The organism is Natronomonas sp. (genome assembly GCF_028274965.1).
GTDB lineage: Archaea > Halobacteriota > Halobacteria > Halobacteriales > Haloarculaceae > Natronomonas.
Window position 1 is genome coordinate 1 of sequence record NZ_JAQCNO010000067.1, and the last position, 55,997, is coordinate 55,997.

The following is a 55,997-nucleotide window of genomic DNA, read 5'->3' on the forward strand; positions in this document are numbered from 1 at the left end:
TTCAAATCCGAGTTGGCCCACTCGGTTCCCGAACGGTCTTCGGCCGTCCGGGATCGGTGGGCACACTCCCGTTGGCGTTTCATTTCGGACGGCACGACGCTTCCGAGAGCCGTCCGTGCCGTCCGTCGGGGCCGGAGATCCGAAACGGCCGGCTTCGAGGCCGCGCTACGGCCCCGGATGGCTCGCGGCTCACGGGTCCGCGTCCGCGTCGTCTCGCGAGAGGGCGCCGAGCGCCGCCAGGTCGTCGTTGATGTCGGCCCCGGAGCTCTCGCCCGGGAGGATGTCGCCGAGGGCGGCCCCGAAGGAGGCGACCGTCCAGACGACGCTGATCCGGGCCAGCGCCGCGGCCGGGTCCGCCCAGTTCCCGACGCGGCCCCACATCGTCATGAGCGCCGCCGCCGTCAGAAACGAGACGACCGCGGTCCCGACGAGCCGTCGCGGCACGATCCCGAAGATCGGCCGCGACATCCGCACGTCCCGGGGGCCCGCCCAGTAGATGAGCGCCAGGATCATCGTCAGGACGAACAGGGAGTTGGCGAGGAGATACACCGGAAACGGCCCGACGCGAAACGACACGAAAAACTCGGCGACATCGAAGACGCCGTCCTCGACGAGAAACGGGATCGAGAAGAAGATGCTCCCGACGAACGCCTCCGCGATGTCCCGCGAGGTGTACTTCTCGATCCGGTCGCCGAGAGCGTCGTCGATCGCCGCCCGCATCGTCTCCTCTCTGAGCCGGGTCACCTCCGAGCGGTTCGCCGGGCCGTCGACGACCGACTCGAGGTCGTCGAACTGCTCGTGGAGGGCCTGCACGAGGGCCCCGTCGCTCAGATGCCGGACGGACGCCCGCCTCGGCGACCCCCCGGCGTGGCCGTCCGCACCCTGCGGCCCGTTCGGGGCGTGGCCGTTCGCCGCGGCGCCCGGGGCGGCGTCGTCGCCGGCGAGGATGTCCCCCAGCGCCGCCCCGAGCGAGCCCACGGTCCAGATGACGTTGATCCGCGCGATGGCTTCGACCGGGGACGCCAGCCCGTCGACGCGGCCCCACACGACCATCAACACCGTTGCGACGACGAACGATACCGCGAGGATCATCACCACACGCACCGGCACGACCCCGAAGAGCGTCCGCGTCTCTTCGGTGTTCCGCCCGGTCCACTCGAGTAACGCGTAGGTCATGACCACGACGAAGACCGTGTTCGCTATCAGGAATACGGGGACGCCGTAGGCGGTGAACCCGAACAGGTACTCGGCGATGTCGAAGATCCCGTCCTCGACGAGAAGCGGCGACGCGAAGATGACGCTCCCGACGAAGGCCTCGGCGGCGTCGCGCAGCCGGAGGTCACGCATACTCGATTCGATGAGGCCGCGCTCGTGGGCCTCGGCGAGCAGATGCGTGATGTCGCGGACCTCCTTGCGGGTCTCGGTGTCGGCGTGGTCGTCCGTCAGATCCGTCAGATCGGCGTAGAGGTCCTCGATGGTGGACTCAATGCGCCCGCCCCTGCCGTCGCTCGGCCCGCCCGGCGACCGCTCCGGTGGCGCTGCGTCGGACATCGGCGTACGTGGATGTACGTCGCTCACCGGAAGTATATACCTACGCACACGCCTCGGGGCGACCCGCCGAGCGGCGGCTCCGGTCCGGCCGGGCGCTCCCGGTCGCGTCCCGACGCGGAGGTCCAGTCGGCGTTCCGCCTACGTTCGAGAGCGGCCCGTCCACCGATCGAGCAACCCGGAGTAGTCGGCGATGATCCCGTCGACCCCGGCGTCGGCGAGTCGCTGTGCGTGTCGCCACGTTGCGACCGTCCAGGCGTTCACGCGACGGCCCTCGGCGTGGGCGGTTGCGACGAGGCCGGCGTCCGGGGACCCCGAGCGGCCGGCCGTTCCGAGGACCGCCCCGAGCGACGGGTGTATCGCCTCGGCGTCGTGTCGGCGCGCAACGGCGGTTCCGTCGGCGACCGACTCGTACGCGATCGGTGCGATCGGGTGCGACGATGCCTCCCGGACCACCGCCAGCGGAGCCTCGCAGAACGACGAGAACAGGACGTGGTTGTCGTGGTCCTCGACGACCGAGAGGACGCGCTCGACGAAGGGCCGCCAGACGGCCGTCCGCTCGGAGAGCGCCGACTCGGAGAGGTACTCGCCGACGCGGAGATCCGCCCGTCCGGGGTTCTTCAGTTCGACGTTCACCCCCACGCCCGCCGGGACGGCCGCGAGGACCTCGGAGAGACGCGGGACGGTCTCGCCGCTGTCGAGTACCTCCGCGCCCGTGACGGTGTCGGTGTCCGTCTCCCAGACGACGCCCTCCGCGTCGGTGAGTCCCTTGGCGCCCTCGCGCCCGGCGAGTCGGTCGTCGTGGAAGACGACGACGTCGCCCGACGCAGTCGGGACGGCGTCGACCTCGACGAGGTCGGCGCCCCGGTCGGCGGCCGCGACCGCCGCCGCGACCGTGTTCTCCGGGTTCTCGCCGGCGAACCCCCTGTGTGCGATCACGTCGAGGTCGGCGGGGGCGGGCGGATCGTCGCGTGCGGTCATGGCCGGTGGTGGTCGTCCGCCGGCATAATAGCTGCTAAGAGGTCACCGGAGCGCTACGGAGCGTGAGGGGACCGTCGAGGGCGGCGGCGTGCGGCCGTCGGTGGCGGCTCACGGATCGCGACGGGATCGGAGCTTCGGGCAGCGACCTTCAAGGGTGACGCGCCGCGGCGGAGTCGGCCTCATGCCGACCGTTCGGGGTCAAAGGCGAGTTCGATCCGCCCCTCGCAGTCCTTGATGCGCCGCGTCAACGCGCCGCAGGCGTTCAGTACGGGAAACGTCGACGGGAGCGGCTGGTAGAGGTACTCACAGAGATCGAGCGTGTCGGTCGCCCGGCCGTACGTCGCCCGGTGCTCCCGGATCGTCGCCTGGCGGGCGGCGGCGACGCGCTCGCAGGTGTCCCGAAGCGCCGACAGCCGCGCGCCGTAGGCGTCCAGCGCGCTCGGTTCGGCGGCGTCGAATCCGATCGCCTCCAGCGAGCGGAGGCCCTCGGCGACCGGAAGGAGGGCGGCCGCCGCGTCCTCGATCGACTCGCGCTCGCGCTCGCAGGACTCGAGCAGCAGTTTCCGTTCCGATCGGGCCTCCTCGGCCTTCGCCAGGAGGACCCGCTTGACGGGCGGGCCGAACGCCGAGCGCTGGGTCAGCGCCGCGGCGACGTCGGGGCCGAACTCCTCGCGGAGGCTCTCGTCGTACGTGTCGCCGTACTCGTCTTCGTAGAACGGGAGGCTCATCACCGTCTCCTCGTAGGCGGTTCGCACCGCCTCGAGGGGGCTCGCGGCGGCGGAGGGGGCGGACACGAACGTCGGTTCCGGCGCGGCGATCGCGCTCGCCGCGGCCGTGCCGCCCCGGTCCGGATCGCTCCCCCGTCGGGCGCCCGAGGGCTGTACGTCGGCGACCCGGTCCGCGAACGCATCGAAGGCCCGGCGCTCGGCCTCGGTTCGGCGTCGCTCCGTCTCGAGGGCGTCGTACACAGACTCGAACGTCTCGTCGGTCGGCCCGGTTCCGACGCGCTCCGTTCGGCTCATGGCACGTATTCGGCGGGGGCCCTCGGGACTTAGTTCGTTATAATAGGCGTGTCATCGGGCATAGAGCACTACGTCGGGATATATAGCCGCCGAGGACGGCTTGGGGAGCGACGGACCGAACGCTCCGGCGAACGTGGGCATAAAAAATGAAATAGAGAGAGCGAAGGAGCGAGGCCGGCGCTCAGGCCATGCTCCGCCCCGGTGAGTCGGGGCCGTAGAACTGACCGTGGAACCCGTAGGGAAGCGCGTGCGGAAGCCGCGCCCGCCCGTGTTCCTCGAGCGTCGCGGCGTCGAGACAGACCAGGTCCGACCGCTCCGTTGCGGGGTCTAACACGACGGAGAGCAGCGCGCCGTCGTCCTCGGCCGTCGGCTCCGGCGAGGGCACGAACACCGGTTCGCCGGGGTGGGTTCCGGACTCGCGCCACCGCCGGACCGTCCGGCGCTCGACGTCGACCTTCGTGATGTCGGTCGGTAGACTCGAGTTCCCGTCGGTCTCGGCGAGGTAGACGTACCGGTGTCTCTCGCCGTTGGTCCGCCGGTAGTTGATCATCGGGAACTCGACCGGCCCCGGGTGCAGGCGCTCGCGTTTCGCGTCGCCGCCCGACAGCGGGAGGCGGTACCGGACGAGATCGCCGGCGGGCAACTCGGGGGACTCGCTCCGGAGGTTCGACAGCGTGAGCCCGGTGACCGCGCGGTCGTCCTCGAAGGCGACGAGATCGACCACGAGTTCGTCGTCGCGCTCGTAGGCGTTGGCGTGGTGGTACACGAACGCGGGCGGGGCGGTGACCGTGGTCTCGTGGGCGCCCGTTTCGCGGTCGATGACGACGAACCGCGTCGGCGAGTCGAGCGCCTCGAAGGAGTCCAGAAACGTCTCCCGGGTGAACGCCCCCCGGAGCAGCCCGGCGGCGTCGAGTCCGAAGGCGTTGGCGGTGACGACCGCGTACCGCTCGGTCAGCGCGAAGGAGTGGACGTACGGCGCGTCGTCGAAGCGAAGCCGGGTCAGCGGCGTCGGCGTACCGCCGTCGGCCGGGCGGCGAAACAGCGTACACGTCGCGGTGCGGCCGTAGGAGACGCCGAGGTTAAAAAACGCCTCGCGGTCGTTGTCGTAGTGGACGTGAGCGAGCGTGAGGTCGCTGTCGAGACCCGCCGTGAGGTCGATCCGGCCCGTCGTCTCCAGGGTGTCGGGATCGAAACACAGCGCCGTCGGCGACTCTGTCACCGCCGCGAACTCCGAACCGAACCGCTGGACCCCGATGACCGGGTTGTCGGGGAACGTCCCGCGGAGGACCTGTGCGAGCCGCGTCCACACGGGACGATCGGGCGGCGTCCCCGGGAAGGGGGTCCGGACGCCGCCGCCGTCGGCCGCGTGCTCGTAGTCCCGGCTCCGCACGAACCGGTTGGCGTAGGTCACGTCGCCGTCGCGGATGCGGAACCGACGGAGCATCCCGAAGGGGTCGAACCAGTGTCGCAGCCGCGTCTCGCCGGCCTCGAACCGTCCCGGACCGTTCCGGATGAGGTCGCCCCGGAGCCACCCCGGAAACGAGCCCTCTGTCGGGAGCCGAACGTTCGTTCGTTCCTCGTCCTGCGTGCGGAACCCGAGGCGGTACGGGGCGGACGCGTCCATGGGCGCGGCTTGTGGGCCGAGCGGTGTGATAGCGTCGGTTCCGGCAACGACCGATGCGGTGTCCGGGCTGGTCGTCCGCGTGCGAGTCGCCCCCGGCAGCGGGTGGATCGCCCCGGGAGCCTCAGTGCCGGCTACCCCCAGGTCCACTGGGAGTCCAGCGCGAACCGGTAGAGGCCGCTTATCAGGATCGCGGCGACGTTTGCGATGAGGTACATGATCCCGGCCCACTCGACGAGCGCGGCGAGCACGCCGAGTTGGATCGGGATGGCCGTCCCGCGGACCAGGTTCGTCTTGAAGAGCCCCGAGAGGTACGCCGCCGTCCCGACGTTCTGGCTCGCGCGGAACGTCCAGGCGTTGTTGAGCACGTACGAACAGATGATCGTGATCTCGATGGCGATGGCCGCGCCGATGAGGTAGTTGAGCCCGGCCGTGTCGACGAACAGCCACAGCAGGGCCAGTTGGAGCCCCGCGGTGAGCGCTCCGACGACGACGAAGCGCCGGAGTTGGATCGCGATCGGTTTATCGAGAAGCGGGCGGAGGGCGCGGATGACACGCCGGAGCATCACCGGTAACCGAGGGCCTCGAGGCGCGCTTCGAGGTCGTCGCCGACCTCGCCGTCGCCGGCCGTGGCCGCCGCGCCGCGCTCGCGGAGCAGCTCCGCGTGGTCGGCGGCGATCGGCGCGAGGCGGTCGATGGCGCGTTGGGCCGTCTCGTCCGGGTCCTCTGTGAGGTCGTCCTGTTGGGTCGGGTCGGTGGAGCGGCGGTACAACTCGCTGTCGCCGGAGTCGACGTTCTCGATGTATGTCCACTCGGCGTCGCGGGCGCTGACGAGGAGTTCGCCGTCGGACAGCGACCGCGGGATCGGCTGTTGGGTCACCTCGTCCCCGCGGACGGTGACCGAGACGACCGGCGCGTCGTCGGTGCCCCCGGCGCGGTCGTCCGTCGTCCCGCGGAGCGCCGGCACGAGCGACTCGCCGTGCCACTCGTCGGGCGGGTCGACGCCGAGCAAGTCGGCGACCGTCGGCGGGATCGCTTCGAGGCCGACGTGTTCGTCGACCCGTCCGCCGTCGAAGCCGGGGACGTCGGCCACGAACGGGACGCGGATCAGCTCGTCGTACAGCTTCGGGTAGTGCGCGAGGTGGCCGTGCTCCTGGAACTCCTCGCCGTGGTCGCCGGCCAGCAGGACCGCGGTGTTGTCCGCGACGCCGGCGGCGTCCAAGCTATCGAGCAGCCGGCCAACGCTCGCGTCGACCTGCCGGACCGCGGCCTGATAGAGCGTCCGGAGGTCGTCGAGGGTCCGCTCGCCGACCGTGAGGCCGAGGCTCGTTCTGGTGTGGGCGTGGAGCATCCGGTGGGTGCCGACGAGACCCTCCGAGACCTCGCGGATGTACCGCGGGGCCGGGACGTAGGGGGTGTGGGTGTCCATGTAGTGGATCCACAGGAAGAACGGCTCGTCGGCGCCGGCGACGAAGCCGGTCGCCGCGTCCTCGACGTCGAACATCCGCGAGGCGTCGAGGAAGGGCCGGTCGTCGGCCTCGCCGCGGAGTTTCGAGCCGAGCCGCCGGATCGGCGAGGTCGCGAGTTGGACCCACGCCTCGACGGTGGGGTGTGCGGCGAGATAGCGGCTGTAAACGCTGGAACCGACGCTCGTCACGAACGGCTCGAACTCGTCGAAGCCGTCCGGGTACCCCCAGTGTTCGGTGAGAAAGCCGTTGGCGGCGTTGAACCCGCCGGTCTCGACGCCCGCCTCCGAAAGCGTCTCCGCGAGCGTCTCGGAGCCCTCGACCCCGATCTCGCCGTTTCGGGCGAACACCGGCTCCGAGGCGAGGATCGACGGGAACGAAAACGGCGTCCAGTTGCCGGTCGCGAAGGCGTGATCGAAGACGGTGCCGTCCTCCCCGAGTCGCCCCATCACCGGCGAGCGCCGCTCGGAGTCGTAGGGGGCGATCGCGTCGGCCCGCAGCGAGTCGACCGTGACGAGAACGACGTTCGAGACGGCTGCGTCGCTCGCGCCGTCGGTCGCGTCCGGCGTGGTCGACGGATCTGGCGTCATCGCGTGGGGGTGTGACCGCCCCGACGCGGTGCGAACTCCGGGGGCGTGCGGTCGGACGATGTCACAAGTACGGCTATCAAAGCGCTTGCCACCGGCTTGAGGATTTCGGTCCGCCGGCACCCGACGCGGCAGCCACGGGGGACCCCGAACCGGCGTTCGGACGCGATCGCACCCCGACGGAGAGCCCGGAAGCGGTCAACTCTCCGTCCGGTCCGTCGGATCCGTCGGGTCCGTCGAATTAGTCGGGTCCGTTTGCCCGCCGTCCCGGCTCTGTCCGCGCCGACGGTGTCGGTCGATCGGGTCGAGCTGTGCCAGCGCGGTCGCGGCGTTTTCGGCCAGAAGCTCACCGAAGAGCCGGTCGCGCTCGTCGAACGAGGCGGGCGTTTCGGACCCGGCGATCAACACGCCGTGCTCGCCGAGCGGGAGGTACAGTTCGCCCCGGATCGGCGTGTCGGGGTTGTGCACGTCTCGGTCCTCCTGGACGTCCTCGACGATGAGCGGTTCTGAGGCCTCGTAGGCCCGCCAGGCGATGCTTCCGCCCTCGCCGAGCGCCGGCGGCTCCCCGATGAGCTCGCGGATCGCGTCGGTGGTAGCGACTGGCACCAGCCGTCGGTCCCCGTCGCGGAGGTGGACCGCACTCGCCTCGAGCCCGAGTATGTCCTCGGCCGCCCGCACGGCGATGTCGGCGATCTCCTCGGCCGAGTCGGCGGCGATCAGCTCGCGGTTCGTCTCGTTGAGGCCTCTGAGTCGGTCCTCGCGCTCGACGCGGTCGGAGACGTCCCGAAGGACCCCGACCGATCCGTCGAAGCTCGCCTCGTCGTACCGGAGCACGCTCATCCGGTCCTCGCAGGGGATCGGGTCGCCGGAGGCCGGTTCGATCTCGATCTCGAAGGTCACGCTCGTCGGGGCGTCCTCGGCGAGGAGCCCCCGGAGGTTCTCGACGCCCAACTCGTGGGCCCGCTCGGATTTGATCAGCTCGGGGCCCTCGCCGATGATCGTCTCGCGGTCGTACCCGACCATGTCGACGAACGCGTCGTTGACGTACTCGAATCGCCCCTCGTCGTCGAGCGCGTAGACGGGGTCGTCGAGCGCCTCGACGATCGTCGCGTGCCGCCGCAGTTTCTGCTCCCGGAGGTTCCGGTCGGTCGTGTCCCGGAAGTAGACGGACAGCCCGCCGTTGAGATCGGGATAAAAGTACGCCGAGAGCCAGGCGTCGATCGAGCCGTGGTACCCCTCGGCGCCCGCAGACGATCGGGCGTCCATCGCCTCCCGGCAGGCGTCCTCGAAGGCGGGGTCCTCGGCGTCCGGGAACACGTCGAAGAAGTCCGAGCCGGTCGCCGCGTCGGCGTCGATGCCGAGGATCGACCCGGCCCTGTCGTCGACGAAGGTGACCGTCCAGGAGTCGTCGACCTCGATGACCGCGTCGGTCATCCGGTCGATGACGGTTCGGAGCCGCCGTTCGCGGGCCTTGAGATCCGACACGTCGAGGCCGTCCGATCCGACCATCGACGGCGGCGGGAACTCGACGGACACCCGCATCCCCTCGGGCGTGCTGTCGAACGACAGCGTCCCGCCGGCCCCCTCGATCACCCACTTGCTGAGCCAGATCCCGACGCCGCTGCTGTGCTCGAGCGAGGACTCCGTGCCCTGCTCGAACGCCGCGAGGTCGTGATCCGGGATCCCGGGGCCGTTGTCCTCGATCGTGAGCCGCGCCCCGTTCCGCGGGCCGACCCGGACCCGGACCCGGACCCGGACCCAGGGGTCGTCGGCGTCGTTGTGCTTGGCGGCGTTCTCGACGAGACCGCCGACCGCCTGCTCGATGCCCCGCCCGGCGATCACCGTACACGTCTCGGGCGCGTCGACGGTGACGGAGACCGAGGGGTACGCCGAGTCGATCTCGGCGACCGTCTCCTCGAGCACCGCCGAGAGGTCGTACTCCGAGGGCTCGCCGCCACGATCGATCAGCGAACTGTAGCGCCGGGCGGTGTCACTCGTCTCGATCAGCCGGTCGGTCTGCTCGACGATCGCGTCGGCCGAACGGTTTGTCTCCGGCGACGACGCCGTCTCCGCGAGGAGTTCGGCGTGGCCGCGGATCACGTTGAGGCCGTTCCCGAGGTTGTGCCGGAGATACCGGGTCAGCACCTGTCGGAGCAGATCGAGTTCGTCCTGGCGCTCCCGGAGCGTCCGCTCGCGTTGGATCCGCTCCGTGACGTCCCGGAGGACGGCGACGAAGCCCACGACGCCGCCGTTGCGCTCGATCGCCGCCAGCGTCGTCGCGGCGACGCGTTGCTCGCCGTCGGTCCGCTCGACGACGATCTCGCCCTCCCAGCCCGACCCGTCACCGAGCGTCCGCCAGAACGACTCATCAAAGGGATCGTCGGCCTGATCCGTCTGAAGCGTCCGGAGCGGTCGGTCGATCATCTCCGTGCCGGTGTACCCGCTGAAGGCCTCGAAGGCCGGGTTCACGTACTCGACGCAGCCGTCGGTATCGAGGATCGCCACCGCGTTCCGGGTGGCCTCGACCGCGCGATCGAACCGCCTGAGGTCGCGTTCGCGCTCTTCGAGGGCCGAGACGTACTCGGTCAGCTCCGCCGACTGCGTCCGGCGGACGAGAAGCGACTGCAGCCGGCGGACGAGTTGCGTCTCGTCGATCGGCGCGTCGACGGTCTCGTCGACGAGAAGGGGTCGCCCCTCGGATCGGTCGTCGAGCGCTCCGAGCCGGTGGGGCGACCCGCTCCGCCGAATGACGACGACCGGACAGAAGGTCGGGTGGTCCGTCTCGACCCGCTCGCGGAGGCGGCCACGGTACCTGTCCAAGAGGCGGTCCTCGAGGAGATACAGGTCGGCGTCGGCGACGGATCGGTCCGTCAGGACCTCGAAGTGCCCCTCTAACATCCGTTCGATCGCCCGCCGGTTGCCGGGGTCCTCGACGAGCAACTGGACGAGGTCGGTACTCTCGGACCCCTCCGACCGGGGGAGGGCGTCGTCCCCGGCGGTCATCGCTCGGACCTACCGGCCGTATCGGGGTCTCCGGGCGGGCGGGTGCCCCCGCGGAGGACGTCGCCGTACTGCCGCATCGGCTCGCCGATCCGGATCCCGTCGGTCGTGATCTCGAACTCGCGGATCGTGTCCTCGAAGTCGCCCGCGCGCTTTTTCAACACGCCGATGACCCGCCGGAGCATGCCGTTCGATTCGAGGTAGCTGAGAAACAGGAGGTTGTCCGCGGCGGGGCTGATCTCCGCGCCGGTCACCGAGGAGACGCCGGTGATCCGGCGCATCGAGTCCGTGACGAACACGCTCACCTCGTGGTGGACGAGGTACCGCGCGAGCGTCTGTAGCTTCCGCTGTAGTGTCGCCTCGTCGCCTTTCAGCGCGGAGGTGTAGCCGCCGACCCCGTCTATCATCACGACCTCGGCCCCGGCCTCGACCCGCGTCCGGACGTCGTGGCCGAACTCCTCGGCCGACAGCGACTGCGGATCGATCGCCCGCACGGCCAACGAGCCGTCTTCGACGGGTCCGTCGACGTCGATCCCGATCGACCGACACCGGTGTCGGAGCGTCTCCTCGCGCTCCTCGAAGAGATATATGACGCCCCGTTGGCCCCGGTCCGCCGCCCGCGTGAGAAACTGCGTTCCGACCGTAGTCTTCCCGACGCCCGGCGGCCCGCTGATGAACGTCACCGTTCCGCGCTCGAAGCCGCCGCCGGTGAGCGTGTCGAGCTCGTCGATGCCGGATTCGAGCGGGGTCGGGTCGAACGGGCGGCTCTTGGGCCCGGGGACCAACTGCGGGAACACCTCGATCCCCGAGGATCTGATCTCGAGGCCGTGGGTCCCGTCGGTCTGTCCGACGCCCCGGTGCTTTTCGACCTCGATGCGTCGGTCGTCGTGGTCCCGCGTGAGGCGGATCACGCCGTCGCTCAGCGATCGGACCTCCATGTCGGACTCGCGGGACGCGTCGGTGGTCGCGGTCGTCACGACCGTGATGCCGCGCTCCTTGAGAAAGCGCATGAACGACAGGAGTCGCTTCCGGTAGTGGTGCTCGGATGTCTCGACGTACCGCAGTTGCGTGATCGGGTCCAAAAAGACCCGCGAGGGGTCGATCTCCTCGATCGCGCCGTGGATCTCCCGGGTGTACCGGTCCTCCTCGACGTCGCCGGGCGCGACCAGATCGTACGAGGGGTCGTCGGTGAAAAACGTCGAGTCCGGGCCCAGATCGAGAAAGCGCGCATCAGTGATGTCGATGCCGAACTGCCCGGCGTTCTCGAGGACCTCTGCCGAGGACTCCTCGCCGTGGATGTACAGGACCGTCTCGCCCTCCTCAAGTCCCTCCTCAAGGAAGTGGAATCCGACGGTCGTCTTTCCGGTCCCCGGAGCCCCCGAAACGAGGTACATGCGACCGGCGACGAGCCCGCCCGACAGCAACTCATCGAGGCCCGGGACGCCGCTGCCGGTCCGGGCGATCCCGCGTTGATTCGGCTCCATACCCGATAGGCGCGCCGCCGTCGATATAAAAACTCGGCCGAACTCACCCGCGCTCTACCGGTCCCGGACCTCGGGGGCGACCGGGGGTAGAGCGCCGACTCGGCCGCTCAGATGAACTCGGAGTTGCCCGGCCCGTTGGTGATGTGGACCTCGAAGGGCTGGGTGCTGACGTCGTCCTGTTCGACGAGGTGCCAGTAGGTCTCGGCCATCTCGTCGGGATCGAGGAACGTCTCGTCGGCGCGGTCGGGGAACCGATCGCGCACGCCGGGCGTGTCGATCTGTCCGTCGATCACGACGTGGGCGACGTGGACCCCCTCGGGGCCGAACTCCTGGGCGATGTCCATCGCCATCCCCCGGGCGGCGAACTTCGCGGCCGTAAACCCGATCGCGCCGCCGAGGCTCCGCACCGCCGAGGTCGCGCCCGTGAAGATGACCGTCCCGCCGCCCGACTCGAGCATGTCGCCGACCGCCTCCCGCGAGCAGACGAACGCGCCGCGGCCGTTGACCGCCCACGAGCGTTCGAACTCCTCGAGGCTCACGTCCATGAGCCCCTTCCAGGCGGCGGCGCTCGCGTGGTTCACGAGGACGTCGACCGGGCCGAACGCCTCGCGGACGGTCTCGAAGCTCTCGCGTATCCGGTCGGTGTCGGCGAGGTCGGTCGGGACCGCAAGCCCCTCGCCAGGGTCCGGAAGGTCGGCAGCGAGGTCCTCGATGTAGTCCTCGGAGCGAGCGAACAGTGCCACGCGGCAGCCTTCTGCCGCGAACGTCCGCGCGAGCGATTCGCCGAGCCCCGGTCCGACGCCCGCGATGACCGCTGTGTGAGTCATGCGCCGGGTTCGGCGCGGCCGGACTAAACCGTGGCGGTGGATGCGATCGCGGCGTAAATCACCGAGCGGCCGGCGGGAGCGACGAGAGCGGGACACTGGGAGTGGGGCGGCGGGAGCGGGTTTTCTGCGGCGCGGAAAGCTATTGGATTTTTGAGAAGTTTGAAGTAGTCGCGGGCCCTATCACGGGCGTGATGGGCACACAGAAGACCGTCCGTCAGGAGGCCGACGCCGTCGCGGAGAACGCCCTCCGGATCGAGCCCGGGAAGGCCGAGCAGATAATCGACGCGCTCAACGCGGACCTCGCGGACGCGTACGTCCTGTACCACCAACTGCACAAACACCACTGGAACGTCGAGGGCGCCGAGTTCCTCGAGGTGCACGTGTTCCTCCAGGAGGTGTACGAGGACATCGAGGGCGCGGCCGACGAACTCGCAGAGCGGCTCCAGACGCTCGGCGGCGTTCCCCACGCCAGCATGACCACGCTCGCGGAGCGCGCGAGCGTCGAGCCCGAAGGCGAGGACGTCTACGACGTTCGGACATCGCTCTCGAACGACCTCGAGATGATGGGCGAGATCATCGAGAGCTACCGCGAGCACGTCGAGTTGGCCGAGAGCCTCGGCGACTACGCGACCGAGGAGATGCTCCGGGACCACCTCGAGACGATCGAGGAGCACGCCCACCACATCGAGCACTACCTCGAGGACGACACGCTCGTCGTGGAGTCCGCAACCCGGTAGACGGCCCGACGGCCCCTCGGAGCGATCGGCCGACGGAGAGTCACAGACTATACGTCTCGCGCCCGCGACACCGGTGTATGGGCGGCTCTCACGGGCTCGGTGACCGTCGGGCGCGGGCGGACGGACAGCGGGGTCCGCATCGAGATCGCCGACGACGGTCCGGGAATCTCCAACGACCAGTGGGGCGTCATCACGAGCGGCGAGGAGACGCCGCTCAAACACAGCACCGGGATCGGGCGCTGGTCGATCCACTGGACCGAGACCGCGCTCGGGGGAACGCGGCTCGTGTTAACGATCCTGACCGGGACGGACGACCGAGCGGAACGGTAAGCGAAGAGAGCTCCGCGAGCGTCGACGACCGGGGGACTACGCCGCCGACGAGGCCTTGGAGGTATCGGTCGTCTCGGGGTCGGTCGTGAACTCGAAGCGGGCGCCGCCGGCGCCGCCGTCGGTCACCGCGACGTCCCAACAGTGGGCGTCGGTGGTCGCAGTTCCGGGCCTGACGAGCGCGCGTGCGGGGTTTTGCGGGTCGACCGCCGGGCGGGGGTCGTCGATTGAGGGCCGTGCGCCGGGGGACGCTGGGTGTTCAGAACTCCGGCACGAGCGGAGCGCCCCACTCGGCGGTGTCGTACCGCGCCGTCGATCCGCCGTCGGGGCGCAGATCCGCGTCCGCTTTGCCGGTCGGTTCTGTCGGGTCCTCGGGGGCGATCGGAACGATCGGTGCGTCGGGGGCGTCCATTACAACCGGTCGTATGGGCCGGTCCGAAATAAAGTTAATGATTATTAATCCGGTATTGTGAACAGGTGACACAGCCGCTCTCCATCGCGCCGGCGGCCTGGGTCAAAATCCGCTGTGAGCCTTCTTCGCGTTTATGCCCTCCCGGCGTCGAACGCGTATCATGTCCCTCCAACTCGGCCGAGCCATCGGCGACGGGATCCGGCGGATCGTCACCCCGACCGGCGGCGCGCTGTTCGTCGTCTTTCTCGCCTTGCAGTTGCTGACGCAGGCGTCGATCAACACGGCCGTGCTCCGATTTGCCCCGTCGGATCCGGCCGGCGAACTCGAGGCGGCGTTCGGCATGACGCTTCCCGTCTCCGGTACCGTCGCCGCCGGGCTGTTTCTCGGGGCGATCGTGCTCACCTCCGTGTACTTCGTCGTCCTCTCACGGGCGTTGACCCGCCCGAGCGGGGAGCTATCGCGGCTTCCGAGCGCGCTGTACACCCGGCGGATGGGGCGGGCGACGCTGTCGCTTCTCGTCGGCGGGTTCCTCGTCACGGTCGCCATCATGGCCGGCTTCCTCCTGTTGATCCTGCCCGGGGTCTTTCTCGCCGTCTGTTTCGTGTTCTTCAGCTTCGCCGTCGCCGTCGAGGACCGAGGGGTCATCGGCGGCCTCAAGCGGAGTTGGGGCCTCTCGCGGGGCAACAGGCTCAAGCTCGTCGTTCTCGTGATCGCCGCCGGGGTCTTCGGGGGAGTCATCGGCGCCGTCGGGACGGTGTTCGACCTCGCCGCCTCGCCGGTCGTCGGCGAACTCCTCGTCACGGCGCTCAACAGCGTCTTTTTCGTGCTGCTGTACGGGATACTCGCCGCGGCCTACCTCCAGACGCGGGGTGACGGTCCCCGGGACGCCGGCGACGGCGACGGCGGCGTCTCCGAGTCGCTCGAAACCATCGGCGGTTAAAATTTTGGCGGGGTGACTACAACCAACGGCGGGTCAGTACCCGAAGGTGACGCCCGAGTCCTCGTCGTCCGTCCCCCCGGCGTCGGCGTCGCCGCCCGAGTCGTCTTCGGTCCCGGCCTCGGTCTCATCGTTGTCGTCGGCGTCGTCGTCGCTTCCGGCTCGGTGGGCGACGCGGAACAGCTCCGCCGCCTGCTGGTCGGTCACCGAGAGCACCTCGACGGCCAGGTGATCGAGTCCGGCCGCTTCGGCCGCCGCGGCCCGCTTGTGTCCGTCGAGGATCGTCCCGTTGTCCCGGACGACCGGGAACCCCTCGGGGAACCGGTTCCGGTAGTACTGTCCGATAACGTCGTCATCTAAGCCGAATCCGGCGTCGTACTCGGGGTACGGCGAGAGTTCCTCGAGGGCGACGAACTCGATCCGCCGCGTGGGCTTCAGCACCTCGACGACGTCGCAGGCCCGGACGAACACGCTTCCGAGCGATTCGTCCGTCGTCGTGTTCGTCGCGTCCCGGAGGACGACGCTCCCGCGGTCGCGGCGGACGCGGTCGACCCAGCCCTCGAACGTCCCCGCGTCGGTGTGGACGCGGGCGTACTTGCCCCGCAGCGCCCCCTCGAGCGCGTCGCCAAAGCGGTCGGTGCTCATAGTGCGACTGTTTGCGGCCTCGGCAGTATATGTCTTGGCTGATCGCCCCGGCGGACGCGCCCCGGACCGGGAGGCGCCTGTCGGCGCGCAACGTCCGAGAGAACCGTGCGACGGCGCGGTGACGAGGCTGCGTCCCGGTTGGTGGAGGTAATAGACGCCGACGGACGTGCGCTCAGGCGCCGTGCTCGACGTTCCCAAAGAGGGTCTCGGCGCGGGAGCGCTCCTCCTCGACGAGTTGCTGCGGGTAGGCGGCCCCGACGACGATGATGTCGCCGTCGCGCTGGACGCGCGCGACCAGCAGCCGGAGCGTGAGCTCTCTGCCGTCGGTTTCGGCGACGGCGTCGAAGACGCCCATCGTGGTCTCGGTCTCGAGGACGGTTGTGTCCCGCTCTTCGACTTTGGTGATGTCCCTGATGCTCCCGGCCTCGAAGCGGTCGTCGAGTTGGTCGCTCGCCCGCGCGACGAGATCAAGGAGGTTCTCGCTCGCGGCCGGGTTGAACTCCTGTCCGACGATCGATATCGACGGCGTGCTGAACACGACCGCCGAGGCGAGCGGGCGAGTCTGATCGCCGACCGACACCTCGCGGCTGTAGGCCGTCGCGTAGTTCGTGACGGTCACGTCGCGTTCGGTCCCGCCCGCCTCGACGGAGCGATCGACCACGATGTCCTGCTGTTGGACCCGTTCGTACCCGGCCTCGTTCACCGCCGCGTCGTCGAACGCCGCCGGTTCCGCTTCGAACTCGAACTCCTCTTGGGTGGCCGCACAGCCGGCGAGGCCGGCCGTGAGGCCGAGTGCCCCTGTGATGAGTGTGCGTCGTTGCATGTGTGTCCGTGCCCTGTTTCGGCGTTGTGTAGCCCCGCATATATACCTGTACCCGGGGTTGGGCGTCGATACGGCCGCCGCCGCGGACGGACGCTCACCGGCGGGGCGAACCACGCGGCGGGCTCTCGGCGGCGAGCAGGCGGTCATAGATCGCCTCCAGTTCCGCGATGGTCTCGGAGATGCCGAAGCGTTCGACGGCCCGCCGGGTGGGCCGGTCGCCCTCGAGGCAGTCGACCACCGCCCGCCGCATGTCCGCGACGTTCCGGTACTCGAAGAGCGCGCCGTTGTCCGGCCCGATCGTCTCGTCGAACGGCGAAACGGCGGCCGCGGCGACCGGCGTGCCGCAGGCGTTGGCCTCGAGCGAGGACAGCCCGAGGGTGTCACAGGTCGACGCGGTGACGAACACGTCGAAGGCGGAGTACACCGCCGGGAGCCGCTCGCGGGGGACGAAATCGTGGAACGCGACGTTGTCGGGCGCCGCGCGTTCGAGCGAACCGCGCGCCGGGCCCTCGCCGACCAGGTGAAACCGCGCGCGCGGCATCCGCTCGGCGAGCCGGAGCAGCTCGTCGACGTTCTTGTTCTCCGTCATCCGGCCGCTGTATCCGACGACGGGGGCGTCGGCTCCGAACGGTCCGCCCGCCCGCGGACGGAACGTGTCCAGCTCGACGCCGACCGGGAGTGTCCGGGGGTCGACGCGCCGTCGGATCCGCGGCGTCGAGGCCGTCACGCAGTCGAACGACCGGAGCAGCCGGTTCTCGTATGCCACGTAGAGCCGCCCGAGGACCGCGGCGAGGCGCTCCGAGCCCAGCCCGCCGGCGAAGTACTCCTCGACGGGGGTGTGGTGCGTGTAGACCGCCGGCACGCCGCGTGTGTCCGCATAGCGCCTGCCCATGAGCCCCGTCGCGGCGGGACCGTGGCAGTGAACGACGTCGAACGCCGGCAGCGCCGAGACGCGGCCGTACACGGGGACCGGGTACTGCCGGTAAAACGGGTTCGGGAGCGAGCCGACGGGGATCTCCCGGTCGCCCGGCTCGTAGTCGCTCGCCGGGTAGATCACGTAGACGTCGTGTCCGTCGGACTCGAGGCGCTCGCGCCAGGCCCGCACGGTGTACGTGACGCCGTCGATGCCGGGAAAGTAGCTGTCGGTGAAGAATCCGATCCTCATGTGTCACTCGCGTGGCCGACCGTACGGGAGGATCCGTCCCCGATCGGAATAGGGGTTTTCGTCCGCCGCGGCGCCTCCGTCGCGTCGACCGATAGAGCTAATCGCCGCGGGGCCGACCCCTCGGGCGATGACGGAGACACTCTTCGACGCGACGATCCGCGTCGCGGAGGTAACGGACGCCGAACCGTTCCCCGAGGCCGAGAAGCCGGAGTTGATCAAGCTCCGACTCGACGTCGGTGACGAGTCGCTTCGGTCGGCGGCACAGCTCGGGTACCACCACGACGCGTCGGAGCTCGTCGGCGAGCAGGTCCTGTGTGCGACCGATCTCGGGTCGGTCCGGATCGCCGGGTTCGAATCCGAGGCGCTGACCGTCGGCGTCCCGGGCGAGGACGGAACGCCGGTGCTCGTCACCCCCGAGGAGACGGTGCCGCTCGGCGGGACGCTGTACTGATCGGCGTCCTCGCGGCCGCGACCGGCGGTCGTCGCTCGGATCACTCGGCGTCGCGGACGATCCCGTCGATCGTCGCTTCGATGACCGTGTCGCCCGCGTCGTTCTCACAGACGACGTCCCAGGTGAACGCGTAGCCGTCGGCGCGCTCGGTGACCGCGTCGTACGTCGCCAGGCAGGTGATCCGCTCGCCCGTGTAGACGGGTTCGACGAACTCGAAGGACATCCTCGGCGCCAGCACCTCCCGGTCGCCGCCCAGTTTCGTCGGCATCGTCGCGGTCAGAAGGCCCTGGACCATCACGCGCCCGTCCCCGTCCGGTTCGGTGTGTCGGGGCTGTGTGTCCCCGGAGATCTCGGCGAAACGCCGCACCTCCTCGACGGTGAACGTCCGCTCGTACGTGATCGTCTCGCCCTCCCGTGGCGTGTCCATGCGTCGTCTCTCGGCGCCGCGGGGTTTGAATCGATCGACCGGGGACCGCTCGGTCGCCGGCGCGGCCGCGGCCCGCGGGGCATCGCGTACCGTTTAGTGGGTGGCACGGGACGGTGGGGGTATGGCACGGCAGTCCCCGGACGTACAGGAGGCGATCGCGGCGTCGCCGGAGCCGTCGGCCCCGTTCGTGGACCTGCCCGGACACGAGTGGCGCGACGTGTTCTTCGGGCTCTCGGAGGACGTCCGGAGCGTCCTCGTCGGGGACATGGACCGCGCCGAACTGGAGTCGTTCATCGGGCGGCTCGATCCCGACGAGGTGACGGACGTCCTCGGCTACGCGGACGAGGAGGCGCGCGAGGCGCTTTTGGCCACGCTCGACAGCGAGCGCCGCGAGCGGATCGACTTCCTGCTGTCGTTCGACCCCGAGAGCGCGGCCGGGCTGATGAGCCTCGATTACGTCACCGTCGACGCGGCGCGGACGTTCTCGGAGGTGACGGAGCGCGTCCGTCGGTTCAGTGATCGAACGGGCCGCGTCCCGACGATCTTCGTCACCGACGAGGGGACACTGCGCGGCGAACTCCCCGGTGCGGTGCTGTCCGTCGCGGACCACGACACGGAGGCGATCGGCGACTACGTGCGGGAGGCGCCCTCGGTCCGGTACGACCGCGAGGACGAGGAGGTGCTCAGGGTCTTCAGGGAGAACCGCGAGCGGACCGTCGCCGTGCTCGACGAGGAGGGCGACGTTCTCGGGGTGCTCTTCGCCGAGGACCTGTTGCGGTCCCTCGAGGACGCACGAGGCGAAACGCTTTATGAGTTCACCGGCGTCGCGGAGGCCGAAAGCGTCCTCGACGGCCCCGTCAGGAAGGTGCGACAGCGGTACAAGTGGCTGATCCTCAACCTCGGGACGGCGTTCATGGCCGCGGCGGTCGTCGGGCTGTTCGAGTCGACGATCACCGCCGTCGCCATCCTCGCGGCGTACATGCCCGTCGTCGCCGGGATGGGCGGAAACGCCGGCACGCAGGCGATGGCGGTCACGGTCCGCGGGATCTCCCTCGGCGAGGTGTCGATCGCCACCGGCAAGCGCGTCGTCCTCAACGAGGCCGTCGCGGGCGCCGTCAACGGGGTGATAATCGGCGTGCTCGTCGCCGTGATCGCGACCGCCTTCTCCTTTGCCGAGTTCGGCCTCCTTTTGGGGGCCGTCATCGGGGTCTCGATGGTCGCGAACCTCGTCATCGCGGGCTTTTTCGGGGCGCTCACGCCGCTGGTGCTCGATCGGATCGGGTACGACCCGGCCACGTCGGCGACGATATTCATCACGACGGCGACGGACGTGCTCGGGTTTTTCGTCTTCCTCGGGCTGGCGCAGGCGGTCCTGTTGTAGGCGGCGTTTTCGCCGAGGGCGCCGAAAGGGTCGGGGCGCTCTCAGAGCGGGACCGAAACGCACCACGGGCGGGCGACCGGAACGGCCCGATTCACCCGCCGGTGACCGGCGGCGTGATCGAGAGGCTGTCGCCGTCCGCCAACTCGGTATCCGCGCCGTCGTAGTGCGTCACGTTGGTGCCGTTTCGCATCACCGTGATGCCCCGGGCGACGCCCCCGTCGTCGGCGAGCAGGCGGCCCTCCAGTTCCGGCACCCGGGTCTCGGTGTCGGCGAGGGCGTCCCGGACCGTCGCTCCCGGATCGAACGCCCGGCGTGTCGTTCGCTTTCCGACCGCCTCCCGCACCGTCGCGAAAAATCGGAGTTCGACCTCCATCACTCCGAGACGGCCGCGGCGACGTCGGCGAGATCGAGGCGTTCGACCGTGTCCATCGTCGGGTGGCCGTTGTCGTTCCACCCGCGGAACCGGTAGTACGTGTCCAGCATCGCATCTAACTCCTCGGGCGGACAGTACATCCCCTCGGCGGGGCCATCGGAGATCGGCTCGTTCATGACCCGATGCGGCAGCGTGTCGGCGTCGCGGTCGGCGACGTCCCGCGCGGCGTTGATCAGCCGCTCGAGGTTGTAGATCCGCTCGCCGATGCGCTCGACGTCCTCGACGGAGAGCTCCCAGCCGGTCGCGAGGTTTATGGCCTCGGTGTAGCTCTCGTTGATCTCCGTCCCCCACCCGCCCTCGCTGACGAAGCGACACTGCGTCAGCGAGTCACCGAGCGCGGTGAAGTGTTGGATCCGGGCGGCGAACTCGGGGGTGCCCTCGGTGGTCTCGTCGTGGTGGCCGTCGTACTGCATCGTCGGCCGCGTGTCGTGGTGCGATCCCCCGCGCGTCGCCGTCGCGTAGCCGATGCTCATCCCCTTCAGTCCGCGCGCGGAGTGGGCGGCGAACTCCAAGCCCTTCGCGCCGTAGAGGTACCGTTCGGCCCCCTCCTCGAGCGATTCGGCGAGCCGGAAGGAGCCCTCGGCGAGGTCGTCGCCGAAGTCCTCCCGGCGGGCCGTCTTGCGGGCGAGTTCGACCAATCCGTCGGCGTCGCCGAACGAGAGGTGCGGCGAATCGTTGTCGTCGAGCAGGCCCCGCTCGCGGCACTCCCGCGCGAACGCGACCGTGACGCCCCACGAGATCGTATCGAGGCCCAGGCGGTCACAGAGGTCGTTGGCTTTGATGACGCGTTCGATGTCGTAGACCTCCTGTAGCGTGGCCGTACCGAAAAGCGACTCGAACTCCGGGATCTTCGCCTCGGTCACCCCCTCGGACTCGACGGAGACGTGTTTGCCGCACTTGACCGCACAGTTGGCACAGGTCGTATCCTCGGTGACGTACTCGTCCCGCAGCGTCTCGCCGCTTATCGCCTCGGCGTCGTCGGGGTCGGCCCGTTCGGTCTGCATGTTCCGCTGGCCGAGTTTGCCCATCTCGTTGATCGGGTTGACGAGACCCGCGGTGCCGTACTCCTGGAGCATCTCGGTGTCCGCCATCAGCCGCCCCATCTGCTGGACCGACCGTCCGCGCAGCCCGCCGGCGGGTTCGGGCTCGAACTCCCCGCCCTGGACGGCGATCGCCTTCACGTTCTTCGATCCCAACACCGCGCCGGACCCGCCCCGGCCGGCGACCCCCTCGCGGATCTCCGATTCGTGGACCAGACAGGCGTACCGGACCTGGTTCTCGCCGGCCGGTCCGTTGGCGAGGACGTGCGTGTCGTAGCCGACCCCCTCGCGGTCGCGGATCTCCTGGCACGTCTCGTAGGTCTCGGCTCCGGCGAGGCCGTCGGCCGGCTTTATCTCGGCGCCGTCCTCGTGGACGAGTACGTAGGAGTCCTCGTCGGCCCGCCCGTGGAGCACGACCACCTCGAAGCCGGTCGTCTTGAGCGCCTGCGGCAGCGTCCCCCCAAACGTGGAATCGAAAAAGCCGTCCGTCATGGGGCTTATGAACCCGAGCACGCCCCGGGAGGTCGACTGGAACGGCGTGGCGTTCATCGGCCCGACCGCCATCGCTAAGACGTTCTCGGGGTCGAAGGCGTCGGCGTCGGCCGGCACGTGCTCGGCGACCTGCTTGGCGACGAACCCGTTGCCGCCGAGGAACCGACGGGCGTCCTCGGGGGCGATCGCTTCCGTTTCGGTCTCGCCGGTGTCGAGGTGTACGTGTAGTATCTTGCCTCCGTACACGGGGGGCAGCGTATCGCTCATTAACAATTGAATGGGGGAACGAGTCGTCTTAAAACCTCGTAAGCGCCGCCGACGATACGCGGCGGCGGCTCGTTCAGTGCTAACTTCAGCGCCTCAAGGCATATATACGTTTGGTTTACCGTCGAGAAGTCGCATGGACGGTCAGGCTGCATCGGGAATAGTGTGGATCCAGTTCTTTTATTAGACAGCGGGCAGAACCGGCTCCATGCCCGATCCGACTGAGGACGGAACCAAGACGTTCGTTTCGAGACGACAGCTACTTTCGACCGCCGGCGCGTCCGGGGTCGCGCTCGCCGCTGGGTGTGCGGGCAACGGCGGCGGCAACGGCAACGGCGGGAACGGCAACGGCAACGGCGGTGGCGGCAACGGCAACGGAAACGGGGACGGAAGCGGCGGTGACGGCAGCGGCGACGACGCGGTCGTCTCCGCTGCGTGGATCTACTTCGCCGACGCCGGCGATCAGGGCTGGACGGCCTCGCACGACGGCGGGCGGCAGGCGACCGTCGAGGCGATGGACGATCTCGAGAGCGACTTCGTCGAGAACGTTGACGCCGCGAACGTCGAACAGACGGCGAGTCAGTACGCCGAGCAGGGGTTCGACATCGTCTTCGGCGCCAGCGCGAGCTTCACCGATCCGATGGCGGCCGCGTCCGAGCAGTACCCCGAGACGGCCTTCGAGGTCGCCTCGGGGATCGACACCGGGGAAAACTACGGCTCGTACTACGTGAAGCTGTACCACGCCCGGTACCTCGTCGGCTACGCCGCGGGGATGCTCACCGAGAACGACAGCGTGGGGTACGTCGCCGCCAACCCGGTCTCGACGGTCTATCAGGACATCAACGCCTTCGCGTCCGGGCTGGCCGACGCGAACGCCGACGCGACGCTGTATCTCCGGTGGACGAACGCCTGGTACGACCCGCCGACGGAGGGCGAGAACGCCCAGACGCTGATCGACGACGAGGACGTCGACGTCATGGCCCAACACCAAGACTCGGCGGCGGCGATCGAGACGGCGGCCGAGAACGGCATCTGGGGGAGCGGCTACGCGCAGTCGATGAGCGAGTTCGCCGGCGAGAACTACCTGATGACGCCGGTGTTCAACTGGGAGGAGACGTACGTCCCCCTCATCGAGGCCGCCCGCGACGGCGAGTGGGAGGCCGGGATGACGTTCCCCGGGATCGGAGAGGGCGCCGCGGCCCTGAGCGAGCCCGGCCCCGAGGTCCCCGAGGACGTCCTCGAGGAGGTCATGGGGATCAGAGATGAGATGATCGACGGCGACGCCGACGAGATCGTCTGGAGCGGGACGCCGTACGCCGACCGGACCGACGAGGAGATCCTCTTCGGATCCGACACGCTCGGTTTGGACAACATCGACGGCGACGAGCTCTGAGCGGAGCGACGCCCGAGATCCCGTCCCGTCGCGTTTCGTCCGGACCTGTTCTGTCCCGTGTCACCCCGCCTCAGTTCGAGAGCGCCGTCCGGAGGCCTATCGTGGCCGAGGGCAGCGGCGTCGGTCAGTCCCGTTCTCTGCTGTAGGACTCCAACAGCGCCGACGGGGCCCCGAGTTCAGCGAGCGTCCCGCGCCGCATGACGTACCACAACACGGCGATCGTCAGGAGGTACGGGTACGTGTTCATGACCTGCGGGTTCAACAGAAACCGGACGGTCGACTCGAGCGCCGGGGTGTCGAGGACGCCGAGCGTCGCGTCCCGGACCGCCGCCGCGCGAAACGAGAGCGCGTCGATTGCGGCGAAGAAGTAGGTGCCGGCGAGCACGCGCCAGATCCGCCACTGCGCGAAAATGACCAAGGCGACGGCGATCCACCCGCGACCGGCGACCATCTCGGGGGCCCAGAAGTTCGTGAACGCGAGCGAGAGCTGCGCGCCGCCAGCCCCGGCGAACGCGCCGCCGAGGACGACGCAGGCGTACTGGATCCGGTAGACGGGGACGCCGGCGGTGTCGGCCGTTTCGGGGTCGTCGCCGACGGCGGTGATCTCCCTGCCGACGTTCGTCCGAAAGAGGAGATACCACACGAACGGGACGAGCGCCAACCCGAGGTAATCGAGCGCGGTGACGCTGAAGAACGCGGCGCCGACGACCGGGATCTCCGAGAGCAGCGGGACCGTGATCGTCCGGAACCCCTCGATGCTCTCGCCGACCCACCCCTGGCTGAAGTACGTCGTCAGCCCGACACCGAGGAGGGTGAGCATAATGCCGCTTATGACCTGATCGGCCTCGAAGGAGACGCACAGAACGGCGTGCAACAGCGCCATCGCCGCGCCGATCGCCGTTCCGGCTATGAATCCGACGACAAGGCTGCCGGAGGCGACCGCGGCGGCAAAGCCGGTGAGCGCGCCGCCGAGCATCATCCCCTCGACGCCGAGGTTGAGGACGCCGCTCCGCTCGGCGATGATCTCGCCCATCGCGGCCAACAGCAGCGGCGTTGCGAGCCGGACCGTCGATTCGAGCACGCCGGCGACGAGCGTCATGCGGCCCCCTCCGCGCTCGGATCGGAGCCGCCCCGCTCGAGGCGGATCCGGTACTCCTTGATGAACTCGGCGGTCAACAGACAGAGGATCGTGAGCGCGACGATGACGTCTATCAGCGCCGTCGGGACGTTCTGCGTGATCGCGAGGGTCGTGCCACCCGCGGTGAGCACGCCGAAGAAGGCCGCGGCGAGAAACACCCGAAGGACGCCGTTTCGCCCGAGCAGCGCAACGGCGATCGCGGTGAAGCCGTACTGCGGCGAGAAGTCCTCGAACAGCCGGCCGTGGACCCCGGCGACCTCGATGATCCCGGCCAGGCCGGCTAGACAGCCGCCGACGACGAACACAACGACGTACACCTTGTACGTGCTGATGCCGGCCTGTGCGGCCGCCTCGGGGTTCGATCCGGCGAACGTGGTCTCGTACCCGAACCGCGTCCGGCTCAAAAGCAGGTACGCGAAGACCCCGACGACCGCCAGCGCGACGACACCGACGTGGAGCCGGGGGTGAAACGCCGTCGGGAGCTGAGCGGCCTCGGGCAGGCGGTCCGTGGCGGTCTGTCCGCCCGACCCCTGTATCGGACCGCGGAGGAGGTACCCGGTGAACGTCGTCGCCGCGAACGTGAGCATCAGCGAGGAGATGATCTCGTTGACGTCGTGTTCGGCCCGGAGATACCCCGGGATCGCGCCGTAGAGAGCGGAGACGACCGTCGCCGCAATGAGCATCGACGGCACCAACAGCGGCCGCGGGAGGTCGGCGTTCAGCCCGACGTAGCTGCCGACGACCGCGCCGACGAACAGCTGTCCCTCCGCGCCGACGTTCCACAGCCCCGCCTTCAGCGGGATGTACACCGCCAGTCCGGCGAGAAACAGCGGGAGCGTGGTCGTGAGGACGTCCGCGAGCCCGCCGATGCTCGAGGGCTGAACGACGAACACCGTCGCGTAGGCGACGAGGGGGTTGACGCCGATCCACACGAGCGGGACCGCGGCGATGCCGAGCGCCGCCAGAACCGTTAGCAGCGGGGCGGCGTAGGCGAGCCACCGCGGCAGCGAATCGCGGCGCTCGAACTCGACGGTGGGGCTCATGTGGGCTCCGTCGTCGGCGCGCGTTCGTCCGTCGTCGGTGCCGTTCCGGTCGACATGTACATGCCGAGCTCCCAGCGATCGGTCTCGGCCGGGGTCGTCTCGTGGACGAACTCGCCGTCGTACATAACGAGGATGCGATCGCTCACGTCAAGCAGTTCGTCGAGGTCCTCGGAGATCATCAACACACCGGTCCCGGCCGTCCGCTGTTCGAGCATGAGCTCTCTGATGTTCTCGATCGCGCCGACGTCGACCCCGCGGGTGGGCTGGTTTGCCACGAGCACCTCCGGCGAGCGCCGCATCTCCCGGCCCAGGATGAGCTTCTGGAGGTTCCCGCCGGAGAGCTCGCCGGCGGGCGTCGCCCGGACGTCCCCGACGCCGCGGACGTCGAAGACCGAAACGAGGTCGTCTGCGTACTCGGCCATGGCGTCGTAGTCGACGAAGGGGCCGTCGCCGCCGAGCCCGTCGCGGTACGTCTTGACCCCGGCGTTGTGCATCACGCTGAGACCCGACGCACAGCCGTACCGGTAGCGGTCCTCGGGGACGAACGAGACCCCCGCGTCGACGAACGCCCGCGGCTTCGCTCCGGTGAGGTCTCGGCCGTCGATCGCTATTTCGCCGTCCTCGAGGGGCCGAAAGCCGATCAGGCTCTCGGCGAGCTCCCGCTGGCCGTTCCCGCTGACACCGGCGATCCCGACGATCTCGCCGCGTCGAACGGTCACGTCGACGCCGGACAGCGCCGTCGTCCCGCGGTCGTCCGAGACGCTGAGGTCCGCGGCCTCAAGGACCGGATCGCCGACCGAAACGGGCTCCTTGTCGAGGCGGAACAGCACCTCCCGGCCGACCATCTTCTCGGCGAGGTCGGCCTCGCTGACCGAGTCGGCGTCGACGGTCTCGATCCGCCGGCCGTCGCGCAGGACGGTCACGCGGTCGGCCATCCGATCGATCTCCCACAGTTTGTGCGTGATGAACACGACCGTGAGCCCCTCCTCGACGAGCGTTCGGATCGTCTCGAACATGCGTTCGGCCTCGTTCGGCGTCAACACCGCCGTCGGCTCGTCGAGGATCAACAGCTCGACGTCGCGATAGAGGGCCTTCAGAATCTCGACGCGCTGCCGTTCGCCGATGTCGAGCTCCCAGACCTTGGCATCCGGATCGACCGCCAGGCCGTACTCCTCGGAGAGTCGCTCGATCCGCGATCGGGGCCCCTCGCGGCTCCGGGACAGCATCGCTTTGAGCCCGGACAACAGCCCCCCGTCCGCGCCCCCGGAGGCGGTTTCTCGCTCGCCAAGGACGATGTTCTCGAGGACGCTCATCCGCGGAACGAGCATGAAGTGCTGATGCACCATGCCGATGCCCGCGTCGATCGCGTCCTTCGGGGACTCGAAGGACCGCTCCTCGCCGTCGAAGACGATCCGCCCGCTCGTCGGGCTGTACAGCCCATAGAGGACGTTCATCAGCGTGCTCTTTCCGGCGCCGTTCTCGCCGAGGAGGCCGTGGACCTCGCCGCGGCGGACCGTCAGGTCGATGTCGTCGTTTGCGACGACATCGTCGAAGCGCTTGGTGAGGTTCTCGACCGAGAGGATCGGGTCAGCCTCAGACATCGTCACGGTCCGTTCCGGTCGGGAGGACGGGAGCGCTCATGGTTCGATGGGACAGCGACCGTCCGTTGGTTTCTTTCGGTAGCTGCAATACTTGATCCGTGCCGCCTCGGTCCGCTCGAGGCGGCGGACGCGGGGGCGGGACGCGCCGTCCGAACCGCGGTCGGAACGGGACATACCGTTCGAACTACGCCGCGGGTCTCAAAGGTTACCATTCGGCGCTGGCGGCTCTCAGAGCGGCGCGTCGGTGACGCCGCCGTCGATCGGGACCGTCGCACCGGTGACGTAGCTGGCCCGCTCGGAGGCGAGATACGCGACCAGATCGCCGAGTTCCGAGGGCTCTCCGGGCCGCCCGAGCGGGACGTCGCCGGCCCACGCCTCGTAGGCCGCCTCCCGGGACTCGAAGCGGCCGCTCTCGACGCTTTCGGCCACCAGCGTACCGATCCGACCGGTCTCGAAGGGGCCGGGCGCGACCGCGTTGACGCGGACCTCCGGGGCCAGTTCCTTTGCGAGCGTCTTGTTCAGCCCGACGAGCGCGAGCCGGAAGACGTTCGAGAGGGCGTACTCCTCGATGATCTCGCGGGTCGTCCGGGAGGTCATCATCACGATCGACCCACCGCCCTCCGTCAGCGCCGGAGCGGCGGTCCGGATCGACCGGAGCGCGCTCATGAACAACAGGTCGTACGTCGCCTGCCACGTTCCGTCGTCGATGTCGAGTGCCCGCGCCGTCGAGGGCCCGGCGACGTTCGTCACGAGGTGATCCAACCCGCCGAAGGTGTCGACGGTTTCGGAGACCAGCGCGTCGATGGCGTCGGGATCAGTCAGGTCGGCCGCCACGCCGCGGACGGTGCCGGGGGTCCCCTCGAGCGCCTCGACCGCGGCGTCGAGTCTGTCCCGGTCGCGTCCGTTACAGACGACGTTGGCCCCTTCGTTTGCAAGCGCCCGCGCGCAGGCTCGCCCGAGACCGCTGCTCGACGCCGTGACGAGCGCCGTGTCGTTCGCGAGTCCGAGATCCATACCGAACGCCCGTCGGCCGGACGTATGAAACCTGCCGACGCCGGACGCCCCGAGCCGGACCGAGCGCGGAACCGAACCGAGCGCGGCGTCGATCGGAGCCCGCTTCGGGCCGAGGGCGAGCCCGCGAGAGCTCCCGTCGGGGGATCGCGTCCCAAGTTTTTATACGACACCCGGAGACAATTTGGTATGCGATTCGCTGTCGCGTTCAAAAAGGCGCTGAAGTACCACGCCGTGGCGTTCGTGCCGAACCTGATCGGCGGCGGGATCGCGGCGGTCTCGCTGTGGATCGGCGTGATCGAACCGGCGCTCTCGGCGCTTCCGGGGGCGGCAGGCGGGGTGCAGGGGCTACTCGGGGCCGCCCTCGGGGCGCCCTACAACCTTCCGGTCGCCGTCGTCGGGGTGGTCGGCGGGCTGTTGCTCCGACGCATCGGCAAGACGGCGCTGCTGTTCAAGATACACGGCACCGCGGTCGTCAACACCGTCGATGGCCAGTTGATAGAGGAAGAACCGAGCGGCGACGGGTCGGGCGGGGCCGACGCAGGTTCGGCGCGTTCGACCGGCGAGCGGAGCGGAGACGGCTCGCGCGGGAGCGCCGAAGACGGGACCGACACCGTAGAGGACGGCTCCGAGGACGTCGGTCCAGGTGATACCGGAACGGGGGCCAACGCGGCGGCCGACGGCGCGAACGCGACGGATGAGGACCTCAAGGGTAAGGAACGAACCGGTGGGGGCGCCGAACCCGAACCCGAACCCGAACCTGAAACTGAGCCCGAACGCGGAACCGATCGGTGAACCGGCGCGCCGGCGCGGTATATACCGCCACGGTACGGTGGGACGACGCCGGATCCCGGTCGTACCGCAACCCTAATCAGCGCCTCGCGGCCTGTGTGTACACGTGATGAACGGACAACGATGCCGGACGATCGGGTCGGCGTGGGCGATCGGACAGGGACTGCTCAGCGCGCTCGCGCCGGGCGTGAGCGTCGCGGTCATCAAGCGGCTGCTCGGGACGAACTTCGAGAACGCCGACGACCTCGAGGCCAAACCCGCGTACGTCCGACAGCTGCGCGCCCTCGGGATCGGGCTCGCCGCGGCGGGGATCGCCGGGCTCGCGATGGAGCGGGTCAGCGGGAACCCGGAGGATTCCTCCGAGCCGGACCGCTGAGCCCAACGGCCGCGGCAAGAAGGCGCCGTAGCTCAACATCGCGTCGTCGGAAACGATCGCCGGCGATCCCGGCGCGGCCTCGACCGTTTCCGCCACGTCGGTAACGAGGGTCGTCATGGCGTCCGGAACGTCGACGGACGTCGATAAAAGGGTGCCCTCCGGCGGGGGCCAACGGGCGCGGGCGACCGGACGGTTTTAGTGGGTTCGGCGCGCCCGGTCCCGCCATGCAGGCAGTTCGGCTCTCGGAGCACGGCGGCCCGGAGACGCTGCGGGTGGCATCGATCGATCGCCCTAACCCGGCGAGCGGGGAGCTCCTCGTCGAGGTGGCGGCGGCCGGGGTCAACCCCGTCGACACGTACTTCCGGGACGGCTCGTACGAGCCCGTCGGGCTCCCGTTTACGCCCGGCGTCGATTTCTCGGGGACGGTCGTCGAAACCGGCGACGGCGTGTCGGGGTTTTCGGCCGGCGATCGGGTGTACGGGACCGGGATCGGCAACGGCGGATTTCAGGGGGCCTACGCCGAGTACGCGACGGTGCCGACGGACCGCGTCGTCGCGCTGCCCGAGGGGGTGTCGCTGCTCGAGGCCGGCGCGGCGGGCGTCGTCGCCTGTACGGCCTGGCGCGCGCTCGTCGATCACGCCGACCTCGACCCGGCCGAGCACTGTCTCGTCCACGGCGGGTCCGGCGGCGTCGGGCACGTCGCCGTCCAGATCGCGTCGGCCGTCTCGGCGCAAACCATCGCGACGGCCGATCCGTCGTACCACGAGGCTGTCTCCGAACTCGGCGCCGACACCGTCCTCGGGTACGACCGCGAGGACCTCGCCGAGGCTGTCCTCGAGGCGTCCGACGGCGGGGTCGACGCGGTGTTGGATCACCGCCTCGACGACTACCTCCAGTTCGACGCCGACGTCGCCGCGACCGGCGCGACCGTCGTCGGGATCGGCGAGAACGATCCCGCGCCCGCCTTTTCGAACGTCGCGGGAGCGCGCGGCAAGGACATCGAGTACCAGCTGATGAGCGTGTTCAACGCGCCGGATCTGCGGGTCCCGCTCCGGGGCGTCGCCCACCTGATGGCGACCGGGGAGCTCTCTGTGACGGTGGCCCGGCGCTACGGCCTCAAGGACGCCGCCGACGCACAGCGGGACGTGCTGAACGAGAGCGTCTTCGGGAAGCTCGTCGTCGAGCCCTGACCGGCCGGCGCGGCCCCGGGTTCGGGAACGCATATACGCGGGGCAGCAGTACGGGGACGCATGACAGGAGAACGTCCGGCCGATCGCGGCTGGTTCGCCGGCGTCGACCCCGGATCGGAGGCGGCTGCCGCGGCGATACGGGAGGGGTCCGCGGAGACCACCGAGCAGTGGCCCCGGGCGGCCGTCGAATCGGGGTTCGCCGCCGACGAGGGCGACTACTACGACAGGCTCCGCGAGGCGACGATGGCGGCGACCCGGGCGGCCGTCCGCGAGGCCGAGACCGCCGACGACAGACAGCTCATCCACGCCGTTCGGGCGATGGACGACATAAGCAGATATCTATAGTAGTTGACTGTGTGAACCAGCCGACCAAATGAACGCGTACATCGGCTGACTAATGATATAACATCCCTGTAAAGCCGCGAGAGTGACAGCATCGCGCCTTGGCGGACCGCCCCCGGCAAGCCCTACCCTCCGTCGTTAGACTCAACTGACATTTCTTCGATTATTTCCTCCGCGGTTTCTCTCGGGACAGTCTCGTCTAGTTCGCCCGACTGAGCGTAGAGACGCAGGAATGCTCGAAGTTCGTGTTCATCGATTTCGTCGAAGTCACGGTTTCGGACTTGCGTCTCAACCTGCTCGAAGTCTGTTTTATGTACAGGGTACCGGTTGACGGAAAACTCAACTTCGACACTCACACTGTCTCTTTCGGCACCGAGAATGTCGCGTTCAGCTTGCCGAACGCCTCGTCTCAACATCGCCGCGAAGCCGGGATTCTGGGTCTGGGTGTTCCGATACAGAAATGTGAATAAGTTAACCAAACCCTTGGAGAACTCCGGATTGTTGTCGCGGTGTGGATCGAAAATCAACTGTTGGTCTCTGTGGTCAAGCGCCGTTTGTAACAGGGTAAAATCCTGGATACTCTCTCGTATACGGGTACGAATCTCCTGTCGCACCCGCCGTTCGTTGGCGTCGTCGTACGATTTATGCCCTAGCAGGTATTGTCGGTCCCTTTTCGATAGAATCCCGCGTTCTCGCTCCGACGGTTTTCCAGTCATGATATCGTACGCTAAAATCTATACGCATGTATTAATAATCTTTCTAATCAACGTAATCTCATGTCTAGGAATTCGAGTATCCCCGTATCGGACGAGACCCGCCGACGAATCAAAGCGTGTAAGCGCGCCGGTGAGACCTACGACGACCTTCTCACGCGGATGGCCGACCATTACGAGCCGCCAGCGCGGCCGGAGGGCATGCCATGAGCGGCCCTCACGACCGCTCCAACATGGCTGACGGAACCCGCGAGGCACGAGTATCCCACGATGGCGACGGGGATCCTATTGGCGCGGCCGTGTTTCTCACACCGGAAGACCTCGCGGCCCTCGGCGTCGACACCGAAGCCGTCAATCGGGTACAATACACCGTAATCAACGGCCGATTACATCTTGGCTCCATGACCGGCGGTGAAGTGGATACCTCAGACAAAGCCGAGGCTGGCGCCCAAGGGTAGCATGTGGGAGGGAAACCGAAATGGGCGGTGGGACGCCCGCGTCTACGGAGCTAAAACGACCACCCCGGAGGGGAAGCCGTCGTGAATAGCCTCTCCCGGCGTTTGTATGAAGATTCCGCCGCCGAGAAGCCAAGAGCAATTAGTACGTCTTTTTTTTCGCGCATCGCTCAAAAGAGAGTGTTTCCCACCGGTATAACCTGCTCGACACACAGAAAACCGCCGGAATGGGCAAGGAAGGCCGTCGTGGTGGCCGACCGGACGGGACCGCACTACACTACTGTATTACTACTGTATTGTATCAGTACGTTACGTTCGTTCACTTTGGCCTGACACGTTCGCATCGATCCGTTACGTCGTGGTGGTTCGGATGAACTCGGCCGAGCGCATCCCGCTCAACTGGAAACGTCCGCCCGAGTGGGACAGGTTCCTCTCGTCGGTCGAGAAAAAACATTCCGCGACGGCGCTGTATGCTGGTTTCGAGATAGAAATTGCCTGGCGGCGGTTCCACAAGGAACACTCGGTCGAGGAGTACACCGACCGACTCATGGGAGCCGTCGGTCGTCGTAACCAAGACACGCGAAAAAAAAAGCACAGCCGACGCGGGAGGCCAGCGACGGCGGCCAGCGGATTTCTATTCGTATCAGAAAGGGAGTGAAAAAAGACATGGCCGCCTCCGCGACCGAGAAGGGGAGCGCAAAACACGAGCTGCTCCGGGCCGTCGTGTGCTGGCACCTCTCCGGTGGTCTACTCGGCAGGGTCACGGACAAGCTGGAGGTAGCCGTCCCAGAGGCCGAGACCCAACTGGCCGGACTCGACCCGAGCGACGACCGGGGCCTGACAACTGTAGAAAAAAAGCGCCGGTGGCTGGCGGACGAACTCACGCCGGGCCCATTCCCACGCGATGTGTTCGGTAGGAAGCTGGAGGCAATGTCCTGGCGAGGTGGCGACACGAAACACATGCGGAAGACGCACCTCCAGCCGGTGCTCAACCGTATCGGATACACGGAGCATCCGAACAACCGCGACCTGTTCATCCCTAAGGAGCAGGCCCGCGAGTACGCTGAGGAGCAGGGCATAGACCTCGACGCCCCAGCTTTCGAGTGGAAGCCATACTATGAACTCACCGATGACGAACGGACGCACGGCCTCCGTGTCGAGCTAGTGCGACGGGCGGCGCGATGTGGCGGAAAGCACGCCCTCTCGGCTGACAAGGCACGGAGCCAGGTGTTTGACGGGACCCCTGGGACGCGGAAGGTGAAAGGTCTCATGGACTGGGCGGCCGACGGCCATCCAGCCTTCGAGACGGACGCGAAGGGCGGGAGGAAACGGCTCCGGTGTGACCTCGGAGTGGGTGTGGACCCGGACATGCTGGCCGATGCCGGGCTCACCACCGACACCGACCCTCGCGAAGTCAGTGAGACGGATGAGAACGAACTCAAAACGGGCATAAAAGAGGATATGGACCGTATAATAGCCTCTACGCCCCCAGTGGGCGACAGGGGTAAAGAGTGACGGGGTACGATCGGAGCCTAGGAACGCCTGTAGTCCATCGGTGTGAGACGGTGGCCGCGACGAGCGACTGTAAGGTTATCCACCTCGTGCTCCCTCCGCGCCGAGCGTGTACGACGCCACTATCTGACCTGCGGGACGCGGGCCGTGAGGTGTTCGCTGTCGGCGTACTTCCATCGGAGATCCCGAAGTGTCCTGTTGCCGACCACTACATCGGGTGCGAACAACTCCTCGTGCGAGACAGTGATCGGTCGTGACCAGTCGTCACGCTTTCTTCTCCTCGAGGCTCAATGGTATAGTTCCCGTCACCACCGCCTTCCAGATCCCATGACACGGCAGAACGGTAGCTTGGGGACCCGAGAGGTCAGCCGTATCGGCAGCATCGACCGCGTGCTGTCCCGGAAAGTAACCGAGGTTGTTGACGGAGGACCACCGACCGGAGTGTCGGAGGTTCGCGAGGTGTGCGACGGGGAGTTGTTTAAGAAGCGAGTGAGCGTCGCGGGATGGCCGACGAGGATGCGACAGTCGCACAGTCTACGCTCGCCGGCGAGCCTATGATGTCGAAGCTTCAAACACGGGGTATGCCCAACCCTCTCCTGACTGACGGCGTTCTCGACCTGGCCGATATCTCCAAGCTCGACCTCGAAGGAATCACCGGCATCGACGACGACAAACCCATCATCGAACGCCCCACCTGTGAAGCGATCCCTGCACTCAGCCGCTTAGAATGAAATCCCACCGACGACGTGGCGGCGGATGGTGGTGACGCCGAGGAGCCGCACGCAAAATGACGCAAAACAACGCGGGCGCGGGTGACGACGAGGGGGGTACGACCGCCGCAGACCTTCCAAAGTATCTCGCTGTTGCGGTCAACCCAGACAAAGACCCCGAGGCGATGGATACCTACGAGCGCCGGAGCGAGATTGGCGACTTCGTGCTCCAGGCCGGATCGGCCGAGCGGCTCAATTACTCGGAGCTCGCGCGACGATACGACGTAGCCCCCTCAACTGTGAAGCGGGACGTCGACGCCATCGCCGACGATCTCGCGAAACACCTGGCGTATCGAGTGGAACTGAACACGATGGCCATCCATCGTCGAGCTGTCAACGGTCTGCTCGACGCTGAGGAATTTTATGACGCCTGGCGAGTTCAAAAGGAGTTCTCCGAGTGGCTGGAGGACCGGGGCACCCTAGAGCGAGCGCCAGATCGGGTAAACACAGAAGTAACCCAACACGAGACCGACACCACCACCGACTCCTACACGGTGATGAGCGACGAGCAGGCCGACAGGTTTGAGTCCGACGACTGTGGCCGTTCGGAGTAACGTGGGATGCGTCTAGACAGAGTTGGACGCGACATCGTCGCTTGGGTAATCCATGATCGACACCGCGGCTGCCGAGCGCGTCGGGATTAACCAATAAAGACCGGTAGCCTTGGTTAATCTCTGAATCAGGTGGCGTTTAATGACTATCTAAGATTCGACCAAACAGCAGTACTGCGTGGTCCCAAGCCGGGGCGCGTGAGAGCATGGCAACTGATCGGGGGCAGCTTGTATACGCAGAGGGGTCCCATACACAGAATGAGTCCTCGGCTGGATGATACCGCGAAAGGTCGACACAAGCGACACGATCGAACCAGTAGAATCCGCGGTTCGGACCACCGACTCGCCCAGTTGTTCAGCTACAATCTGATAGCATATAGTGTGAGCAAGAGACCACAGAAGCGACCTGGCACAGCGGTGATCCGCGCCACCGCAACTCTAGCTATGTTTGGAGGATAGGTATTTGATAGATGAAAACATTACTAATCTCTAGCGAGATGGTTCAGATAGCAGTGGTTACCGTATCGTCTGCCGACAGCAAAGCCTAAACAATCACATCATAAACCGATGATCCAGACTACTGACCCATGAGTCAAGATTCTTCTGTCACACAATTGATGGAGTCCTCACCTGAATATACCGAGGACTACGGGTCTGCTTATCAGGGAGACAGTCAAGAGCTGCTACGTGAACTTCCCGACAACAGTATCGATCTACTCGTCACCTCGCCTCCATTCGCGCTTCAACATCAGAAGCAGTACGGAAATGAGGACCAGTCCGAGTACAACGACTGGTTTATGCAGTTCGTGCCGGAGATCCGACGAGTACTCCAGCCACACGGGAGCTTAGTAATCGAGATAGGCGGGGCATTCAAGAAAGGCTATCCAGAGCGCTCAACATACCAGTTCGAGTTGCTTAATCGGCTGGTGGATCCTGATGAAGGGCAACTACATCTGGCACAAGACTTCTACTGGTATAACCCGGCAAAGCTACCGAATCCGATAGAGTGGGTGAATATCCGAAAGATCCGCGTGACTGACGCAGTCACGCATATCTGGTGGCTCACACCGGAGATCAACAAAGAGTCAGCAGCCGTTGACGGAGAACACCCCCACCCTGAAGCTGATAACCAGCGGGTGCTACAGGAGTACTCTGATTCTCATAAGAAGCTTCTCGAAACCGGCGAGTACAACGACGGCGAGCGAAACTCCGGGTGGAACATAGATTCAGAAGCCTTCGCAAATGAGAACGAAGGCTCCATTCCAGATAATTTGCTTGAGGGGCTGTCAGCTGATAATGTGCTTTCCCGGCTCGAAGAGGTCGATGCGAGCACGTTGCTTGAGAAGCTTGGTGCTGATCAACCGCTTGAGGAAATGTCAGCTGCGGAGTTACTTGGTCTTCTCGGGCTGGGTGGGCAGACTCCCAACAATGTGATCGAGGCGTCGAACACCGCGAGTAACACAAAGTATCTTAAGATGTGCCGGGAGTTCGATGATGTCGATCCCCACCCTGCCCGGTTCCCCCGGCAGATCCCAGAGTTCTTTATCGATTTCCTGACGCCGAACCCCCCATACGACGACTGGGAACGGGGCTATCTAGACCGACCGATTGTACTGGACATCTTTGCAGGGAGCAACCTCACCGGATTCGCAGCTGAAGCCAAAGGCCGGCACTGGCTCGCATTCGAAAAAGAGCAGAACTACGTCGAGTCCTCACAGTTCCGGTTCAAGTCTGAGGAGAAAATCCGGGAGATGATAGAAGACGATCAGAGCAGCCTCGGCGATTTCCCCGTAGTCGGAGAATAGCAACCCTCCGGGGTGCCCGTGTCGAATAGACGTGATGGCTCTGGCGAACCAAACGCCACCATGGCCATCGTTGTCGGCATATAGACAGATGCCCGCTCTTGCTGCCAGCGTCCCGGTAAATTGGTCGTAGCTCAACTCCTAGAGACAATAGTTACGCCGGCAACGGTATCCTCAGGATTCAGCTCGATTATATTGACTCCCTTCGTGTTCCGGCCGACCGTTGAAATCTCCGAGGCTGGAACTTTGATACCACGGCCTTGGCGTGTTACAATAATGACGTCCTCGGCACTGGTTATTGGGCGAGTCGTTACGACGGGTCCGTTGCGGTCGCCTGTGTTGATATCAACTAAGCCCCTCCCGTACCGGTTCTGTTTTCGGTATTCACCCACAGGGGTGCGTTTGCCGTAGCCATTCTGGGTTAGACTCAATATCTCGCCGTCAAAGTCGCTGGGCAGGACGGAAAGTGATACCGCCTGATCTGTCGAATCTAGCTCAATGCCAGCAACGCCCTTCGCTTGCCTTGTCATCGGCCGTGCCTCGTCTTCTCTAAATCTGATCGACTGCCCTGCGGCGGTCGTGATCAAAAGATCACTCTCCCCATCAGACCATCCAACATCTATCAGGGAGGACTCAGAGAGATCAGCCGCAATAATCCCTGTGCTACGGATGTTTTCAAACTGTCCCGTGCCTGTGCGCTTCAGCTTGCCGTCCGCAGTCGCCGTCAGAAGAAATCCGTAATAGCCGATGTCCGGTGCATCGAGTAACTCTACAATAGCTTCCTCATCCTGGATCGGGAGGGAATCTTGTACGGCTATGCCAGGATCGTCCAACGATCCGACGGGGATTTCGTGGCCCTGAAACTCATAAATTTGTCCCGCTGTCGTCAGACAATATAGCTGATTACGCGGATTATAGGAATAGATAGCGTTGATCTGGTCATCTTCGTGGAGATGGATTCTGTTGGTTCCTTTACCACCCCGATGTTGTGTCTGAAATGCTGAGCAAGGTGTTCGTCTGATCCGGCCGTCATCAGTCAGTATCACCACCGCAGGTTCCCGAGGTATTACGTCGGTTCCCGCAAGCGCCTCATTCAGGGCGTCTAGCTCCTTCTTATCGAACTGCGCTGGCTCAGATTGAGAATTGCTCACGCCGACAATCGCCCGGCTAAGTTGTAATCGGAGTTTCGTTGGCGTGGGACGGAACGTAGGGAAGTCCGTTGGCAGCGCCTTCTTGATTGCAAGCAATTCCGACTTCGAGAACTCACCCGGTGAAGCTTCAGTCGGGGCGACAGTGTCGACATGCTCTGCAATCGCCGCTCTGAATTGTCGTCGTTGCTCCTCATTGGACTCACGGCTGCTCTGGCCGTGGCATTGCTTACACGGGTCGAGGAGGTCAGGCTTGCGAGAACTGCTTTTGAACTCTCTGTCGGCAATTGATAAGCCACAGACGGTCTCCGGAGCATTGTCACGCCTGAGGTGATAGGTAAACGTTCCAAAGTTGAGATAATCGATATCAGAGAGTTTGTTGGTTCCGACAGTTTCGGGATCGACGGTGTTGCCCTTCGTTGACTCATCGGACGGTGCCGCCTCATCATCCGGGTTATCCTCAGAGAGAATATCCGAAAAAAGCCCATCGTCATCGGAGGCGTTGTCGTCTGTCACAGGCGGATATCTTTCAGAGTGGACTTAATTGCTGTGTAATGGTGTTTTAGCTGCCTACAGCGAAACAACCCGCCGACTGAACCCGATCGTCATAACACTTATTCTTGGGCCCTCTACAATTACAGGCGGGATTTGTGGGAACGGATGGTAGATCAGATCTCAAAACAGCAGATCCACGAGCGCTTTCTCGACAGTCTTGAACCAGTTGTACAGGACCACGAGGACACCAGTTCTGTCCCCCTAGAGGCTGAACTCACGCGCCCACTACCTCCAAAGATCAGAGTGTACGCCTACCAGGTGACAACCCCACCAGGTACCGGTACAGAGGGCGACCGGCTAGCACATCTGATCGTCCCCGGACAGTCTTCCGGAGAACGCGCTTCGTTCGATCACTCTGGCGGCCACTTCGCACTGCTAGTCGGATATGACCCTCAGATCCAGGTGTTCATCCTGTGGGATGCTGGGTTACACCAGAACTTCAAATATGGAAAGAGAATTAGGGTCACCTCAGAAACAGTTTATGAGGCCGTCGGCGGAGAAATTGGAACCCAACAGCGTCACCTCAACACGGGGACAGAAACGGTTCTTACTGTTAAACACGACCGGCTGGCGGATGCTATCGAGCGCCGGTCAGAAATCACTACGGAGCGGCTTGTGGGCTAACATATGAAGGATAAATTACAGGACCTCTCATTGGCACCCTCCTATCACAAAGGCGAAGACAATATCGCGACAGAGTTTTATCGACCTTGTCTGGAGCGGGCAACACAGTACGACCGGGCAGTCGGGTTCTTCCGGAGTTCCATCTATCTTCTTGCCTGGGATAGCCTGAAGACCTTCGTCAACAACGGCGGCAAGATGCGAATCATCTGCTCACCGGTGCTTGACTTGGAGGACCGAGATGCGATCGAGAGTGGTTACCAGGCCCGAACCGACGAACAGCTCGCCGAGGAACTGGCAGAGGTTATTGACTCGATGCTCTCGGAGCCTGGGTTAGAGAAGCCGACGAAAGTCCTTGCCGCACTCGTCGCAGAGGGGATCATCGAGTTTAAGATCGCTTCCCTCGATGATGATGCCCCTGCGCGACATAAACGGCTGTTCCATGACAAGCTGGGTATCTTCACCCAGGAACAGCCGCAAGCGCCACAAGATCCTGCTGTCGTATTCAAAGGTTCGATGAATGAAACTTGGGCTGGCCTGGCGATGGACGGAAACCTCGAATCGGTTGATGTCTACGTCTCTTGGGGCCCAGACCGAGAACAAGAACGGGTCCGTGATGAGCAGACCTACTTCGACACGCTGTGGGAAGACACCTACGACGCTGTGAGGGTTCGAGACTTCCCGGCGGTTGCGAAAGAGAAGTTGGTCTCGGCGGCTGATGCCGTCGAGTGGGAGTCCGTTGTCGATGAAATTGTCGAGGAGATCGAGCGCTCCCGTGTTGAGTCTCCTGACACAGGGCCCAACCCGCGAACACCGTTACCACATCAACAGCGAGCGCTCGAAGCCTGGCGTGAACGGGGTCATTCAGGTGTCTTCGAACACGCAACGGGTAGTGGTAAGACCTTCACCGCACTTTGTGCGATTCGTGAGGCCCTTCAGGAAGGAAAATCACCGGTCGTTTTCGTTCCGAACACCGATCTGCTGGAGCAGTGGAAAGCTGAGCTAAAGTCGACAAATCAGGATCTCGATCCAAGTCTATTGATCTGCGGCGGTGGAAATAACGACTGGAAAAAAGATGGGCTATTACGCTCTTGGACCCGCCCGAACGGATCGCCGCGAATTGTGCTATCGACGATGCAGTCGGGTATCGCTGATGACTTCCAGTCACTATTTAATGACGGTGAGCACACATTTTTGATTGCTGATGAAGTTCACCGGATTGGCAGCCCGGAACATCAAAAGCTTCTTGATTTTGATGCTGGCTGGCGACTCGGATTAAGTGCGACCCCGCGTAGGTACGGCGATGAGGAAGGAACAGCAGTGATCATGGAGTATTTCGATGGCATCGTCCAGCCACCATTTACACTCGCCGACGCAATCGAGGCTGGCCGGCTCACGCCATATTTTTATCATGTACACACTGTTTCGCTGACTCCGGGCGAACAGGACGACTGGGAGGAGCTCACCCAAGAGATTCGCAAGAGGTATGCCCGTTCGCAGGCGGGTGACGACACCGATCTGGATGACCTACCAGAGCACATCAAGCAGCTACAGATTGATCGCGCTCGAATACTGAAAGGGGCTAGCCAGAAGACCCAGAAAGCACGAGAGATCCTCGCACGACAGTATTCGGGAGGCGATCGATGGCTGGTGTACTGCGCTGGAATAGACCAGCTGAAAGAGGTCCGTGACGAGCTTGCGGATCAGCCCTTCCGAGTGCTGGAGTATCATAGCAAGATGGACGGTGACCGGGCACAGACATTAGAATTCTTCGAGAACCAAGGAGGAGTTATTTTGTCGATCAAATGCCTTGACGAAGGTGTTGATATTCCAAATGCAACACATGCGCTAATCCTTGCCTCCTCGAAGAACCCTCGTGAGTTCATTCAGCGTCGGGGTCGAGTTCTCCGAAATTCAGAAAATAAACATCATGCGAATATCCACGACGTGGTAGTTGAACCGTACAGCACCGAGAGCGACATCCCCGTTAATAGTATTCTCGAGGGCGAACTCGCTCGAGCGATTCAGTTCGGGAAGGATGCGGAGAATCCGAAATCGGTTGCTGATCTAAAACAAATTGCGCACAAAGCCGGAATCGACTACGACGCTCTTGCCGAAACCGGAGTTGAAGATGACTGAAGACACAGACGAACTCATGGCCGCGCTGGAGAGTATCCGACAAGAAGAGTTTCCGGAAATACCAGCCGATTTGGTTGAGGAAATCATCCGGATTGAAGAAGAAACGCTCGAAGAGCGAGAAAAGACACAAAGCCGGATTTCGGAGGTTGTCGAGTCCCAGTTGGAGGACGGATCAGATGTTAAAAATAAATAGACTCGAACTTGAGGACTTTGGCCCGTTCAAAGGGAACCAGACTTTGGAGTTCCCAAAAGAGGATGGGGTGACAATCGTCTTCGGCGAAAACATGCGGGGAAAAACCACGCTATTGAATGCAATTCGATATGCGTTATTCGGTCGTATTCTTGATCGAGGCACCCGTGAGATCTCTCCAGAACAGTTTATCAACTGGGAAACTAAAGAGGAGGGAAAATTCTCGTTCAAGATTGCCCTGTATTTCGAAGAAAACGGGACAGACTACGAACTTGTCAGAGAACATACCCCGAAAGATGGGATTGAGGTGCCACAGGCGGACGATGATTACACCGAAAACGTATATCTCGTCAAAGATGGGACGGTGACCGGACCGGAAGCACGGGAAAAAGAGCTGGCGGAGATCTTACCCCAGCAGGTCTCGCGATTTTTCCTGTTTGATGGAGAACTCCTCCAGCAGTATGAGGAACTCCTCATCGATGAAAGTGAGATGGGCCAGCAGATCCGGGAAGCAATCGAAAGGATCCTGGGAGTCCCGGTCCTTAAAAACGGTCGCGCTGACATACAAGCGCTCCTGAATGACGCCCAGACTAAAGAGCAAGAAGCAGCCCAGCGAGACGACGAAACCGAACAGCTCGGGACGCAGTTGGAGACGACGCATGGCAAGCGGAACCAACTTGAATCAGACCTATCAGAACTCAAAGATGAGTTAGATGGGTTGAAAGAAGAAAAGCTGGCAATACAAAACAAGCTTCAGCAACTCGAGGGTGCTCGGAGTCTCGTCAACCGGCGGGAAAACTTGGAGGAAGAGCTGGAAGAGATTGACCAAGGCCTCGAGGATAAGCAGGCTCAACTTCAAGAGGCGATGGCAGATTCCTGGCGGAGTGTACTACAAAGTACCGTCCAAGATCGACTTGAAACTCTCAAAGAACAGCGGCAAGAACTTGAAAAAAAACAGACCCGGATATCCGTCGCAGAGCAGCTTGCGGAACGGATTTCTGATGGCTTAGAGCGCGGGGACTGCCCGATCTGTGACCAGCCCTTAGAAGACGGGGCAGAACAGCACCTCCAGAGTGAACTTGAGCAGTTCCAAGGACTAACCGATCAGGACTTCGATCCGGAAGAGAGATACGACCAGATCCTTCGTTCGATCGAAGCGTTGGAGCGCGTCATCGAGTCAGATAACACCGACCGTGTCAAAGCAATTATTTCTGAAATTGACGAATTGAAAGCGCGGCGTGCAACGGTAAGTGACGATCTCAGTGAGGTCAAAGAGGGTCTCGAGTCCTCAAAAGAAGAGCGGGTCCGGGATCTCAACAAACAGTACGAGGATACCGTCGGCGAGATCCGTATCAAGAAGGACGCCATCGAGGAGACTGAAAACGAACTGGAGAAAGCTAAGAACACTGTTCAAGATCTCCAAGATAGATTGGATCAAATTTCCGGTAGTGGGCTTGAGCGGGAGCGCGCCCGTCGAGAGCTATACGAGAAGCTGGAGGAGCTCTTCGATCAGGGTGTTGCTGAGTACCGCGATAGGCTGCGTCAGCGTGTCGAAAGCGATGCGTCAGAGATTTTTCTTCGGCTGACGACCGAGCCAGAATATGAGCGACTGAAAATTAACGACAATTACGGCTTGACTATCATACATGAGGACGGGGACGAGATTGAGGTGCGCTCAGCCGGTGCGGAACACGTCGTTGCACTAGCTCTGATGGGTGCCCTCCAGAACAACGCGCCGCTACAAGGACCAATCATTATGGACTCGCCGTTTGGACGGTTGGACCGAGGGCATATGGAGAACGTTGTTGAGGCACTGCCGACGTTCACCGATCAGGTGATGCTGCTGGTCTACCGTGATGAGATTGATCCTCAGAGGGCCCGTGATATTCTCAAGGGGCAGCTACGGAAAGAGTACACGCTTGAACGCGTCAGTGCGCGGCACACAGATCTACAGAAAGGAGGTGTTGAAGAATGAGCACGAACGATCGGACCACGATCGGCCTTACGCCAGAAAACAAAGGGACGATGGAGAGTGTAATGGACCAGTTCGATGAAAAGGCAGATGCCGCGAAGTTCGCGATGTCGCTGGCTATCGAGAACGGTGTCGAGCCGGGTAAAACAGCGAACACACAGACCGTCTGGAATATCGGCACATTCGATCCAGACGGTGAGCTCCGCAACTTAGTGATTGCCCTCTATCCGACCGTAGATGCGCCATATGCAACGGTTGAACACTTAATCAACCAAGGATTCCGACAGCTGAATGACCATCTTGAGGAAAACAAGGAGATAGACATCGAGGCGCTTCTGTGAGATAGTTGGGGAGTTATTAATCACCTCGCTGCCGCCGAGCGACGGACCACGATCCTACGGAGGTGGTGATGTATCTTCCCCGGGTTGTTGCTTAACCTCATGAAGCGCCACGAACGCGGGCTCCTGGAACAGAACCGATTCACGAGATTCCTGGGTGTGAGATGCCGCACGATATCGGCTATGAGGGATTCGGTGGCGATCTGTCTCTCTACTCCGTCATTCGTGTAATAGTCCTGTAAAATCGTATGAATTTCGGGGACTGAGGATTTGGCCAAGGCACACCTGTGTGAGAAGAATTAACGTTACTGGTGGATAGGAGTAGGTATAGTATGGCAGGGCAACCAACATACGTCTGCGAAACGGGGCAGTCAGAGTGGCCGCCGGAGGTGAAAGATCTCATACACTCGCAAGACCTCGACGTAGAGCTAGTCGAGGCGAGTGGGTGGGATGACGATGAGAGAACGGGGTTCTACCAGAGTAAGCTGTTCCCCCGGAGTGTCGAGCAGGGAAAGAAACCCCGGGGACGTGTTCGGACTCATAAAACCAGGAAAGTCAACCTCTTCAAAAGCTCCTTACTCACGGGAAGTGTTCAGGACAGCGACTTTTTTCTCGGGAAAGAAGTTGACCGCCTCCAAGAGACGGAAGACACTGATGAGTGAGTCTAATCACGTCGCCACGTACCCGTCCGACAAACAACTTAGCCGGTGGAAGGTCAAATGTGAGGAAATGGGATTTCGTTCTCGGTCGGAGTTCGTAGAGGCGATGGTAGAGGCGGGCCTCAAGAAGTTCGACGCGTCGGAGATAGACCCCGACGAAACGAACCGAGAGCTCCGTGAACAACGAAACAACCTAAAGGCGGAACTGGACCGCGCCCGGGACCGGATAGCGGACCTCGAAGACGCCGTCTACCACGGCGAACGCCAGGCTATCAAAGAGTTCGTGGATACAAACCCGGGAGCCAGCTATGACGAAATCATCCAGCACGTCATCGACACAGTCCCGGAGCGTGTGACCACTCATCTGGACGACATGGAGGGGGAGTACCTTCGTGTCGAAGATGGGCGGTACTACCTACGGGACGAAATCACCACGGTGGACGAAAAATCTTGAAATCATGCCAGCACCGAAGAACCGACCACAACTGTCGAACGATGTCCGCGACCGCATGGGCGTCTACAAGCAGATCAACGCGGTCCCCGACAAGTACCGACTTCAAAACCACGAAGCTGCCTACTCTGGGAGGGACGTGTGGGCGGACTACTTCGAGGAGAAGACGGAAAAGTTCGATACGAAGTCCACCCGCGACCGCTACGAAAAGGCGGGTCGCTACTTCAAAACCTACATGGACGACGTGGGCCGGCACCATGCCCTGGCCGATCCCCAGCAGATCAAAGACTTCCTGGTCGCTCTCCGAGACGGGAACGTGGGACGACACAGCCACTCGCGGAAGCTTCAGACTGTCTACTTCGAATACTTCCAACCGCTGGAAGAATTCTACAACTGGTTACAGTGGCACGCTGACCACCCGCACGTCTACCACCCTGTGCTGATGGCAGTGGTGGCCGGCGGCTTCTCCCGCGACGTGTGGGACCGGAAACTAGAGCAGAACGACAAGAGATGAACTATGTCCGAAAACGATAGACAAACACTGGCAGAAGCCTTCAACCGCGAAATAGACCCCCTGGCTAACCACGCTACGACGTTCGACGGCGTCGACGTCGACGTATTTGGCCTGTTCATGGACGATGTCCTGAAGCCACAGGACCCATCCCAAGGTACGTTGGATTCCTATGACCGGACAATTCGAGAGTGGCGGGAGTTCATGTCTGACCAGGGTCGCCATCCGGCATGTCCTCACGAAGACCACGTCAAGCGGTTTATTCGTCGAGAACTGGATGAAAAAGGGAACTCCCGGCGAACAACAAAAAAGAAACTGTGGGAGCTCAACAAGATATACAAATACTGGCAGAACGGCGCGGAGTTCCCTCATCCGATGGACTACAATCCGTTCATGATAGCGAAGAAGAAGATGTCTCTGTCTACCAAGCGAGTGAAGGAGCCCCCGCGAATTCCGGTAGAAGATCTTCAGGATATCGTGGCGGACGTGAAGCACATCCGAGACCGGGCGTTCATCGTCACCCAGCTGAAGCTGGGGCTTCGTGCTAGCGAAATGGCGAACATCAAGATTAGTGAACTGAACATCACGAACAGCGAAGTCGAAAAGCACTATCCGGACATGGGAAGTTCACCACACGTTGCCCGATTCGACAACGCAGTTTACATTCCCCACGACCGACAGGGGAACAAGTCGCAGCGCCCACGGGTCCTACCAGTGGACGAAGAACTCCGCCGGCTGTGGATGAACTACCTGCTGATCCGCCCCGACAACAACGAATCCTGGCTGTTCCTCTCGCGGACGAACCACACCCAGGTGGACGACGAAGCTATCAACCTGACGTGGAAACGCCACTTCCACCCAGAATATAAAGAAACCCAGCAGCACAGGGCTGTGACGTCCCACTACGGACGGCACCGCTTCACCACGTTCTGGCGCGTGGAGCAAGACGTGAACCGCGAACTCATAAAATATATGCGCGGGGACACGTCCGCTGGTGGAACCACCGACCCGGCTGGTGGAATCGACCACTACATTCACAGCTATTACGAGGACATCGAGCCGCTCTATCGGAAGCGCATTTACAAGCTGGGTGTCTAAGTCAGATTATGACTGACAGTTCTGCGGATACGAGCTGGTTCCGAGGGATAAACCCTGGCGACTTGGATGCCGCCCGTGATGCTATCGAAAGCGGAAGCACGGAAGCGCCTAGTGACTGGCCGATCCAGGCAGTGGAGTCCGACTTTGCGGACGACGAAGACGACTATTATGATCTCCTTCACGACGCCACGGTGTACGCGGCCCGTGAGGAAACTCGAGAGCGCGAAAGGGCAGATGACCAACAGTTAAAACATAGTATTCGTGCTATGGACGACTGCGAGCGGGTCGCGAACGAACTCGCCGAGCGGGTCGCGGCGTGGGCCGGCAGCCGGCGTCCGGACGCCGGGGCGGGGATCGAGTACGCGAGGGAGCTGGCGGCCGACGACGACGCGGACCCGGCCCTGGCCGCGCTCGCCCGCCGGGTCCGGGATCTCGACGAGGAGGCGGCGGCGCTTCGGACCCGCGTCGAGCGGGCGGCCCCCGAGGTCGCCCCGAACCTCGCGTCGCTCGCGGGGCCGGTCCTCGCCGCGCGGCTGATCGCGCTCGCCGGCGGGCTGGACGAGCTCGCCCGGAAGCCGGCCGGGACCGTCCAGGTCCTCGGGGCCGAGGAGGCGCTTTTCGCCCACCTCCGGGGGCGCGCGCCGTCGCCGAAACACGGCGTCATATTCACCCACGAGGCGATCCAATCGAGCGCCCCCGAGGACCGCGGGTCGGCGGCGCGGGCGCTGTCGGGGAAGCTGGCGATCGCCGCGCGGGTCGATCACTACTCCGGGGAGCGAAAGCCCGAGTTGGACGCCGAACTCGCCGACCGGATCGAACGGATCCAAGGGCGTGAGACCGAATGAGCCTGCCCGACGGCGTCGAGAGGCGCTCATTCGGCGGCGGCGAGTGGCTGGCGACGGAGGGAGATCCGGTCTACGGCGAGCCGACCGCGGGCGGGTGGCGGCGCTGGGACCCGCGCCGCTCGAAGCTCGGCGCGATGCTCGAAGACGGGATGGACACCGGGCTCGAGGGCGGGGAGACGGTGCTGTATCTCGGCGCAGCCGCGGGGACGACAGCGAGTCACGTCGCCGATTTCGCCGGCCCGACGTACGCCGTCGAGTTCGCCGCCCGACCGGCCCGGGAGCTGCTCGAGGCCGCCGAGCCGCGCTCGAGGCTGTTTCCGCTGTTGAAAGACGCCCGAAAGCCCGAGACGTACGCCCACGTCATCGAGCCGGTCGACGTCGTGATACAGGATGTCGCGACGCGGGGACAGGCGGCGGTCGCGCTTGCGAACCGGCGGTTCCTCCGCGAGGACGGCCGCCTGCTGCTCGCGGTGAAAGCAAGAAGCGAGGACGTCACGCGTGATCCGGACGCGGTGTTCGAGTCGGTTCTCGGGGACCTGCGGGAGGGGTACGCCGTCCGCGAGACGCGGTCGCTCACACCGTTTCACCGCGATCACCTCGCCGTCGTCGCGGAGCCGCGCTGAGGGCCCGGAGCGAGCAGAGGCGGCCGCGGGCGCATGGTATTTAGTGGTCGCCGATGAACCGGACACCAATAATGGATCTGGGCTCGCGCGAGGCGTTCGACCGGGCGGGGACGCTCGGCATCGAGGAGGAGTTCTTCGTCGTCGATGACGCGGGGCGGCCGGCCGCCGGAACGGACGAACTCGTCTACGAGAACGATCCGCCCCCGTCCCTAGAGGGGCGCTTGGACCACGAGCTGTTCAAGTTCGTGATCGAAACGCAGACGCCGACCGTCGGATCGCTCGAGGAGGCCCGCGAGTCCCTCGAGGAGGTCAGAACGGCGCTTCTCGGTCACGCCGCCGACCACGGGTTCGGCATCGCCGCGGCCGGGCTGCACCCGGCGGCGAAGTGGCGCGAGCTCGATCACGTCGAAAAGCCCCGGTACAGAGAGCAGCTCGAACGCATCCAGTACCCCCAACACCGGAACACGACCGCCGGCCTTCACGTCCACGTCGGGGTCGACGACGCCGACAAGGCCGTCTGGATCGCCAACGAGATGCGGTGGTACCTCCCGATCATGCTCGCGCTGTCGGCGAACTCGCCGTACTGGAACGGGTTCGACACGGGGCTGGAGTCGGCCCGCGCGAAGATCTTCGAGGCGCTCCCGAACACCGGGATGCCGACCGTCTTCGAGGACTTCGAGACGTTCCAGCGCTTCGAGCGGACGATGGTCGAGACGGGATCGATAAACGACCGCGGCGAGCTGTGGTACGACGTGCGGCCCCACTCCGTCCACGGGACCGTCGAGGTCAGAACACCCGACGGCCAGGCCGATCCACAGCGCGTGCTCGCGTTCGTCGAGTACACCGAGGCCCTCGTCGAGGACCTCGCGGCGCGGTACGAGGACGGCGAGTCGGGGGCCGACCACCGCCGGGAGTTCCTGGAGGAAAACAAGTGGCGGGCCCTCCGGTACGGCCGCGACGCGTCGCTTCTGTCCCGCGAGTGGACGGAGGCGGTTCCGCTCGGCGAACTCGTCGAACGCGAACGCGATCGTCTCGGGGTCAGCGGCATCGTCGACGTCTACGAGGCCGAAAGCGGGGCAACGCGCCAGCGCCGGCTCATGGATGAGTCCGGGCTCGACGCGGTCTGTGCGGCGCTTCGGCTTCCCGGGGCGGCCTGACCGTCCGGTCGGCTCGGACCGAAGGGAAGCGTTATCAACCCCGCAGTCGAACGAACGTTCAATCGATGAGAGCACGCGAGCCGCACTCGGGTTGGTCCCCGGCGTCGCCGTCCGCAACCGAACCGGTTTCGATCGCCGCCGCGCACCCCGTCGATGGCCGGTAGCCGGTCGACCGCCGTCGTACTCGCCGCGCTGCTCGTCGTCTCCCTCGGCGGCGCGTCGGTGGCGGCGGGACAGGGCATCGTCACCGGCGAACCGCGCCTGAACGTGGACGTCCCCGACTCGACGCTGACGCCGGGGACGGCCACGCAACTCGACGTACAGATCTCGAACAACGGGCAGGTCGACCTCGGCTCGCCCGACGAGCGCGACGTGGTGACCGCAGCCAGGAACGTCCGGGTCGACGCCGAGGCCGACGGGCCGATAGAGGTCGAAACGGAGCGACAAGCGATCGGGACGGTCACGGAGGGCGAGCCCCAGACCGTCTCGCTGAACGTTCGGGTCCCCGAGGGGGCCGATCCCGGCGAGTACGAACTCGACGTCGAACTCGAGTACGGCTACACGGCGCGGATCGAGCAGGGCGCGGGCGTGTTAAACGATCGGACGCGGACGGTGACGCGCTCCGTCGACGTCGAGGTCGACGACGGGGCCCGCTTCGAGATCGAGGCCGTCGAGGACCGGAGCCAGGTCGGCGATACCGGGCCGGTGACGGCACGGGTCGAGAACGTCGGCAACGAGCGCGCCGACGAGGTGACAGTCGATCTCAGCGTGGCGCGGGACCAGTCTCGGGTCTCCTTCGACGCGACGAGCGACCGGATCGGCGTCGGGAGCCTCGCGCCCGGCGAGGCGGCGCGCTTCGAGTTCGAGACGACGGTGAGCCCGGACGCGAGCCCGCACGGCTACCCGATCGAGGCGGTCGCTCGCTTCGAGGACACGGACGGCATCGAGTCCCAGGGCGTCCCGCGGCGGCTGACGGTGACCCCGGAGCCGAAACAGCGGTTCAGCTTCGCCGACGTCGAGTCGACGCTTCGGGTCGGCGAGGACGGCGAACTGCGGGGGACGGTCACGAACGACGGCCCGAGACCCGTCCGGAGCGTCGTCGTCCGGTTCGCCGATCAGTCCCCCAACGTGGTCCCGATCGAGGATTCGGTCGCGGTCGGGACCCTCTCGGCCGGCGAGTCGGCCTCCTTCGAGTTGCCCATCGCGCTGAACCGCGAGGCCGAGGCGATCCCGCGGAACTTCGGTATGGCCGTCGCTTACCGGAACGCCGACGACGAGCGCCGCGCCTACGAGGACATCGACGTCACCGTCGACGTCGGCGAGAACCGCGACGAGTTCCTGCTTGCGGTCGCCGACCGGGAGCTCACGGCCGGAGGCTCGACGCTCGTCGACGTCGAGGTGACGAACAACCTCGACGAGTCGGTCACCGACGTGGAGGCGAAGCTGTTCACCGACGATCCCCTCAGCAGCGACGAAAGCGAGGGCTACATCGAGAGCCTCGCGCCCGGCGAGTCGGCGACGGTCACCTTCGAGGTGTCGGCGAGCGGCGGGGCGACGCCGCGGACGTACGCGCTACAGACCGACTTCCGGTACGACGACGCCGACGGGACGAGCAAGGTCTCGGACACGTACCGGACCGCGATCGACGTGACAGAGGCCGAAGACGGCGGGATCCCGTGGCTCGGCGTCGGCGTCGTCATCGTGGTTGTGGTCGTCGCAGCCGGGGCGTTCGCGTACAGGCGACGGGAGGGCTGAGCGTGCCGGGCGACGACGCGGAGCCGTCGGACGCGTCGGCGATCGGGCGGCTGAACGAGGCGGCGCTCTCGCGGCCCCTCGCGGTCATCGTCGCCTTTTTACTCGTCACCGCGGCGTTCGCCGGTGGGCTGCCGCTCGTCTCGACAGACAGCGAGGGCACCGGCTCGTTCACCGAGGGGCTGCCCGAACAGGAGGCCCTCGACGCGGTCAACGATGAGTTCGGCGACCGCTTCGAGGAGTCCGCCGCACAGACATCCGTGATCCACGTCGGCGACAACGTCCTCGCACAGCGGGAACTCGTCCGGAACCTCCGGTTTCTCGAGCGGGTCGACCGCCGGAGCGAACTCCGCATCGACGGCGCGCGCGGCCCGGCGACGCTTATCGCGTCGACGCTCGATCCGAGCGCCGAGACGCCCGAAGAGCGGACACGAGCCGTCGAGCAGGCGACGCCCTCCGAGATCAGGCGGGCGGTGCGTGAACTCGCCGGAAATCCGACATTCGAGGGCGCGCTCTCGAACGATTTCAACCCCACGGCGGCGTCGGCCTCGGCGTCGATCACCGGTGTCACCCACGACCTCGAAAGCGAGGGAAGCGGCGGGCCCCAGGGTGGCGGCAGCGATGAGCTCGAGTCGATACAGCTGGCCATGGAGGACCTCGCGGAGGAGGGCGGCGGCGACGTCCGCGTGTTCGGCCCCGGGATCACGGGCAGCGAGTTCGGGAACATCATCGGGGACTCGCTCGCCATCGTCGTTCCGATCGTGCTCGTGTTGATCCTCGGATTCTTGGCCGTCGCGTACCGCGACCCGATCGATCTGGGGCTCGGACTCGCCGCCCTGCTGTTGACGCTCGTGTGGGCCTTCGGGTTCGTCGGGTACGCGGGGATCCCCTTCGATCAGAACCTCGTCTCCGTTCCCGTGTTGATACTCGCCGTCGGCGTCGATTTCGGCATCCACATCATCAACCGCTACCGCGAGGAGCGCGAGAAGGGCCTCGACCCGCTCGCGGCGATGACGGAGGCGAACAGACAGCTGCTCGTCGCCTTCCTCATCGTGACCGTGACGACCGTCTTCGGGTTCGGCGCGAACATCGTCAGCGACCTCGGTCCGATCAGCAACTTCGGGCTCGTCGCCGCCGTCGGGATCATCTTCACCTTCTTCATCTTCGGGCTGTTCCTGCCGAGCGCGAAGCTGCTCGCCGACCGCGTCCGAGAGCGGCTGTCGATCCCGACGTTCGGGTCCTCGCCGATCGCCTCCGAGGGGTCGACCCTCGGGCGGGCGCTCTCGGTGAGCGCAACGGTGACCCGGACCGCACCCGTTGTGTTCGTCGTCCTGTTTTTGCTTGTCGGCGCGTCGGCGGGCGTGTACGGCCAGGGCGTCGATCAGTCCTTCGAGACGGACGATTTCCTCCCGCCGGAGGACATCCCCGCGTACATCGAGGCGCTGCCGGGGCCGATGTCGCCGGGCGAGTACACCGTCACGGAGACGACGAACCTCCTCGACGACCGCTTCGAGGCCGATCAGGACGGCTCGGTGACGCTGTACGTCGTCGGACCGCTGACCTCGGATCACGCCCTGGAGTCGCTCGCCCGGCCGAACGCCGACCCGCCGGACAGTTTCACCCGGGTCGACGGCCGGGCGGTGTCCGAGGGGCTCTTGGACGTGATCGACAGGTACGCCGCCGAGAGCCCGGAGTTCGCCGCGTTAATCGCCCGCAACGACCGGGACGGAAACGGGATCCCCGACCGGAACCTCGGTCTGATATACGACGAGTTGCTCGCCTCGCCGTTCGCCGACGCGGCCTCGCAGTACCTCACCGAGGACCGGCGTTCGACGAAAGTCGAGTACAGCGTCGACGCCGAGGCGAGCCAGGGCGAGGTGGCCGCCGACGCCGGGGAGTTCGCCGAGGAGTTTCGCTTCGACGCCACGGCGACCGGCGGCGTCGTCGTGTTCAGCGCGGTCTCGGACGTGATCTTCGAGAGCGCGATCGAGGGGATGATCCTCGCGATCGCTCTCACCGGGGTCTTTCTCGTCGTCGTGTACTGGGCCTTAGAGCGCCGGCCGCTTTTGGGGATCGTCAACCTCCTTCCGATCCTCATCGCACTCGCGTTACTCCTGGCGACGATGCGGGTGATCGGGCTGCCGTTGAACGCCCTGACCGCGACGCTTCTGTCGATCACCATCGGCGTCGGCGTCGCGTACTCCGTCCACGTCACCGCGCGGTTCATCGACGAGTACAACATGGGTAAGACCCCCTATCGGGCGCTCGAGACGACGCTTTCGGGGACCGGCGGCGCCCTCACCGGCAGCATGCTGACGACGTCGCTCGGCACCGGCGCGTTGGTGTTGGCGATCACGCCCGTGCTCGGGAACTTCGGGCTCCTCATGGCGCTCAGCGTCTTCCTGTCGTACGTCAGTGCGATCGTCGTGCTGCCGCCGGCGCTTTTGATCTGGGCGAGCCGGCGGGACCCCCGGCCGTCCGGGGACGCCGCCGCCCCGACGCGATCCGACTGAGGCTCGCCCCGATCGGGCCGGAGAGGCCCCGTCTGCGGCGAAATCGCCGCGCTGAGGGTGGTCACAGGGTTTATGTACCGGAGTACCCTGTGTCCGGCTGAATATCACAGATGTCTACCGACGAGACCGCCGACGACGGGGACGGAGCGTCCGCCGACGGGGAGACGGAGGGCGTGCGGGACCGGTTGGAGCAGGAGGCCGAGCGGGCGGCCGAGGAGTTCGACGAGGGGATCGTCGACCTGCTCTCGTGGGTGCTCGACACCGAGACCCGGGCGCGGATCTACGTGTTTCTCAGGCGGAGCCCCGGGAGCACAAGCGAGGAGATCGCCGACGGGACCGGCCTGTATCCGAGCACCGTCCGGGAGGCGTTGGCCGAGCTCAACGAGGAGGGCAAACTCGAGCGCCGCAAACGCGAGTCGGGGAGCGCCGGCAACAACCCCTACGAGTACACGGCGATGGCGCCGAGCGAGCTCGTCGGAAGCGTCGTCGAGGAGATCCAAGACGAGCTCAACACGGTGTTCAACCTCGATTCGCACCTCGGGATCGACCGGAGCGACGGGGCCGAACCGGTGGACATCACCGTCGAGGACGACCGAGAAGAGCGGCCCTAAGCGGGTCGAGCCCCCGCCGGCACCGAAGCCACTAAACCGCGGCCGACCGAGCCGGGTTCTATGGAAGTCGTACTGGGTGGCACGTTCGATCCGGTCCACGACGGACACCGGGAGCTCTTCGAGCGTGCGTTCGAACTCGGTGACGTGACCGTCGGGCTGACAAGCGACGAGCTCGCTCCCGAGACGCGGAGCGTCGACCGGTACGTCCGCCCGTTCGACGAGCGGAAGGCCGATCTCGAGGTCGAACTCCGGGCGTTCTCCGAGGAGTACGACCGGACGTTCGAGGTCCGGAAGCTACGCGAGCCGACCGGAATCGCGACCGAACCGGGGTTCGACGTGCTCGTCGTCTCGCCGGAGACCGAGGACGGCGGTCGGCTCGTTAACGAGGAACGGGAGCAAAACGGGCTGGAACCGCTCGAGATCGAGGTCGTCGATCACTGCTACGCCGAGGACGGGGAGATCATCTCCTCGACCCGGATCGTCGACGGCGAGATCGACGAGCACGGGAACCTCACCCCGGAGGCCACCGGCCGGGCGAAGCCCTCGGAATGAGCGGGCGCCGAACCTGCCGTTTTTTGTTATCCGGCGCGCCAATCGCTCGTGATGGCTGATCGTTCGGACGTCTGTGTCCTCCTGCCGACGCTCGACGAGGCCGAAACGATCGGCGAGGTGATCGAGGGGTTCCGCGAGGAGGGGTTCGAGAACGTCCTCGTCGTCGACGGCGACTCGAGCGACGGGACCAGATCGATCGCCAAGGACCGCGGCGCCCGGGTCATGGTACAGTCGGGGAGCGGGAAGGGGCAGGCGGTCAGGGAGGCCGTGGCCGCCATCGACGCGCCGTACGTCCTGATGGCGGACGGGGACGGCACGTACCGGCCGGCCGAGGCCGACGCGATGCTGGAGCCGATCTTCGAGGGGCGGGCCGAACACGTCATCGGCAACCGCTTCGCGGAGATGGAGCCGGGGGCGATGACGCGGCTCAACAGGTTCGGAAACCGCGCGATCAACCGCCTGTTCGCGGCGGTGTACGGCCGCGATCTGAGCGACATCCTCTCGGGGTACCGGGCGTTCACGAGGCGGTCGTTCGAGCAGCTCCGGCCCGACGCCGACGGCTTCGGCATCGAGACCGAACTCGCGGTCAAGTGCGTCAGACAGCGCGTCAGTACGGCGGTCGTGCCGATCACGTACCGGGCCCGCCCCGGCGGATCGGAGACGAACCTCAGCCCGTTCCGGGACGGCGGGCGGATCGTCCTGACGCTGTACGCCCTCGCGAGGACGAACAACCCGATATTCTACTTCGGTAGCGTCGCCCTACTGGGGACCGTCGTCGGCGTCGGGACGGGCGGCTTCGTCGGGTACCGCTACCTCGTCGAGGGCGTCTCCCACGACGTCCTGGCGCTTTTCGCCGCGTTCATGGTGCTGTTGTCGGTGCAGTTGCTGATGTTCGGCGTGCTGTCGGACATCCTCGTCTCGGTGAACCGCGAACAGACACAGCGCCTCGAGGACGTCGCCGAGCGCCTCCGGGAACTCGAGGAGTGACGGACCGAGCCGCGTCGCCGGGAGGTCAGAACGGCAACAGCGCCCGGAGCTGTCCGATGACGCTGTTGTTCGCCCGCTCGCGTTTGGCCTCGAAGATCGGGTGCACCGCGTTCAGGAACTCCTGTCGGGTGTCGAAGCGCTCGCGGCTGAGCCGATCGCACGCCTCCGAGAGCCGCATCTCGTTGCCCTTCGCGTCGTAGGGGACGGTGGGATCGCCGAGGGCCGCCGTGAGCTCCTCGGCGGTCATCGGAAACGTCACCCCGGCCCGTTCGAGGTGGTCATCGAGCGCCGCGATCCCGAAAGCGACCGCTTCCGGAGCCTCGTCGTCGTCCTGTTGTGGCGGCCGAACTCCCATTACGTCCGGCTATACACGACGGTACCGTAAATATTCCCGACTCGGGCGGCCGGTAAACAGACATATGCACGCGAGCGACCAACCCCCGGGCGTGACCGAATACACGACGGTTTCGATACCCAAGGAGCTCTCCGAGCGCGTCGAGGAGACGATCGAGGGGA

The 55,997-nt window shown here is 65.3% G+C and carries 57 protein-coding genes and 1 pseudogene (1 of these 58 running past the window's edge); 35 read left to right on the top strand and 23 right to left on the bottom strand.

From position 1 onward, the window contains the following. Positions 1–189: 189 nt before the first annotated feature. The 9 genes from Q0916_RS10355 to Q0916_RS10395 form a co-directional block, all read right to left on the bottom strand. The gene (locus Q0916_RS10355; protein ID WP_299237181.1) at positions 190–1,551 is read right to left on the bottom strand and encodes a hypothetical protein; all 1,362 of its coding nucleotides are present in this window, start codon (positions 1,549–1,551) and stop codon (positions 190–192) included. A gap of 138 nt (positions 1,552–1,689) precedes the next feature. Next, positions 1,690–2,529, bottom strand: a complete 840-nt coding sequence (locus tag Q0916_RS10360) for a glycerophosphodiester phosphodiesterase (RefSeq protein WP_299237183.1) — start codon at positions 2,527–2,529, stop codon at positions 1,690–1,692. 179 nt (positions 2,530–2,708) lie between these two features. Continuing rightward, positions 2,709–3,551 (bottom strand): DUF7260 family protein, encoded by an 843-nt coding sequence (locus Q0916_RS10365; protein WP_299237184.1) that lies wholly within the window; start codon positions 3,549–3,551, stop codon positions 2,709–2,711. Between the two features lie 181 nt (positions 3,552–3,732). Next, positions 3,733–5,175 (bottom strand): carotenoid oxygenase family protein, encoded by a 1,443-nt coding sequence (locus Q0916_RS10370; protein ID WP_299237185.1) that lies wholly within the window; start codon positions 5,173–5,175, stop codon positions 3,733–3,735. 131 nt (positions 5,176–5,306) lie between these two features. After that, entirely contained in the window at positions 5,307–5,738 is a 432-nt protein-coding gene (locus tag Q0916_RS10375) for a GtrA family protein (RefSeq protein ID WP_299237247.1), read from the bottom strand. After that, complete coding sequence (locus Q0916_RS10380) at positions 5,738–7,228, bottom strand: sulfatase-like hydrolase/transferase (protein ID WP_299237186.1); 1,491 nt, start codon at positions 7,226–7,228, stop codon at positions 5,738–5,740. Before Q0916_RS10380 ends, Q0916_RS10375 begins: the two co-directional genes overlap by 1 nt. A gap of 195 nt (positions 7,229–7,423) precedes the next feature. Then, entirely contained in the window at positions 7,424–10,228 is a 2,805-nt protein-coding gene (locus Q0916_RS10385; RefSeq protein ID WP_299237188.1) for a PAS domain S-box protein, read from the bottom strand. Continuing rightward, positions 10,225–11,709, bottom strand: a complete 1,485-nt coding sequence (locus Q0916_RS10390; RefSeq protein ID WP_299237189.1) for an ATPase domain-containing protein — start codon at positions 11,707–11,709, stop codon at positions 10,225–10,227. The genes Q0916_RS10385 and Q0916_RS10390 overlap by 4 nt, the downstream gene beginning before the upstream one ends. Before the next feature lie 107 nt (positions 11,710–11,816). Further along, the gene (locus Q0916_RS10395) at positions 11,817–12,536 is read right to left on the bottom strand and encodes an SDR family NAD(P)-dependent oxidoreductase (protein ID WP_299237190.1); all 720 of its coding nucleotides are present in this window, start codon (positions 12,534–12,536) and stop codon (positions 11,817–11,819) included. Positions 12,537–12,727: 191 nt separating this feature from the next. On the opposite strand from Q0916_RS10395, the gene dpsA reads away from it, so the two are divergent. Together dpsA and Q0916_RS10405 are read left to right on the top strand one after the other, a co-directional pair. Further along, positions 12,728–13,273, top strand: a complete 546-nt coding sequence (gene dpsA, locus Q0916_RS10400) for a DNA starvation/stationary phase protection protein DpsA (RefSeq protein WP_299237191.1) — start codon at positions 12,728–12,730, stop codon at positions 13,271–13,273. Between the two features lie 99 nt (positions 13,274–13,372). Then, complete coding sequence (locus Q0916_RS10405) at positions 13,373–13,603, top strand: hypothetical protein (protein WP_299237192.1); 231 nt, start codon at positions 13,373–13,375, stop codon at positions 13,601–13,603. Positions 13,604–13,859: 256 nt separating this feature from the next. Here Q0916_RS10405 and Q0916_RS10410 read toward each other — a convergent pair whose 3' ends face one another. Next, positions 13,860–14,012, bottom strand: coding sequence for a hypothetical protein (locus Q0916_RS10410; RefSeq protein ID WP_299237193.1), 153 nt, complete (start codon positions 14,010–14,012; stop codon positions 13,860–13,862). Positions 14,013–14,172: 160 nt separating this feature from the next. Between Q0916_RS10410 and Q0916_RS10415 the strand changes: the two genes are divergently transcribed. Continuing rightward, positions 14,173–14,952, top strand: coding sequence for a hypothetical protein (locus Q0916_RS10415; RefSeq protein WP_299237194.1), 780 nt, complete (start codon positions 14,173–14,175; stop codon positions 14,950–14,952). 33 nt (positions 14,953–14,985) lie between these two features. On the opposite strand, the gene Q0916_RS10420 is transcribed toward Q0916_RS10415, so the two are convergent. The 3 genes from Q0916_RS10420 to Q0916_RS10430 form a co-directional block, all read right to left on the bottom strand. After that, positions 14,986–15,594, bottom strand: a complete 609-nt coding sequence (locus Q0916_RS10420) for a chromosome partitioning protein ParB (protein WP_299237195.1) — start codon at positions 15,592–15,594, stop codon at positions 14,986–14,988. A gap of 172 nt (positions 15,595–15,766) precedes the next feature. Next, on the bottom strand, positions 15,767–16,417 hold the full coding sequence (locus Q0916_RS10425) for a DUF6517 family protein (protein ID WP_299237196.1): 651 nt from the start codon (positions 16,415–16,417) through the stop codon (positions 15,767–15,769). Positions 16,418–16,511: 94 nt separating this feature from the next. Then, a complete protein-coding gene (locus Q0916_RS10430; protein WP_299237197.1) occupies positions 16,512–17,582 on the bottom strand; it encodes a glycosyltransferase in 1,071 nt (356 codons plus the stop codon). Positions 17,583–17,709: 127 nt separating this feature from the next. On the opposite strand from Q0916_RS10430, the gene Q0916_RS10435 reads away from it, so the two are divergent. Continuing rightward, on the top strand, positions 17,710–18,033 hold the full coding sequence (locus tag Q0916_RS10435; RefSeq protein ID WP_299237198.1) for a tRNA-binding protein: 324 nt from the start codon (positions 17,710–17,712) through the stop codon (positions 18,031–18,033). 40 nt (positions 18,034–18,073) lie between these two features. Here the strand turns inward: Q0916_RS10435 and Q0916_RS10440 are convergent, their stop codons facing one another. Then, positions 18,074–18,460 (bottom strand): MaoC/PaaZ C-terminal domain-containing protein, encoded by a 387-nt coding sequence (locus Q0916_RS10440; RefSeq protein WP_299237199.1) that lies wholly within the window; start codon positions 18,458–18,460, stop codon positions 18,074–18,076. 121 nt (positions 18,461–18,581) lie between these two features. Here Q0916_RS10440 and Q0916_RS10445 point away from each other — a divergent pair, with 121 nt between their 5' ends. Further along, the gene (locus Q0916_RS10445; RefSeq protein WP_299237200.1) at positions 18,582–19,841 is read left to right on the top strand and encodes a magnesium transporter; all 1,260 of its coding nucleotides are present in this window, start codon (positions 18,582–18,584) and stop codon (positions 19,839–19,841) included. Positions 19,842–19,932: 91 nt separating this feature from the next. On the opposite strand, the gene Q0916_RS10450 is transcribed toward Q0916_RS10445, so the two are convergent. Both Q0916_RS10450 and Q0916_RS10455 read right to left on the bottom strand, forming a co-directional pair. Beyond that, entirely contained in the window at positions 19,933–20,214 is a 282-nt protein-coding gene (locus Q0916_RS10450) for a ubiquitin-like small modifier protein 1 (RefSeq protein WP_299237201.1), read from the bottom strand. After that, positions 20,214–22,073 (bottom strand): aldehyde ferredoxin oxidoreductase family protein, encoded by a 1,860-nt coding sequence (locus Q0916_RS10455; protein WP_299237202.1) that lies wholly within the window; start codon positions 22,071–22,073, stop codon positions 20,214–20,216. The genes Q0916_RS10450 and Q0916_RS10455 overlap by 1 nt, the downstream gene beginning before the upstream one ends. A gap of 205 nt (positions 22,074–22,278) precedes the next feature. Between Q0916_RS10455 and Q0916_RS10460 the strand changes: the two genes are divergently transcribed. Further along, positions 22,279–23,463 carry a BMP family ABC transporter substrate-binding protein gene (locus Q0916_RS10460; protein ID WP_299237203.1) on the top strand — a complete coding sequence of 395 codons (1,185 nt, stop codon included), beginning with the start codon at positions 22,279–22,281 and terminating at the stop codon, positions 23,461–23,463. A 124-nt stretch (positions 23,464–23,587) separates the two neighbouring features. On the opposite strand, the gene Q0916_RS10465 is transcribed toward Q0916_RS10460, so the two are convergent. The 4 genes from Q0916_RS10465 to Q0916_RS10480 all read right to left on the bottom strand — a co-directional run bounded on the left by Q0916_RS10465 (position 23,588) and on the right by Q0916_RS10480 (position 28,259). Next, positions 23,588–24,562, bottom strand: a complete 975-nt coding sequence (locus Q0916_RS10465; RefSeq protein ID WP_299237204.1) for an ABC transporter permease — start codon at positions 24,560–24,562, stop codon at positions 23,588–23,590. Then, entirely contained in the window at positions 24,559–25,644 is a 1,086-nt protein-coding gene (locus Q0916_RS10470; protein ID WP_299237205.1) for an ABC transporter permease, read from the bottom strand. Before Q0916_RS10470 ends, Q0916_RS10465 begins: the two co-directional genes overlap by 4 nt. After that, positions 25,641–27,245 (bottom strand): ABC transporter ATP-binding protein, encoded by a 1,605-nt coding sequence (locus Q0916_RS10475; protein ID WP_299237206.1) that lies wholly within the window; start codon positions 27,243–27,245, stop codon positions 25,641–25,643. The genes Q0916_RS10470 and Q0916_RS10475 overlap by 4 nt, the downstream gene beginning before the upstream one ends. 228 nt (positions 27,246–27,473) lie before the next feature. Then, the gene (locus Q0916_RS10480) at positions 27,474–28,259 is read right to left on the bottom strand and encodes an SDR family oxidoreductase (RefSeq protein ID WP_299237207.1); all 786 of its coding nucleotides are present in this window, start codon (positions 28,257–28,259) and stop codon (positions 27,474–27,476) included. Between the two features lie 186 nt (positions 28,260–28,445). On the opposite strand from Q0916_RS10480, the gene Q0916_RS10485 reads away from it, so the two are divergent. The 4 genes and pseudogenes from Q0916_RS10485 to Q0916_RS10500 all read left to right on the top strand — a co-directional run. Beyond that, complete coding sequence (locus Q0916_RS10485; RefSeq protein ID WP_299237208.1) at positions 28,446–29,051, top strand: hypothetical protein; 606 nt, start codon at positions 28,446–28,448, stop codon at positions 29,049–29,051. A 106-nt stretch (positions 29,052–29,157) separates the two neighbouring features. Continuing rightward, complete coding sequence (locus Q0916_RS10490; protein WP_299237209.1) at positions 29,158–29,424, top strand: hypothetical protein; 267 nt, start codon at positions 29,158–29,160, stop codon at positions 29,422–29,424. 224 nt (positions 29,425–29,648) lie between these two features. Then, on the top strand, positions 29,649–30,614 hold the full coding sequence (locus Q0916_RS10495; RefSeq protein WP_299237210.1) for an NADPH:quinone reductase: 966 nt from the start codon (positions 29,649–29,651) through the stop codon (positions 30,612–30,614). Between the two features lie 60 nt (positions 30,615–30,674). Beyond that, positions 30,675–30,950, top strand: a pseudogene (locus tag Q0916_RS10500) (nucleolar); the annotation flags it as partial. Between the two features lie 131 nt (positions 30,951–31,081). Here Q0916_RS10500 and Q0916_RS10505 read toward each other — a convergent pair. Next, a complete protein-coding gene (locus tag Q0916_RS10505) occupies positions 31,082–31,672 on the bottom strand; it encodes a hypothetical protein (protein ID WP_299237211.1) in 591 nt (196 codons plus the stop codon). Positions 31,673–31,732: 60 nt separating this feature from the next. On the opposite strand from Q0916_RS10505, the gene Q0916_RS12205 reads away from it, so the two are divergent. The 7 genes from Q0916_RS12205 (at position 31,733) to Q0916_RS10535 (ending at position 36,762) form a co-directional block, all read left to right on the top strand. Further along, entirely contained in the window at positions 31,733–31,879 is a 147-nt protein-coding gene (locus tag Q0916_RS12205; protein WP_422656521.1) for a DUF7557 family protein, read from the top strand. 23 nt (positions 31,880–31,902) lie between these two features. Continuing rightward, complete coding sequence (locus Q0916_RS10510; RefSeq protein WP_299237212.1) at positions 31,903–32,127, top strand: hypothetical protein; 225 nt, start codon at positions 31,903–31,905, stop codon at positions 32,125–32,127. 367 nt (positions 32,128–32,494) lie between these two features. Continuing rightward, complete coding sequence (locus Q0916_RS10515; RefSeq protein WP_299237213.1) at positions 32,495–32,782, top strand: hypothetical protein; 288 nt, start codon at positions 32,495–32,497, stop codon at positions 32,780–32,782. Between the two features lie 8 nt (positions 32,783–32,790). Continuing rightward, the gene (locus tag Q0916_RS10520; protein ID WP_299237214.1) at positions 32,791–33,639 is read left to right on the top strand and encodes a hypothetical protein; all 849 of its coding nucleotides are present in this window, start codon (positions 32,791–32,793) and stop codon (positions 33,637–33,639) included. Between the two features lie 500 nt (positions 33,640–34,139). Continuing rightward, entirely contained in the window at positions 34,140–34,367 is a 228-nt protein-coding gene (locus tag Q0916_RS10525) for a hypothetical protein (RefSeq protein WP_299237215.1), read from the top strand. Positions 34,368–34,423: 56 nt separating this feature from the next. Then, on the top strand, positions 34,424–34,960 hold the full coding sequence (locus Q0916_RS10530; protein ID WP_299237216.1) for a hypothetical protein: 537 nt from the start codon (positions 34,424–34,426) through the stop codon (positions 34,958–34,960). A 614-nt stretch (positions 34,961–35,574) separates the two neighbouring features. Next, on the top strand, positions 35,575–36,762 hold the full coding sequence (locus tag Q0916_RS10535; protein WP_299237217.1) for a DNA-methyltransferase: 1,188 nt from the start codon (positions 35,575–35,577) through the stop codon (positions 36,760–36,762). 131 nt (positions 36,763–36,893) lie between these two features. On the opposite strand, the gene Q0916_RS10540 is transcribed toward Q0916_RS10535, so the two are convergent. Beyond that, entirely contained in the window at positions 36,894–38,423 is a 1,530-nt protein-coding gene (locus Q0916_RS10540) for a DNA gyrase C-terminal beta-propeller domain-containing protein (protein WP_299237218.1), read from the bottom strand. Positions 38,424–38,567: 144 nt separating this feature from the next. On the opposite strand from Q0916_RS10540, the gene Q0916_RS10545 reads away from it, so the two are divergent. The 17 genes from Q0916_RS10545 (at position 38,568) to aglJ (ending at position 55,481) form a co-directional block, all read left to right on the top strand. After that, a complete protein-coding gene (locus tag Q0916_RS10545; protein WP_299237219.1) occupies positions 38,568–39,086 on the top strand; it encodes a hypothetical protein in 519 nt (172 codons plus the stop codon). A 3-nt stretch (positions 39,087–39,089) separates the two neighbouring features. Further along, the gene (locus tag Q0916_RS10550; protein WP_299237220.1) at positions 39,090–41,222 is read left to right on the top strand and encodes a DEAD/DEAH box helicase family protein; all 2,133 of its coding nucleotides are present in this window, start codon (positions 39,090–39,092) and stop codon (positions 41,220–41,222) included. Continuing rightward, positions 41,215–41,415, top strand: a complete 201-nt coding sequence (locus tag Q0916_RS10555; protein WP_299237221.1) for a hypothetical protein — start codon at positions 41,215–41,217, stop codon at positions 41,413–41,415. Before Q0916_RS10550 ends, Q0916_RS10555 begins: the two co-directional genes overlap by 8 nt. Positions 41,416–41,458: 43 nt before the next feature. Next, complete coding sequence (locus Q0916_RS10560; protein ID WP_414689338.1) at positions 41,459–43,387, top strand: hypothetical protein; 1,929 nt, start codon at positions 41,459–41,461, stop codon at positions 43,385–43,387. Further along, positions 43,384–43,725, top strand: a complete 342-nt coding sequence (locus Q0916_RS10565; RefSeq protein ID WP_299237223.1) for a hypothetical protein — start codon at positions 43,384–43,386, stop codon at positions 43,723–43,725. Before Q0916_RS10560 ends, Q0916_RS10565 begins: the two co-directional genes overlap by 4 nt. Before the next feature lie 329 nt (positions 43,726–44,054). Continuing rightward, complete coding sequence (locus Q0916_RS10570; RefSeq protein WP_299237224.1) at positions 44,055–44,384, top strand: hypothetical protein; 330 nt, start codon at positions 44,055–44,057, stop codon at positions 44,382–44,384. 103 nt (positions 44,385–44,487) lie between these two features. Beyond that, positions 44,488–44,835 carry a hypothetical protein gene (locus Q0916_RS10575; protein ID WP_299237225.1) on the top strand — a complete coding sequence of 116 codons (348 nt, stop codon included), beginning with the start codon at positions 44,488–44,490 and terminating at the stop codon, positions 44,833–44,835. A 4-nt stretch (positions 44,836–44,839) separates the two neighbouring features. Then, entirely contained in the window at positions 44,840–45,346 is a 507-nt protein-coding gene (locus tag Q0916_RS10580; RefSeq protein WP_299237226.1) for a hypothetical protein, read from the top strand. Between the two features lie 3 nt (positions 45,347–45,349). Then, positions 45,350–46,441 carry a tyrosine-type recombinase/integrase gene (locus Q0916_RS10585; protein ID WP_299237227.1) on the top strand — a complete coding sequence of 364 codons (1,092 nt, stop codon included), beginning with the start codon at positions 45,350–45,352 and terminating at the stop codon, positions 46,439–46,441. Between the two features lie 8 nt (positions 46,442–46,449). Continuing rightward, positions 46,450–47,286, top strand: a complete 837-nt coding sequence (locus Q0916_RS10590) for an NOP5/NOP56 family protein (protein ID WP_299237228.1) — start codon at positions 46,450–46,452, stop codon at positions 47,284–47,286. Beyond that, positions 47,283–47,909 (top strand): fibrillarin-like rRNA/tRNA 2'-O-methyltransferase, encoded by a 627-nt coding sequence (locus Q0916_RS10595; RefSeq protein ID WP_299237229.1) that lies wholly within the window; start codon positions 47,283–47,285, stop codon positions 47,907–47,909. Before Q0916_RS10590 ends, Q0916_RS10595 begins: the two co-directional genes overlap by 4 nt. A gap of 71 nt (positions 47,910–47,980) precedes the next feature. Then, positions 47,981–49,066, top strand: a complete 1,086-nt coding sequence (locus tag Q0916_RS10600) for a glutamate--cysteine ligase (RefSeq protein ID WP_299237230.1) — start codon at positions 47,981–47,983, stop codon at positions 49,064–49,066. Between the two features lie 153 nt (positions 49,067–49,219). After that, positions 49,220–50,821 carry a COG1361 S-layer family protein gene (locus Q0916_RS10605; protein WP_299237231.1) on the top strand — a complete coding sequence of 534 codons (1,602 nt, stop codon included), beginning with the start codon at positions 49,220–49,222 and terminating at the stop codon, positions 50,819–50,821. Between the two features lie 2 nt (positions 50,822–50,823). Continuing rightward, entirely contained in the window at positions 50,824–53,331 is a 2,508-nt protein-coding gene (locus Q0916_RS10610) for an efflux RND transporter permease subunit (protein ID WP_299237232.1), read from the top strand. A gap of 110 nt (positions 53,332–53,441) precedes the next feature. Continuing rightward, entirely contained in the window at positions 53,442–53,942 is a 501-nt protein-coding gene (locus Q0916_RS10615) for a winged helix-turn-helix domain-containing protein (protein WP_299237233.1), read from the top strand. Positions 53,943–54,002: 60 nt separating this feature from the next. Beyond that, complete coding sequence (locus tag Q0916_RS10620) at positions 54,003–54,494, top strand: phosphopantetheine adenylyltransferase (RefSeq protein WP_299237234.1); 492 nt, start codon at positions 54,003–54,005, stop codon at positions 54,492–54,494. A 51-nt stretch (positions 54,495–54,545) separates the two neighbouring features. Further along, positions 54,546–55,481, top strand: a complete 936-nt coding sequence (aglJ, locus tag Q0916_RS10625) for an S-layer glycoprotein N-glycosyltransferase AglJ (protein WP_299237235.1) — start codon at positions 54,546–54,548, stop codon at positions 55,479–55,481. Positions 55,482–55,506: 25 nt separating this feature from the next. Here the strand turns inward: aglJ and Q0916_RS10630 are convergent, their stop codons facing one another. After that, entirely contained in the window at positions 55,507–55,836 is a 330-nt protein-coding gene (locus Q0916_RS10630) for a hypothetical protein (RefSeq protein WP_299237236.1), read from the bottom strand. 91 nt (positions 55,837–55,927) lie between these two features. On the opposite strand from Q0916_RS10630, the gene Q0916_RS10635 reads away from it, so the two are divergent. Continuing rightward, positions 55,928–55,997: the 5' portion of a ribbon-helix-helix domain-containing protein gene (locus Q0916_RS10635; protein WP_299237238.1), read on the top strand. The gene runs 140 nt beyond the window's last position; the window shows 70 of its 210 coding nt (coding positions 1–70); its start codon is at positions 55,928–55,930; its stop codon lies off the right edge, out of view.

Coding starts and splice junctions, on each gene's coding strand:
- Q0916_RS10355 (WP_299237181.1), bottom strand. CDS start 1,551: ATGTCCGACGCAGCGCCACCGGAGCGGTCGCCGGGCGGGCCGAGCGAC.
- Q0916_RS10360 (WP_299237183.1), bottom strand. CDS start 2,529: ATGACCGCACGCGACGATCCGCCCGCCCCCGCCGACCTCGACGTGATC.
- Q0916_RS10365 (WP_299237184.1), bottom strand. CDS start 3,551: ATGAGCCGAACGGAGCGCGTCGGAACCGGGCCGACCGACGAGACGTTC.
- Q0916_RS10370 (WP_299237185.1), bottom strand. CDS start 5,175: ATGGACGCGTCCGCCCCGTACCGCCTCGGGTTCCGCACGCAGGACGAG.
- Q0916_RS10375 (WP_299237247.1), bottom strand. CDS start 5,738: ATGCTCCGGCGTGTCATCCGCGCCCTCCGCCCGCTTCTCGATAAACCG.
- Q0916_RS10380 (WP_299237186.1), bottom strand. CDS start 7,228: ATGACGCCAGATCCGTCGACCACGCCGGACGCGACCGACGGCGCGAGC.
- Q0916_RS10385 (WP_299237188.1), bottom strand. CDS start 10,228: ATGACCGCCGGGGACGACGCCCTCCCCCGGTCGGAGGGGTCCGAGAGT.
- Q0916_RS10390 (WP_299237189.1), bottom strand. CDS start 11,709: ATGGAGCCGAATCAACGCGGGATCGCCCGGACCGGCAGCGGCGTCCCG.
- Q0916_RS10395 (WP_299237190.1), bottom strand. CDS start 12,536: ATGACTCACACAGCGGTCATCGCGGGCGTCGGACCGGGGCTCGGCGAA.
- dpsA (WP_299237191.1), top strand. CDS start 12,728: ATGGGCACACAGAAGACCGTCCGTCAGGAGGCCGACGCCGTCGCGGAG.
- Q0916_RS10410 (WP_299237193.1), bottom strand. CDS start 14,012: ATGGACGCCCCCGACGCACCGATCGTTCCGATCGCCCCCGAGGACCCG.
- Q0916_RS10415 (WP_299237194.1), top strand. CDS start 14,173: ATGTCCCTCCAACTCGGCCGAGCCATCGGCGACGGGATCCGGCGGATC.
- Q0916_RS10420 (WP_299237195.1), bottom strand. CDS start 15,594: ATGAGCACCGACCGCTTTGGCGACGCGCTCGAGGGGGCGCTGCGGGGC.
- Q0916_RS10425 (WP_299237196.1), bottom strand. CDS start 16,417: ATGCAACGACGCACACTCATCACAGGGGCACTCGGCCTCACGGCCGGC.
- Q0916_RS10430 (WP_299237197.1), bottom strand. CDS start 17,582: ATGAGGATCGGATTCTTCACCGACAGCTACTTTCCCGGCATCGACGGC.
- Q0916_RS10435 (WP_299237198.1), top strand. CDS start 17,710: ATGACGGAGACACTCTTCGACGCGACGATCCGCGTCGCGGAGGTAACG.
- Q0916_RS10440 (WP_299237199.1), bottom strand. CDS start 18,460: ATGGACACGCCACGGGAGGGCGAGACGATCACGTACGAGCGGACGTTC.
- Q0916_RS10445 (WP_299237200.1), top strand. CDS start 18,582: ATGGCACGGCAGTCCCCGGACGTACAGGAGGCGATCGCGGCGTCGCCG.
- Q0916_RS10450 (WP_299237201.1), bottom strand. CDS start 20,214: ATGGAGGTCGAACTCCGATTTTTCGCGACGGTGCGGGAGGCGGTCGGA.
- Q0916_RS10455 (WP_299237202.1), bottom strand. CDS start 22,073: ATGAGCGATACGCTGCCCCCCGTGTACGGAGGCAAGATACTACACGTA.
- Q0916_RS10460 (WP_299237203.1), top strand. CDS start 22,279: ATGCCCGATCCGACTGAGGACGGAACCAAGACGTTCGTTTCGAGACGA.
- Q0916_RS10465 (WP_299237204.1), bottom strand. CDS start 24,562: ATGACGCTCGTCGCCGGCGTGCTCGAATCGACGGTCCGGCTCGCAACG.
- Q0916_RS10470 (WP_299237205.1), bottom strand. CDS start 25,644: ATGAGCCCCACCGTCGAGTTCGAGCGCCGCGATTCGCTGCCGCGGTGG.
- Q0916_RS10475 (WP_299237206.1), bottom strand. CDS start 27,245: ATGTCTGAGGCTGACCCGATCCTCTCGGTCGAGAACCTCACCAAGCGC.
- Q0916_RS10480 (WP_299237207.1), bottom strand. CDS start 28,259: ATGGATCTCGGACTCGCGAACGACACGGCGCTCGTCACGGCGTCGAGC.
- Q0916_RS10485 (WP_299237208.1), top strand. CDS start 28,446: ATGCGATTCGCTGTCGCGTTCAAAAAGGCGCTGAAGTACCACGCCGTG.
- Q0916_RS10490 (WP_299237209.1), top strand. CDS start 29,158: ATGAACGGACAACGATGCCGGACGATCGGGTCGGCGTGGGCGATCGGA.
- Q0916_RS10495 (WP_299237210.1), top strand. CDS start 29,649: ATGCAGGCAGTTCGGCTCTCGGAGCACGGCGGCCCGGAGACGCTGCGG.
- Q0916_RS10505 (WP_299237211.1), bottom strand. CDS start 31,672: ATGACTGGAAAACCGTCGGAGCGAGAACGCGGGATTCTATCGAAAAGG.
- Q0916_RS12205 (WP_422656521.1), top strand. CDS start 31,733: ATGTCTAGGAATTCGAGTATCCCCGTATCGGACGAGACCCGCCGACGA.
- Q0916_RS10510 (WP_299237212.1), top strand. CDS start 31,903: ATGGCTGACGGAACCCGCGAGGCACGAGTATCCCACGATGGCGACGGG.
- Q0916_RS10515 (WP_299237213.1), top strand. CDS start 32,495: ATGAACTCGGCCGAGCGCATCCCGCTCAACTGGAAACGTCCGCCCGAG.
- Q0916_RS10520 (WP_299237214.1), top strand. CDS start 32,791: ATGGCCGCCTCCGCGACCGAGAAGGGGAGCGCAAAACACGAGCTGCTC.
- Q0916_RS10525 (WP_299237215.1), top strand. CDS start 34,140: ATGGCCGACGAGGATGCGACAGTCGCACAGTCTACGCTCGCCGGCGAG.
- Q0916_RS10530 (WP_299237216.1), top strand. CDS start 34,424: ATGACGCAAAACAACGCGGGCGCGGGTGACGACGAGGGGGGTACGACC.
- Q0916_RS10535 (WP_299237217.1), top strand. CDS start 35,575: ATGGAGTCCTCACCTGAATATACCGAGGACTACGGGTCTGCTTATCAG.
- Q0916_RS10545 (WP_299237219.1), top strand. CDS start 38,568: ATGGTAGATCAGATCTCAAAACAGCAGATCCACGAGCGCTTTCTCGAC.
- Q0916_RS10550 (WP_299237220.1), top strand. CDS start 39,090: ATGAAGGATAAATTACAGGACCTCTCATTGGCACCCTCCTATCACAAA.
- Q0916_RS10555 (WP_299237221.1), top strand. CDS start 41,215: ATGACTGAAGACACAGACGAACTCATGGCCGCGCTGGAGAGTATCCGA.
- Q0916_RS10565 (WP_299237223.1), top strand. CDS start 43,384: ATGAGCACGAACGATCGGACCACGATCGGCCTTACGCCAGAAAACAAA.
- Q0916_RS10570 (WP_299237224.1), top strand. CDS start 44,055: ATGGCAGGGCAACCAACATACGTCTGCGAAACGGGGCAGTCAGAGTGG.
- Q0916_RS10575 (WP_299237225.1), top strand. CDS start 44,488: ATGGTAGAGGCGGGCCTCAAGAAGTTCGACGCGTCGGAGATAGACCCC.
- Q0916_RS10580 (WP_299237226.1), top strand. CDS start 44,840: ATGCCAGCACCGAAGAACCGACCACAACTGTCGAACGATGTCCGCGAC.
- Q0916_RS10585 (WP_299237227.1), top strand. CDS start 45,350: ATGTCCGAAAACGATAGACAAACACTGGCAGAAGCCTTCAACCGCGAA.
- Q0916_RS10590 (WP_299237228.1), top strand. CDS start 46,450: ATGACTGACAGTTCTGCGGATACGAGCTGGTTCCGAGGGATAAACCCT.
- Q0916_RS10595 (WP_299237229.1), top strand. CDS start 47,283: ATGAGCCTGCCCGACGGCGTCGAGAGGCGCTCATTCGGCGGCGGCGAG.
- Q0916_RS10600 (WP_299237230.1), top strand. CDS start 47,981: ATGGATCTGGGCTCGCGCGAGGCGTTCGACCGGGCGGGGACGCTCGGC.
- Q0916_RS10605 (WP_299237231.1), top strand. CDS start 49,220: ATGGCCGGTAGCCGGTCGACCGCCGTCGTACTCGCCGCGCTGCTCGTC.
- Q0916_RS10615 (WP_299237233.1), top strand. CDS start 53,442: ATGTCTACCGACGAGACCGCCGACGACGGGGACGGAGCGTCCGCCGAC.
- Q0916_RS10620 (WP_299237234.1), top strand. CDS start 54,003: ATGGAAGTCGTACTGGGTGGCACGTTCGATCCGGTCCACGACGGACAC.
- aglJ (WP_299237235.1), top strand. CDS start 54,546: ATGGCTGATCGTTCGGACGTCTGTGTCCTCCTGCCGACGCTCGACGAG.
- Q0916_RS10630 (WP_299237236.1), bottom strand. CDS start 55,836: ATGGGAGTTCGGCCGCCACAACAGGACGACGACGAGGCTCCGGAAGCG.